Raw genomic sequence first — 57,671 nt, 5'->3', positions numbered from 1 at the left:
TGACAAAGAATTCAAGGGAAATTTCTGTTGATTTACACCGCTTATGGCATACATCTGAACGCGCATCACTTCACCCAAAATTGGGATTTGTGCTAAATTACCCCTTTGTGCGTATGATTTAACAGTTAACTTATTGATTTTTCGATTGGCCAAAGAGGATTCTCGATGCAAGTTGCCGTACTGGTAATCTACCTTGCCGCACTATTGGCGCCCTGGCTTTTTGCCCGCCAACAGCACCGGGCCGCATGGTTCCTTGCGCTAGTTCCAGCAGTACTCACCGTTTGGTTTGCCGGCTTTGTACCCGCTATTGCCGGCGGTGAAGTGATCGTGCATGAATACGCTTGGATTCCGGGGCTGGATATCTCCTTCACCATGGTGCTGGATGGCTTATCCTTGCTGTTTGCATTGCTTATCTGCGGTATCGGTACCTTTATCGTGCTGTACGCGGGAAGCTATCTAAAAGGCGACATAGCACAAGGGCGTTTTCTTGTTGTTCTTATGGCCTTTATGGGGTCAATGCTGGGTTTGGTGCTGGCAGATAACCTCATCACACTCTTTGTGTTCTGGGAACTTACCAGCATCACCTCGTATTTACTGATTGGTTATAACCACCATCAGGCCGCTGCTCGCAAAGCCGCGTTGCAAGGTCTTATCGTCACTGTGGGTGGCGGACTGGCGCTGCTTGCAGGCTTTATTATGCTTGGCTTTATGGCCGGTAGCTTCTCCGTGCAAGAAATTCTCAACGGCTCTGAAGTGATTTCACAGCACCCGTGGTATTTGGGCATGATGATTTGCGTCTTATTAGGCGCTTTTACCAAATCAGCGCAATTCCCATTCCACTTCTGGCTACCTAATGCCATGGCCGCACCTACGCCTGTGAGTGCCTATCTGCACTCGGCAACCATGGTAAAAGCCGGGATCTATTTGTTAGCGCGCTTACATCCTGAGCTAGGCGGCACCGATTTCTGGGTAATGACACTCACCGGATTTGGTGCCTTTACCATGCTCACGGGCGCCTTTATGGCCGTGCGCAGCACGGATATGAAAAAGCTTCTGGCTTACTCCACGGTGATGGCCCTAGGCTCACTCACCTTCCTGCTAGGTGTCAGTACCGAGTTGGCTATGGTCGCATTTGCCGCATACTTACTCGCCCATAGCTTATATAAAGGAGCTTTATTTATGCTCGCCGGTATCGTTGACCACGAGGCCGGTAGCCGCGACGTCACCGAAGTGGGCGGGTTGCGCAAGCAACTGCCCTTAAGTGCGGGTCTTACCTTGGTGGCGACCTTATCACTGGCGGGGATCCCCCCCTTGTTTGGCTTTGTCGCAAAAGAAGCGCTGTTAGAAACCATGCTTGAAGGCGGTGTATTTGTGGCGCTGATGGCCCTTGTCGTGGTTGCGTCAATCCTCGTAGTAACGGTGGCTGCAGTGGTGGCATTACGGCCCTTCTTTGGTGCCTTTAAAGCACCGAAAGCTGCCGCCGACATTCATGAGCCCCCGCTACCTATGTTAGCGGGCCCGGCGGTATTGGTGGCGTTGTCTGTGTTCGCCGGCTTTTTCCCGGGCTTGGTTGGTGCATGGATTACCTTACCTGCGAGTATGGCTGTTGCCGGCACCACCATCGACAGCTATCTCGCCTTGTGGCACGGCTTTAATCTGCCGTTATTGTTATCCGCGATCAGCTTGGCCATCGGTGGTTTCTTATTCACCCGTTGGGATGCATTGCGCGATCGGTTAAAAGTACTGGACCCCATGGTGGTACGCGGCCCAGAACGCGGCTATTTCTATTTTATGGACGCCATTGTTTGGGTTGCTGAATGGCAAACCCGGAAGCTCCAAAACGGTTCCATGCGTAACTACTTGCGCACCATTACCCTCACCTTTGTGGTGGTCACGGGCTATACCTTATTGAGTCGGTACCAGCTGCATTGGAATTGGGATCTGGATTTTTACTTCCATGAGTTCGTCGCGGTATCCATTCTAGTTGCCGCCGCCGTGGCCGCGAGTATTACCCACTCGCGCTTGGGCGCAGTAGCGGCCATGGGGGCGGTCGGCTTCTCCATTGCCTTTATCTTTATCTTGTTTAGCGCTCCAGATTTGGGGATTACTCAAATCCTAGTGGAAACTCTGACGGTAATCTTGTTGGTACTCGTACTGTTCCGGTTGCCCAGCTTCTCCAATATTTCCACAACCGCTGAACGTATTCGTGATGCGGCAGTGGCCCTAACCGTCGGTGTACTCATGATGTTCCTCATTATGATCACCATTGATGTGCAGCTGTTCGAACCCATTTCCGGCTACATGATTGAAAACAGCTACCCACTGGCCCACGGCCGCAACATTGTGAATGTCATCTTGGTCGATTATCGGGCCCTAGATACCCTTGGAGAGATATTTGTACTTGCCTTAGCGGCCATGGGTGTTTACGCCATGATTAAATTCAATCCGCAAACAGCACCCGGCGCGAACCACTTCGCCGGCACCTTGATTTTGCCGCCGAAGAAAATTCCTGAGAAAGATATTGTGCATTCACTCGACGAAATTCATCAGAAGATGTTGGAAGATCAAAATATTTTGGAAGCGTCCGATGACGACGATGAAGACGACGGGGATAACACCATTGTGAATCCAGATACCAGCAGCGAGCATCCGCGCGGGGATTACCCCCATAACGATGACTCTGAGAAAAAGGAGGACAAAGACGTATGATGAAACCAGGTACGTTGATCCTGCACGCTGCGGCCCGTTTTTTGGTGCCCTTGCAGCTCTTATTCTCGGTGTTCTTGCTCCTGCGTGGACACAATGAACCCGGCGGTGGCTTTATCGCCGGCCTCGTTGCTTCAGGTGCATTCGCCCTTTACTTATTTACCTTTGGCGCCGCAGTCACGCGGGATCTCATGCGCGTGGATCCGCGCAATCTCATCGGTGCTGGTTTGTTTATGGGCATGATCTCGATTTTCCCGGCGGCACTAAATGGCGAGCCGTTTTTAACCGCGCAGTGGTGGCCGGTGATGCTGCCTGGCGGCACCGAGATCAAACTATCAACGCCGCTGATTTTTGATATTGGCGTTTACTTTACCGTGTTCGGTTCGGTCATGATGATGCTCATCGGCCTCACTGAAGCAGAAGAACACTAACCAGGGAGCTTACATGGAACCAATTATGGCCATTGTTGTTGGCCTCCTGTATGCCGCAGCAATATATATGATGTTGCGTCGCAGTATCGTTAAGCTCGTGATCGGGCTGATGCTGCTGTCGAACGCAGCCAATCTACTGATATTCACCTCGGCAGGGATGACCCGTGGTGCCCCACCCTTGATTCCATTGGGGTCTGTACTCCCGGATGGCGCTGTGGCGGATCCATTACCGCAAGCCCTCATCCTCACGGCGATCGTGATTGCCTTTGGGGTACTCGCCTTTGCCGTGGTACTTATTCACCGGGCGTATAACATCATTCGTACCGACAACCTGGATCAGATGAAGGATACCGATACGTGAGTTTTGAAGTTGCTCTGCCCGTTATAATTCCGCTCCTTACGGGTACGCTTTGTGTCATGTTGTGGCGCTACAACATGGTGCAGCGCGTGTTATCCATTTTGGGAAGTGTTGCCTTGTTGGCGAGTAGTATCTGGCTACTCGTTTCTGTGTTGCGTGAAGGCCATGTGGTGATGTACATGGGCAACTGGGTCGCCCCTTACGGGATTACCTTAGTAGCCGATATGCTCAGTGCCATCATGGTGGTTCTTACCGGGATGATGGCGGTCGCAATCGCGATTTTCTCGTTGTCATCCGCCTCACCCAGTCACGAACGCTTTGGTTACTACCCGTTAATGCACTTGCTGCTGGCGGGTGTCGCGGGCTCGTTCTTAACCGGCGATATCTTTAACCTATATGTATGGTTTGAAGTGATGCTGATCGCCTCCTTTGCCTTGCTGATCCTCGGTGGCGAGCGGGCGCAAATGGAAGGTGCGGTAAAGTACGTGACCTTAAACCTGCTGTCGTCTGCCATTTTCCTTAGCGCGATTGGTTTGCTATACGGTATCACCGGCACCCTCAATATGGCAGATATCGCTGTGAAACTGGGTGAAGCAGAACACACCGGAATGGTTGATGTAATCGCGGTGATGTTCTTAATTGCCTTCGGTATTAAAGCCGCCGCATTCCCATTGTTCTTCTGGTTGCCTGCGTCTTACCACACAGGTCCGGTGGCGGTGTCGGCATTATTTGCCGGTTTGCTAACCAAAGTGGGCGTGTACGCACTGTTCCGGGTATTTACCCTAATATTTAACCAGAACCCCGACTTCACCCATGAACTCTTGTTGTGGGTGGCTGTGGGCACCATGCTTACGGGTGTATTGGGTGCGGCAGCACAGTTTGAGTTCCGCCGTATTCTGTCGTTCCACATTGTCAGTCAGATTGGCTACATGATTCTTGGCTTGGCACTCTTTACGCCGCTGGCCATTATTGGTGGGGTGTTTTACATCATGCACCACATCATAGTGAAAACGAATCTGTTCCTGATTAGTGGTATTACCCATCGCTTGATGGGCACTTACGATCTCAAACGCTTAGGGGGTATGTATAAAGCACGCCCCATCTTAAGTATCTTGTTCCTAATACCGGCACTATCACTGGCGGGAATTCCACCGCTCAGCGGGTTCTTTGCCAAATTTATCATTATTAAAGCGGGTATCGAGCTTGAAGCCTGGTTCGTGACCTTTATTGCATTACTGGTTGGGCTGCTTACACTCTACTCAATGATTAAAATTTGGGGCGAAGTGTTCTGGAAGAAGTTACCGAAAGGAGTAGACAGCTCCGCCCTCGACGAAGGCAAAACATCAGGCTCTCTGGTGGTCCTTTACGTACCCGTCGTGTTACTAGCGGCTTGTACCCTGTTTATTGGTTTAAATGGCCAGCCCATCTACGAGTTTGCCGAGTTCTCAGCGGCGCAACTTTTAAACCCTGATGGGTACATTGATGCTGTATTGGGAGGTAATCGCCCATGACCGGATTTATGTGGAACTTGCTGCTGGCCCTCATGTGGGTCGTGCTCACCGGTGATGTAGGCGGGATGAACTTGCTGTTCGGCTTGTTCATCGGTTACTTAGTACTTGGGGTGATGCAACGGCAGATGCCAAGCTTACGCGGGTATACTCGCCGGTTGCCGCGATTAATTCGCTTTGTTGGTTTTTTTATCAAAGAATTAATTGTGGCCAACTTTACCGTGGCCTTTGATATCGTCACGCCGGTCTGGCACATGAAGCCTGGCGTAATCGCCATGCGCCTAGAAGCAAAAACCGAACTTGAGATCACCATGGTGGCGAATTTGATCTCACTGACACCGGGAACGTTAAGTTTAGACGTCTCGGATGATCGCCGCGTTCTCTACATACATGCGATGTTCTTGGATAATGAACAAGAACTGCGTAACAGTTTAAAAGATATGGAGCGTCGGGTTCTTGAAATCCTGCGCTAAATGCTGAAGGAGGCACTGTGCACTATATATATCTCATCACCTTCGGCCTACTGAGTATCGCCTTGGTGCTGATCTTTATTCGCTTATTGATTGGCCCCACGTTGCCGGATCGGGTGGTCGCACTTGAATTACTAGCGACTGTAATCGTGGGTATGACAGGCGCCCACGCCATATTTACGGAACGTTCTAGCTTTATTGATGTGGCCATCGTGACCGCATTAACCGCATTCTTAGCCGCCATTGGCTTTGCCCGATTCCTTGAACGTGGAGGTCCGCGAGATGACTGAAACTATCGTCAATTGGCTGGTCGCCATTTTTATGCTGTCTAGCGGAGCATTTTCGCTATTGGCTGCGGTGGGGATTTTACGCTTACCCGACTTGCTGACCCGCATGCACGCGAGCACCAAGGCCGGGGCGCTTGGGGTAGCTTTAATGATGGTTGCCGCCATGTTGCACTTTAACGACCTAGTGGTGATGGCCAAAGCCATGGCGGTGATTTTATTTATCTTTATCACCGCCCCTGTGGCAGCCCACGCTATTGGCCGAGCTGGTTACTTTATTGGTGTGCCAATCTGGGTAAAAACCATCAAAGACGAGCTCTACAGCCACTACGACGCAGATACGCACCGCTTGCGCAGTGGTTTAGAAACAGAAGAGGAACTGAGCAAACCCGCGAAGGATAAACCGCGGATTCGGATGAGTTCGAAGAAGTAAAGTGGAGCGAGCAACGCTTGGGCCGTTATGGCTCAAGCTCTTGCTCCGTGAATAAGCCTTTAAACAACGGCGTACTCAGATAGCGTTCCGCAGAGCTAGGTAAGATCACTACAATATTTTTACCCGCGTATTCAGGAAGCGCCGCAATGCGGTTTGCCGCAACTACGGCAGCCCCCGACGAAATCCCCGCCAAGATTCCTTCTTCCTGACACAGTCGCAAGGCCATGTCATAGGCTTCGTCGTTGGTAACTTGTTGGGTGCCTTTTAATAATGATAGGTCTAAGTTAGCTGGTACAAAACCCGCACTAATACCCTGGATCTTGTGAGGAACATGGGTAAGCTCTTCGCCAGCAATGGTTTGGCTAATCAACGGCGAATCTGCTGCCTCAACCGCCCAACAGTCCACTGCTTTTTTCTGCTTTTGGAAGTACCGGCCCACACCGGTAATAGTCCCGCCCGTACCCACGCCTGCGACAAACACATCCACATTGCCCTGCAAGCTATCGTCAATCTCTGGCCCTGTTGTTTGCTCATGGATCAATGGGTTCGCCGGATTCTCGAATTGACGCACGTAAACATATTTATTTGGTGCGGCTTCCATTAGCTCAGCTACTTTTGCGAGTGCCCCTTTCATGCCATTTTCAGCGGGAGTAAGTACTAACTCCGCACCTAACGCTTTCATAAGCTTGCGCCGCTCTAAGCTTGCCGACCGCGGCATCACAATGGTGAGCGGAATACCCTTACTTGCCGCGACTGACGCCAAGGCAATGCCAGTATTTCCCGAGGTGGATTCCAGCAGTACTTTACCCGGCGTTAATAAGCCTTTCGCTTCCGCATCTGCGATTAAGCCATAACCCAAGCGATCTTTCACGCTGCCGGCTGGGTTGCGACTTTCGATTTTGGCATAAATATGGGTGTTGGCAGCAACCACCCGATGTAATTTGACCAACGGCGTATAGCCAATACTGGCGGCGACATTATCAAACACTGTTGGTACTGACATTTAAGCGTCTCCATCGGATTTACTGCGGGCTTTCTCGGCTTTTTCTTTCTCAGCCATCACTTCTTCGTCTTCTAATTCAATTTTCGGGATATCGCCACACACATCACCACCCATGCGGTTAATGGCGTTGCACATTTCTGCGACCCGCTCATCCAATACGTGCATATGGTCGAGCATACGGCCCATCGACATCGCCACAGGATCCGGGTTATCCGTCGATACCGCATAGGCATCAAAGCCATATTTGCGCGCAATCGCTTCCCGTTTGCCGTCTTTGGAGTCGGCCTTGTTCGCGCTAGTGGCAACAATACGGCCCGGAATACCAATCACGGTAGCGCCGCTCGGTACATCTTTCACAACCACGGCATTGGAACCAATCCGGGCATTTTCGCCAATCTGTAGTGGTCCTAATACCTTGGCGCCAGCACCAATGACCACGCCATTGGCTAAAGTCGGGTGGCGTTTGCCTACTTTCCAGCTGGTGCCGCCTAACGTGACGCCATGGTAAAGCGTGCAATCGTCACCAATTTCGGCGGTTTCACCAATCACCACACCCATGCCGTGATCAATAAAAAAGCGTCGCCCAATCTTTGCTGCAGGATGAATCTCCACTCCCGTAATCCAACGGGCGATCGTGGATAACCAACGCGCAAGCCATTTGAGCCGCCAGTTCCACAAGCAATGACAGAAGCGATGAATCCAAATAGCGTGCAAGCCCGGATAGTTGGTTAGAACCTCAAAAAAATGACGGGCTGCCGGATCGCGCTCATACACGCTGGCAATATCTTCACGGATTCCGCGGAATAACATAGAACGCACTCGCTCAGCAGAAGAAGTTTTGCGGCAGAGCGTCTGCTCAACCACCTGAAATATGCTACGTTGTGGTAAGTATATCGTTTAACAAGGCCTTCGGTGAAGTGACCTCGAAGAAGATGTACAAAACTCCGTAAACAATTGGCTTACACACACGAAGAAATAGCCGGAGAACACACACATGCACAAACCAGTTTATGCTTTAGCCGCAGGCCTGTTATTGGCGCTGCACAGTGTCGCAGTGGATGCTGCCACACTTATTCACGCAGGACGCTTAATTGACGGCACTGAGGCGGATCCACGCAGCAACGTGACCATTCGCGTGGAAGGCCAGCGTATTGTTGGCATCGATAACGGGTTTACTCGCCCAAGCGCCAGCGATACCGTGATTGACCTTCGCGATGCCACGGTGATGCCTGGGTTTATTGATATGCACACGCATATTACATCGCAACTAGAACCCGGCTCTTATATGCACCGTTTTACCATGAATGAAGCCGATGTGGCCTATCGCGGGCAAAATTTTGCCAATATCACCTTAAACGCCGGCTTTACCACGGTGCGCGACTTGGGTGATTCCTTTGGTGTGAGTATTGCCCTGCGCAACGCGATCAATAATGGCTTGGTTGTCGGGCCACGCATCTTTACCTCCGGCAAATCGTTAGCCACTACCGGCGGCCATGCGGATCCTTCAAACGGCTATCGCCGCGGTTTAGTGGAAACACCCACGCCTATGGAAGGTGTTCTCAATGGTCCGTATGAAGCAAGACAAGCGGTTCGCGCCCGCTATCAAGAAGGTGCCAACTTAATTAAGCTTACGGCGACCGGAGGCGTGCTATCACTCGCGGATAGCGGCGATAATCCGCAGTTTATGGATGATGAACTCGTGGCTATCGTTGAAACCGCTCACGATTACGGTATGAAAGTAGCGGTTCATGCCCATGGCAAAGATGGCATGATTCGGGCCATTAAAGCCGGTGTCGATTCCATTGAGCATGGCACTTACATGGACGACGACGTCTTCGCGTTAATGAAAGAATATGGCACCTGGTATGTACCCACCATTACTGCAGGCAAATCCGTGGCTGAACGCGCGGAAATTGAAGGGTACTTCCCGGCGCAAGTACGTCCGAAAGCACGTGCTATTGGCCCATTGATTCAGAACACCTTCGGTCGCGCCTATGCCGCGGGTGTGAAGATTGCCTTTGGCACCGATGCCAGCGTGTATGATCACGGCGAAAATGCCCGTGAGTTTGTATACATGGTGGAAGCCGGTATGCCAGAAATTGAAGCCATCCGTGCCGCGACTATGAACGCTGCCACCCTGCTTGGGCAGGAATCGGAACTCGGCAGTATTGAAGTGGGCAAGCTCGCGGATATCGTCGCTGTGCGTGGCAATCCATTAGAAGATATCGCCGTGTTACATCAAGTGTCTTTTGTGATGAAAGACGGTCAGGTATTCAAGCAGTAATCGCGGTGCAAGCTATTCAAACACAAAAAAACCTAGTGCGTGCACTAGGTTTTTTTCATTTACGTACTGATTAACGAGCTTGCGCGGCCCGCTCTGCGCGCACCCATACCAACACCGCGGTAATGTCTGTTTGAATACTATCCGCCATTTCCACTTCGTACCCTTCTCGCTCGAGATCAAGTTTACGGATCTCTTTCTTCGGGTAGTCTTTGCGTGCATCATGCGTGGGCATATGTTTAATACGCTCATACATGGCATGAATGGCCGGGAAGCGTTCAGGGAATCCTGCCCGTTCCGCCTCCGGAAGGTTATCGAGCAGAACTGCAATGCGAATGCAGCCTTCCGATAAAGGGCACTGATCTTGCTGCATCGCCTTGGCAATGGTTTCAATACTTTCATGCAAGTAGTGCAAGCGCTTACCTTCAGCTGCACGCATCGCGTTGTTCTGTGAACGCAAGCGCGTGAGCAGCATGCCTGCGTACACACTCAAGGCAGCGATAACGATTACTGCAACAATGATTAAAATCCACATCAACACCATGGGACTCCTTTAACTGACGTGAGTTAGGCTATTTACGTTCGTTACTGTCTGTATCTGAGTCAAACCCTGAATCAAACTCAGCACCTCGGTCAAAATCAGGATCTTCCTCAAGCGCCTCGTCGAGCATATCCGAGGTATCGTATTCCCAGTCTTCGTCGTCATCGCTATCGTCAATCTCGATACCTAAGCGATCCGCGAGCTCCTGATAACGCGCCAGTTGAGTATCTACGTAGGCTTGGTCGTTTTTGTTCAACACGATGCCGTTCTCGAGTTGCGCCAGTAAACCCTGAAGCTTCTGATCGTTTTCAATCCACTCGAATTCTTTTTCCGGGCTCATCGCTTTTGGTTTCACCTTCAAAGCAATAGGCTTTTTGCTGCCATGGCGTGGATCCGCTTTACTCGCTGCGCCCGCAGTACCTGCAGAGGATGGCTTACCAACAGCATAGCGCGCCCCTGAAGGGAGCCCTTTGCCCTTATCTTTACCCGCTTTACCTTTCTGCTGCTTTGCTTCAGGCCGCTCAGCCTTGCGCAATGCAAGCGGGCCCGACTTTCGAGTTTTCTTCTGACGCGTCATATTCAACCTTTTCCACGAGAATACGTAATCTTCGTATATTCTAGCGTATTCGGCGCCCCGACACATTAAAACTAGCAACACCCGGTATCCAACGCACTGCGTTGGCCCGAGGCTGGGAACGGCCCGAACCGGCTAAAGGCCCAGGGGCAGAATTGGCCCCGTGAGGGACGCCGTAAATATATCCCTATAGGCTTGGCTGCCGCATCCCTGCGGCAGACACCCTCACGAAGCCAATTCTCCCCCTGAACCATTGTATCCAACGCACTGCGCTGGTCCGAGGCTGGGAACGGCCCGAACCGGCTAAAGGCCCAGAGGCAGAGTTGGCCCCGTGAGGGACGCTCCAAAAGCAAAAAAACCAACGCGATGCGTTGGTTACTGGAATTGCAGGCAATAAAAAAGGCGATGAAAGCCACCGCCTTGATGTGAACCCGTGCACCCCCCAGGGTGATCTCGAGAACGATTGTCGCTAATGTCCTTAGTTTTGTAGTTTTTCTTCCATGCAAATTGCCATCTCTTTTTATCAGCTTCTTATGAAGCTCCTTATTCACGATGGACAAACTTGTTACTACATATTTACTCAGCGGTTTTTTTACCCGCTTTCATTATAATGTTTGCGTTGAACCGCCACACTTTTATTCTTCTGTTCTACTTCACTGTGGGCTAGATTCAGTACGTTCGCGCGGTATATAGGCTAGCGCGTAAGCCCTCTCCCAAATGTAACAAGTTTACGACTTTTCTGTGAAACATTTAATTAACACAGAAAATTCCCCCTCGCAACTTGCGTTCCCCCTTTCACAGCCCTTTGCTAATAAGCAATGTGCTGCGGAAAGTGTTCGTAATACGGGCCTAAGATTACGTGATTCAGCGAGATTCGCAACAACTTTATTGATCTATAAAATGAGTTTTTATTACAAAATGACTTAAAACGCAACAAAATTCATAACTTATGTTATATTTTGTCAACCCAAGGATCATCCCTATCAGACTAGTAATCTGTTGATTCTCAATGCAGAATGAGTGGTCTTTTCGTAAATGTGAGGTATATAACATGCGCTTACTAATGTTACTTGGCGCAGCGATGCTTCTTTCGGCTTGTCAGACCACTTCAGCGCCGGAATCACCACGTTCAAGCATCTCCGCCGACCAAAAGTTTACAGAAATTGCCGATGAAGCCTGGCAATTCAATCAGCGTCAGAGTGGTTTGCTCGCCCCTGATGCTCGCTCGGCGGGTGCCGATGCACGCTTAGCCGATATTAGGCCGGATGCACTGGCCGCCGCCCATGAACAACGCGTGGCTTTCTACCAGTCTATTACCGCCATCGATCCGGAACGCCTGAGCGAAGAGAATCAAATTAACCGAGATATGATTCTGTATGCTCTGCGTAATCAGATCTCTCGCTATGAGTTCAATATGCATCTCATGCCGTTAACCAATGAAACCGGCCCTCATAACAGTATTGCGCGTTTGGGTGACATGATGCGCATTCAGTCGACAGAGGATGCAGATGCTTATTTGGCCCTTTTGCGCGACATACCTACGTGGCTTGGCCAACAAACGGCGTATATGCGTCAAGGTATGGCGAGCGGCATGATGCAACCGCAAGTGGTACTCACGCGCTTTGCAGATGGCATTCAAGCCTATGTGACTATGGACCCAACAGAGAGCGTGTTCTATCGTCCGATGGCCCAAGCAAGTCGCCATCTGAGCGAAGAAGAATTTGCAGCGCTTGAAGTTGAATTGCAAACCGTGATCGCAACGGTCGTGAATTCCGCATTTATGGATTTCTACGATTTCCTAAACGATGAATACATCCCTAACGCACGCACCGAGATCGCCGCACATCAATTACCAAACGGTGAAGCTTTTTACGCCAACCGCGTGAAGCACTACACCACCTTGGATCTCACCCCGGAAGAGATTCATCAAATTGGTTTAGAGCAAGTGGCTATTATCCGTGCGGAAATGGAAACCATCATTGAAGAAGTCGGGTTTGAAGGCAGTTTCGCTGAATTTATCCATTTTCTCCGTACCGACCCTCAGTTTTACACCGACTCACCCGAGCAGCTCCTCAAAGAAGCGGCATGGATTGCCAAACAAGCCGATGCAGCACTGCCGAGCTTGTTCTATCACATGCCACGCACGCCTTATGGTGTGGCACCAGTGCCTGCTGAGATTGCTCCCAACTACACCCAAGGGCGCTACGTTAGCCCGCGCGGCGATGACACGCCCGGTTACTATTGGGTGAATACCTATGCGGTTGAAACACGCCCATTGTACGAGCTTGAGGCGTTAACTCTGCATGAAGGTGTGCCTGGTCATCACTTCCAAATTGCCCTCGCCATGGAAATGGAAAACGTGCCGGCGTATCGCCAGTCCACTTACATTTCTGCGTTCGGTGAAGGCTGGGGCTTGTATGCTGAGTACTTAGGTTTAGAAGCTGGTTTTTACCAAGACCCATACAGCAATTTTGGCCGTTTAACCTACGCCATGTGGCGAGCAGCACGTTTAGTGGTGGATACGGGCATGCATGCGATGGGTTGGAGTCGTGATGAAGCTGTGGAATTCCTCGGCAGCAATACGGCGCTTTCCCTGCATAACGTAAATACTGAAATCGACCGCTATATCAGCTGGCCAGGTCAGGCCCTATCGTACAAGCTGGGTTTGCTCACGATTCAAGAATTGCGTGCAGAAGCAGAAGCCGCCCATGGCAGTCACTTTGATGTGCGTGAATTCCACGACCAAGTGTTACGCAATGGGAGTGTGCCTTTGGCCACGTTAGAGCAGCAGGTGCGTGCTTACATCGACCGCAAAGCGCAGGAAATTCGCTAATTGCTGAGTGAGCACCACTCACACCAATAATGTAAAGCCAGCTTAGGGAAAAAACCTACGCTGGCTTTTTTATTCGTCTTTAAGCGGGTTTTGACCCGGCTCACTGGCCACTGGGGTCACGTCGGCGGTGGCCAACGGCTTGCGATTGGCCAACCACACACCAAATAAAATGAGGCCCATTCCCGCAAACTGCCAGACACCAATGATCTCACCGTCGAGCACCCCAAGCGACATGGCCACCACAGGAATCAGATACGTCACTGAGCTGGCAAATACAGTATTCGCCACCTGAACCAGGTGGTTAAACAAAATCAACGCCATGGCAGTACCCACAACACCCAATACAATCACCGCGGAAAACGACGTCCAGGCTTGAACTCCATGTAATTTAGGTAAGATCTCTGCCGGGCCGAGCAAATACAAACAGGCGACCGGTAACACCATTAACAAAGACACACCGGTAATGGTTAAGGGGCTTTGATCGGGCAGGAAGCTGCGAATCAGATTAACATTGGCACCGTAACAAATGGTCGCTAATACAACGAACAAGGCATAGCCGTTCACCACAAATTCACCGCTGGCGCTCATCAATACCAACAGTAAGGTGCCAACAAATCCCACTACCAGGCCCACCAGCGTAGGCCCGGTGACCACTTGACGAAAAATAAAGGCACCGATAATCAAGGTAAATAACGGGGTAAGTGCGTTAAGGGCGCCGGTCACACCGCTGTCGATCTGAGTTTGCGCTAAAGCAAACAAGAAGGCCGGTAACAAACTTCCGGTCATCCCAATGGACAATAGTACCGGCCACTGATGCCGTCGGACTCGGCGAATCCGAACGATAGCAAAAGGCGCCAGCACAGCCGCCGCAACGGCTAAACGCAGAGCGGCCACTTCTGGAGGTGTGAAGGTATGTAATCCGGTTTTAATGAGCCAAAACGAGCTGCCCCACACGAGTGCAAGCAAAAACAGTTTTGCCCACGAACTCAGTGGATGGGCTTGGATCATGGATTCTCCATGTGAGGCGTTTGGAACCACTGCTGAAGAACGCTTTCGAGCTCTGGCAGTCCGCTCTTATTCAATGACGAAAAGGTAATCACAGATACGTCGCCACCGAAGCCTGGGATCGCTTCTTTAATTTTTAATAAGGTTGCTTTGCGTGCGCCACTTTTCAATTTATCGGCTTTGGTAAGCACCGCGAGCACCGGCAAATTACTCTCCACGGCCCAATGAATCAGCTCTTGGTCGAGATCTTTCATCGGATGCCGAATATCCATAAGCACCACAAGGCCGCGCAAACACTTACGCTCTTGTAAATATTCAGACAGCGCCAATTGCCATTTTTGTTTCATTTCTAACGGCACTTTGGCGAATCCATAGCCGGGCAAATCGATCAAACGACGCTCATCGTCGAGGGCAAACACGTTTATCTGCTGGGTCCGGCCCGGCGTTTTACTGGTACGGGCCAAGCTATTTTGCCGCGTAAGCACGTTAAGCGCACTGGATTTACCGGCATTGGATCGGCCAGCAAACGCAACTTCCATACCGCTATCAGCAGGCAAATGGCGGATATCCGGCGCACTAATCGTAAAGTGTGCTTTTTGGAAACTTAGGGTGTCGTTGCTCACGATATGCCTCAAACATTCAGAAAGGATGCATATTATGACGGATCTCACCGCAATCTCCAACCAGAGATCCTGCATTCAGGCGTTTCATCGCGGCGAGAATCGTGTAAAATACCCACTGGAATTCTATTGTTAGCGACAAATATTTTTCGGGCAAGAGAGCCCAACCGAATACTAGAGAAGAGAGATCATGAAAAAACTCGCGATTCTATGTGGTTTTGTGTTGTTCGCCAGTGGCGCAGCATTCGCTTCCGACAGCAACCGCCCGGTTGGTGACGCAGAAGCGGGTCAAGAAAAAGCAGCAGTATGTGCAGCATGTCATGGCCAAACTGGAAATAGCCCTACTGGTGATTTTCCAAATATTGCCGGCCAAGGTATGAAGTATTTAGTAAAACAGTTAAAAGACTATCAACTTGGCAATGAAACCCAAGGTGAACGTGGTCGCTACAATATGCTCATGGCTGATCAAGTGAGCAACTTAAGCGAGCAAGATATTTACGACCTCGCCGCATTCTACGCAGCACAAGAGCATGAAGTGGGTTCTACCCCCGAAAGTGCCATCGAAGAAGGCCGTCTATTATGGTTAGGGGGTGACGTCGATCGTGGTATTACCGCGTGTGCGGCCTGTCATGGTCCAAGCGGTTTGGGTATGAGCTTAGCAACCTTCCCTCTGCTGAGCGGTCAGCACCCAGAATACACCGCTGCGCAACTGAAAGCATTCCGCTCTGGCGAGCGTGCCAATGATCCAAACGGCATGATGCGTGATATCGCGGTGAAATTAACCGACCATGATATCGAAGTATTGTCGCAGTTTATTCGTGGTTTGTATTAAGCCTCGATGCACGACCTGAACTCAGAGAAAGCCCGGTTATGTGCCGGGCTTTTTTGTCGCCGTCACCTGCACTTGCTCCGGAGTACGTTACGATGATTCCGCTCTGTTGCCCCCTCGATGGCGAACCGCTTATCCATAGTACCGACCAACGCAGTTTGCATTGTTCCGCAGGTCATACCTTTGACTACGCCAAAGAAGGCTATCTGAACTTACTTCCTGCTCAGCACAAGCGTTCAAAAGATCCAGGCGATAGCAAAGCCATGGTGCAGGCCCGCCGAACCTTTCTAGAACAAGGGTTTTATCAAGGCATTGCCCAAGCGGTGGCCAACATCATTAATGCCCAAGGTGCCCATACCCTCCTCGATGCGGGCTGTGGAGAGGGCTATTACATCCGACAACTCGCCGCTCACACTCAGGTCGTCGAATTTCTCGGAGTGGATATTTCCAAATGGGCAGTGCGAGCCGCCGCCAAACAACAGCGCCTGATGCCAAAGCCAAGCCAATGGGTGGTGGCGAGTAATGCGGCCTTACCGGTGGCGAGTGGTCGCATCGATGCTCTGCTCTGTATGTTTGGTTTTCCCATGTATTCGGAATTTGCGCGGGTGCTCTCGCCGCAAGGCTATGTGCTCTTAGTAGAACCTGGCCCGGATCACCTGATTGAACTGCGAGAGATACTCTACAGCCAAGTACGACGCGACGATGCGCCCGTGACCGCCCCCGAAGGATGGGTCTTGCGCGAGCAAGATAAGTTTCGTCAGTCTATTTTTCTGCCCGATGCAGAAGCCATCGCCCAGCTTTTGGCCATGACACCGCACATTCATCGCGCCCCGCAAGCGGGTCGAGACGCCATTGCGCAGCGCACTGACTTAGCGTTGACCATTGACGTGAAGCTATCCGTGCTCAGGCCGGCTGAGCCGTAGCCATAAAAAACCCCGGCACAAGGCCGGGGTAAAAAGTGATGTTCAGGGAAAACATCTTTAGGAGAGAGCGCATCGCGCTCACTAACTCAGAGTCCCCCTTTACAAAAAAGTTCGGTTAAAATTTCGTCAAAAATCAGTGGGCTTCATCCCAGTTGTCACCAACCCCTGCTTCCGCGATCAACGGCACATCGATGGTCACTGCTTGCTCCATCACCTCGACTAGGGCTTTCACGTAATGATCCACGCGATCTTCACGAATTTCAAAGACCAATTCATCATGTACTTGCATGGTCATATACACGTCCCCGTCTTCTTTTATGTTGCCTGGGGCTTTTAACCAGTCGGCCACATCAAGCATGGCCTTTTTAATAATATCTGCGGCGGAGCCTTGCATTGGCGCATTAATCGCCGCACGTTCTGCCGCTTTGCGACGAGGAACATTGCGCGCATTAATCTCCGGCAAATATAGGCGTCGACCAAAGATAGTTTCTACATATCCCGCTTCTGCGGCCTGCTTGCGCGTGCGATCCATATAATCTTGCACGCCTGGGAAGCGCTCAAAATACACGTTCATATAATGCTGGGCATCTTTTTGGCCAATATTAAGTTGTCGCGCCAATCCAAAAGCCGACATGCCATAGATGAGGCCGAAATTCACCGCTTTGGCGCTACGACGCTGCTCACCTGACACCTGCTCCAGGGGTACACCGAACACTTCTGCAGCGGTGGCCTTGTGAATGTCACGACCTCGCGCAAAAGCTTCCAGCAGGCCTTTTGATTGGGACAAATGGGCCATGATACGCAGTTCAATTTGGCTATAATCGATAGCCACAATTTTATAGCCCGGTGGCGCGATAAAGGCTTTACGCACCCGACGTCCGGCTTCATTGCGAATGGGAATATTCTGTAAGTTCGGATCCGTCGACGATAAGCGACCCGTGGCGGTAACCGCTTGATGATAAGACGTATGAATTCGTCCTGTGTCGGCATTCACCATGCGCGGCAGTTTATCGGTGTACGTCGATTTGAGCTTGGCCAATCCACGATGACGCAAAATCAATTCCGGTAATGGGTAATCCAGTGCCAACTCCTGCAACACTTCTTCGGCGGTAGACGGGGCGCCTTTCGGCGTCTTCTTCTTCACCGGCAACCCCAAATCTTCATACAAAATTGTTTGCAGTTGTTTTGTGGAGTTCAAATTAAACGGCTGCCCAGCAATCTCGTAAGCTTTCTTTTCAATCTCTGCGAGTTCCTTGGTGATTTCTTTACTTTGTTCACCTAGCAATTTGGAGTCGATCAATACCCCGCGCCGCTCCATCATTGCCAAAATAGGCAAGATCGGAATCTCTAATTCTCGCAGCACTTCCGGTAATTTGCCTTCCTTGAGTACCTTCGGCCATAAGATCTCATGGAGCTGCAACGTCACATCGGCATCTTCTGCCGCATAGCGAGAAGCTTCAGCGATAGATACTTCGTCGAAACGTTTTTGCTTTGCCCCTTTTCCGGCAACTTCTGCAAATGAGATTGGCTTGTGGCCAAGATACTGCAACGACAAGGTATCCATATCGTGGCGCGAGCTAGTGCTATTTAACACGTAGGAATTCAACATGGTGTCGTTAAAAATGCCACGCAAGCGAATGCCTTGGTTGCGCAACACATGCAGGTCATATTTTAAGTTCTGGCCAATTTTCTTGGGTGTGTCATCGGTAAACAGAGGCGTTAACTGCTCCAGTACCCACGCCCGATCCAATTGCTTCGGACCATCCAGATCGTGATGAGTGAGCGGGATATAGGCCGCCTGCCCAGGCGCCACAGCAAAGGAAATGCCCACGAGATCCGCCTGCATATAATCCAAGCTGGTGGTTTCCGTATCAAAGGCGTAATACTCAGCGTCTTCCAGCTTCTTGATCCATGCCTTCAGGGTCTCTTTGTCGGTGATGGTGACATAATCCCCATGGCTAACCGAACCAAAATCAAGACTGCCAGAAGCGCCTTCGTTGCCTTCCTCAGATACGTCACCCCCATGCTCGGGTGCCTTCTCACCCTTTTCGAGAAGCTCACTCAACCAACGGCGGAATTCACAGGTTTTATAGAGTTCCGCCAGGCGCTGATCGTCGGGCTCACTCAAGGTGAGCTGATCGGGGGTAAATTCCAAAGCCACATCGAGCTTAATGGTGGCGAGTTCTTTTGAGAGTAAGAGAATCTCTTTGTTCTCTGCCACTTTCGCGGGCATCGTTTTGGCACCACGGAAACTCAGTGCACTAATCTTATCTGGGTTTTCTAACATCGCGTCGATGCTCTCCATGCCCTGCAGCATGGCTAACGCCGTTTTCTCTCCAACGCCCGGTAAGCCCGGAATATTATCGGAGCTATCCCCCATCAGGGCCAGGTAATCAATAATCTGATCCGGTCGCACACCATACTTTTCCAATACACCGGCCTCATCGAGAATGGTATTGGTCATGGTGTTAATCAAAATGACATGCTCATCAACGAGCTGGGCCATATCTTTATCGCCCGTGCTAATTAACGTAGTGCGTCCTTCCCTAGATGCCTGCATGGCCAAAGTACCAATCACATCGTCGGCCTCGACACCTTCCACTGAAATCAGGGGTAAGCCCATCGCACGAATAATTTGATGAAGCGGCTCGATTTGGCTACGCAAATCATCAGGCATGGGTGGACGATTGGCCTTGTAGGCCTCATATAAGTCGTTTCGGAACGTATCGCCCTTGGCGTCAAATACCACCGCCATGTGGGTAGGGTTGTATTGCTTAAGAAGACTGCGAAGCATATTCACCACGCCATAGATCGCCCCCGTTGGTTCACCGGCAGAATTGGTTAAATGGGGCGGCGCATAGTAAGCTCGAAATAAGTAAGAAGAACCATCCACAAGAATGAAAGGCTGATCTGGAATGCTTGGCATAAACATACCCTGAATTGAAGACGCTAGTGAATGGATGTAAGAATGCCACAGGATGCCGCAACTGGCTAATATCAGGCCGGAAAATTCAAAGCAAAGACGCGAGTAACCTGTGGATAACTCTGTGTAAAAATAGGAAATCCTGCCGTATATCCGAAAAATCGGATGGCAGCATGTTGTAGATAAGTAATTGATTTAACGGGACTAACAGACAACACCCGGATTACTTTTGCTCTTATTTTTGTACTACCCGAGAATGTGGAAATTTTTAAGAACGGTCTGGCAAAACATCGATGTGAGTTACATATTGATCTTTGCCACTGCGGGAACCGTTCAACGTTTACATTGCCCTATTTATTTGGGCACCAGGATCAAACCCTGTCGTTTTTGTAAGCGTTTGCCACATCGGACAGCTAGATTAGCACAACCGGGATGTGATTCCAGATCAATTTGTGATCTTTTTTAACATTTTTTAATCTGAACAAACGCCCTTTTATGCAAGGAGAGATATAATGAAAAAAATCGCCGTATTATTAAGTGGTTGCGGAGTCTTCGACGGAAGTGAGATCTACGAAACTGTCATTACTTTGCTCTCAATTGAACGAAATGGCGCGACTTATCAATGCTTTGCCCCAGATAAAGCACAGATGCATGTGGTTGATCATCGTACCCAAGATGTGAACCCCAACAGCAAACGAAATTGTTTGAAAGAAGCGGCCCGTCTCGCACGAGGCGAGATAAAATCCCTCGATGAGCTCGATATTCGCGACTTTGATGCGCTCATCGTGCCCGGTGGTTTTGGTGCGGCAAAAAATTTCTCGAATTTCGCCACCAACGGTGCCGAAGCCACTGCCGATGAAAAAGTCGTCACCTTTTGCCGAGCTTTTGCCAATAACAACAAACCTGTCGGCTATATGTGCATCGCACCCACCCTTCTACCTTTTGTGTATGGCAAGGGCGTGAAGTTGACCATCGGCAACGACAAAGCCACCGCCGATGCACTCACCACAATGGGTGCTAAGCATATCGAATGCGACGTTGATGGCATTGTGTTTGATGAAGCTCATAACATCGTTACCACACCCGCCTATATGCTAGCGAGCTCCTTAACCGAAGCAGCAAGCGGTATCGAGAAGCTGGTCGATAAAGTGATGTCTCTCACCAAGTAACATAGAAGGCGCACAAAAAAGGGGAGCCGCAGCTCCCCTTTTTTATAAATTTTGTGAGGTCTATCTATTCAGGTAAGCCCATGTTCTCAAGATCGAGTATTTCACCGTTTAAGTAAAACTCACCATCGCGCATTTCGATCAACCATGGTAATTGCTCGGTAGTAATCATCATCATGCTCATCAAAGCAATCAGAGGTAACTCTTCAACGGTTAACGATACGGCCATATATGGAATCAGAGCACTTGCATCTTCCTGAATCATTGCCATGAACTCATCTTGGTCTAGCTGCGTATCGTTGATACCGAAGCTACCGTGAACATGCGCACGACCAATACCTTCGGCTTCAAACTCAAATGTGTTCAACAGCAATCGTGCATCGTTATTGTGTACCAGATCATAGAAAAATTCTGCAACGAAGGCTTCATCTTCGATTAAGTCTGGATTTTGCTGCAGGTGTTCAAACAGTGCATAGTTCACGCCCTGTACTTCCATTTCCAACAATGCATTGCCGCTGCCTACTTCTGGCACGTCGAACTGGCCCACTTCGTATCGCACGGAACCTGAAGCGATGCCATCTTCAACCATCAGGTGTGTGGCAAGAAGAAAATCGCTCATGGAGAAATTAAGGTCCGGCGTATCCATATCCAAACTCGCCAGTTTCATTTCTAAATGCGAATGCTGAAGTTTCTCAAGTCGCCATGCTGTGTGCGACTCTACCGATACTTCCCCGAGTGAGAAGTGCCCTGGGTCTGACTCGTGATATAAGCGGAAGCCTGGGTTGTGTAGGGTGTAATGCAGCGACGTATCTGTTGCAACAACCTGCATAATGGTTTCTGGAATATTCAGAACCATGCCATCGGTATTCCGATCAATATTTGGAACCGTGTACTCCAACGTGAGGCCACCCATGCTAGCAACCCCTTTAGAAACAAAGGGTTTTCCGTCGAAAATGGTCTCATTCACATTGTCTTCAAATACCGTAAGCTGGCCGATGCCGCGAATTTGCGTTCGCAAGAAGCCATAGGTTAACTGGAATACTTCGTGATAAAGAATTTCCTCTTCCATGAAATCCATACGCAACGTCATTTCGACTTTGCCCGTGCGCCAGCCTTGCTCTAGCCAATTCAATTCTACATCGTATGCATGTCCTGACTCAGCTTCTAAGCGATCCACATACTGCTCAATAATGTCCACTGTCGCATTGCGCGTTGCGGTTTGAGCAAACACATAGCCACCAATCAGCACGACGGCCACTACAATGGCAATAATTCCCTTTTTCATATCACGTTACTCTTGTTGTTGTTTCATCACGTTGTTGTTTCATCACGTTGTCGTTTCATCACAATCTGACACGCGGTTCAGATCTTTATGATCATCGTATGGGCATTGCATTCTTCTAGGATACAGCCGCAACCATGCATCGTTATCATACCGTTACAGTGGCCAGAAAAACAGCAGTGCGGGAACACCGATGGCAATCACTATAATCTCTAACGGTAGTCCTAAGCGCCAGTAATCACCAAACTTAAATCCGCCGGGACCTAAAATTAGCGTATTATTTTGATGCGCAATTGGGGTTAGGAACGCACACGAAGCACCCACCGCCACCGCCATTAAAAATGCATCTGGGTTTACCTGTAACTGCGATGCTGTACTTAATGCCACGGGGCACATCACTGCAGCTGTCGCAGCATTGTTCATAACACTGGAGAGCAAGGTGGTCAGTACCAGCACCCAGGTGAGTGCAATCACCGCATTCCCTGCGGCCATGTAGGTGAGAATAAAGTCCACCAGGGTGTCAGCAGCCCCCGTTTGTTCCATGGCCATAGCCACCGGAATCAACGCAGCTAGCAACACCACGACGGTCCAGTCGATGCTTTCATACACTTGCCTAAGAGGAATCACACGTAACGCCATTACGGCAAATACGCCGGCGGTGAAGGCAACTGCGGCACTGGTAATACCCATGGCAGCGGCCGCCACTGCGGCAATCATAATACCTGATGCAAACATGGCGCGCTTTTTACTTGGAACACGCACGGTGCGTTCTGCTAACGGCACGCATCCGGCATTCGCGGCGAACTGGGCCAGTGCATCCGGCTCCCCTTGCAATAGAAGCACACTGCCGGATTGGATCTTGGTGCGGCGTAAACGCCGAACACGTTGGTTCCCTTCAAAAGAAATCGCCAATAAATTCAAACCCAGGCGGCTGCGCAAACGCAAATCCGCGGCTGTGGTACCGATCAGTTGGGAGTCAGGCAGAACCACCATTTCTACCAATACCACTTCGCTATTGTCTGATGCTCTTGGCACGGCATCCGCGTCAGCGCGGCTGGTGATTCCTCCGCGCAAGGTACTCTTTCCGTAAGCGGTTACTTTGCGGTCGAACCACGCCGGACGGTCTTCAAACTCTTCATCCACATGGGGCGGTAGCTTTTCATCACCATCATCTTCCTCCTCGTCGCGTTCTAAATCCGGCGGCGTGACGTTATCCACCAAGCGCAATCCCAGTACATTCAGCGCTTGGCTCAAAGTTTCGGGCTCGGCTTTAATCACCAATAAATCGCCTTTACTCAGGCGTTCATAGCCACGGGTATTCACCACTTTAATCTTGCCGCGAACGAGTCCAATCACTTCGGCTTCAGATTCTTGCAAGGCTTGATCGAGCTCGCCGACGGTCATACCATCGGCTTTGCCCCCTTCCGACACCCGTACTTCGGTAAGGTATTTCCCGGTATCAAAACCTTCCGCATCGGTGCGTTCCCGTTTCGGTACAAAGCGCCAGCCCAGTATCGCGATAAACACCACACCGGCCCCAGCAACAAGAATACCCACCGGTGCAAAATCAAACATCTGGAAGCCTTCGCCTAAGGCTTCAGCACGGATACCCGATACAATCAGGTTTGGCGGCGTACCAATTAAGGTGGTCATGCCGCCGAGAATTGAGCCAAAAGCCACGGGCATCAGCACGCGTCCCGCTGGAATACTAAGTTTATTCGCTAGCTGGATAGCAATGGGCATGAGTAGTGCCATGGCACCCACGTTATTCATAAATGCAGAGAGCACAGCGGCAAGGCCGGTAAGGGATGCGATGGTGGTCATCACCCCGCCCCCGGAAGGTGTTAATTTATGGGCTACCACATCGATGGCACCGGTAGCCTGCAAGCTAAAGCTTAATACCAGCACTGCGGCCACGGTAATTACCGCGGGATGGCCAAATCCATAAAATGCAGTGTCGGCGGTGACTAAGCCGAGTGCAACACAAGCGATTAGCGCACCCAGCGCAATCACATCATGACGCCAACGCCCCCAAATAAACATCACGAGGGTAATCAAGAGCACGCTTAGGATTTTAATTTCCGGCAACGTCATTCAGCATTCCTTGTTGTTTATTGATCCGTACTAGCGCAATAACTTAAGCGCATGTTCAATAGAAGGGCGATGCCCCGTCCACAAGCGAAAACTTTCCGCTGCCTGCCCCACTAACATACCAAAACCATCGGCAACAGCGCAGTGGTGCTGCTGTGCCCAGGTCATAAAAGCCGTGGGCGCGTCGCTATACACCATATCGTAACAAAACGGTTGAGCCACCAATACCTGATCAGCCACATCGGGGCGCTCGCCCCCTAGGCTAGCAGAGGTCGCATTAATAATGAGATCCCACGGCTGATGTAAGCGCAAATCATCGAGCGCCAATGCGGTGATGTTTACCCTTCCGGTTTGTGGTTGGGAGGCTGACTTCCCGTTACGCCCAGACTGCTGCCACTCCGCCACAATAGCTTCTGCTTTTGCCAGTGTTCGGTTTGCAATCACTAGCTCCCCAACGTGCGCAGAAAGTAAGGGTTGAATCACGCCCCGGGTCGCCCCACCTGCGCCGAGAATCAGCACGCGGGCATTCGCCAAATTTACCTGCAAGCGCTGTAGGTCCATCACCAGGCCGGCGCCATCCGTGTTATCCCCATGCCATCCTTGTTCGGTTTTCACCAGGGTATTTACCGCACCGGCGAGTCGCGCCCGTTCACTCACCGAATCCGCTAATCTGAGCGCGATTTCTTTTAAAGGCAGGGTCACATTGGCACCAACACCGCCATCGTCAGCAAAGGCCCGAAAAATTTCTGGAAACGCCGATGCCGATGCTAAACTGCGCGTATATTCAATGGCCACGCCACATTCGCGAGCGAAGCATTGATGAATCTCTGGCGACCGACTATGCGCGATCGGGCTACCAAACACGGTTAACTTATACTGCACCATCGGCGAAGGACCACATGTTAAAACGCTGGTTACGAAGAATTCAGTCTGAACATAGTGTTGCAAATCCGCAAGGGCAAAATGCAACAGATGCGACAATTTACCAACAACTTGGCGGTGAGAAGGCGGTGCGGCACATGGCCCAGCGCTTTTACGCGATTATGGACGCGGATCCTGGTGTGTCTGAATTGCGGGCAATCCACCCTGAGTCCTTGGAAGGCAGCGAACAGAAGTTTTTTGAATTTCTCAGTGGTTGGTTCGATGGGCCACAACTCTATGTAGAAAAATATGGGCATCCGATGTTGCGTGCGCGCCATCTCCCTTTTTCTATCGACACCCGCATGCGCGACCAATGGCTGCATTGTATCTACACCACATTAGACGAACAGGTGCCCGCCGGCCCCCTACATAATGAAATACGCCAGCGGTTTACCCGGCTGGCGCATCATATGATCAATCAACCTTCCCCTTAACAGGGCGGTCTTAGACTTACGTTTAGGCTTTGGCTTTTTGCTTTTCCAAGCGCGCCTTGCGACCAGCAAAACCGCTTTTGGTTTTGTCATCAAGCCCAAATGTCATCGCCTGTTCACACACGGCGATGGCCTCATCAAAGTTACCTTCTTCTGCCAGTAGGTTGGCGTAGTTTTGGAAAGTCGCTACATGAGGAAGCTTCCCACCATTGGCTTTCTTCAGCGGTTTAGCAATCTTATCGAACTCTTCCACATGACGTTGCGAATAGGTTTTGCATAGGGCCCGGGCACCGCTGTCTTTGCGATTTTTGTAGCTGGCATCGATGATGGTTTGATACAAGCGATGCCGTGCCACCGCATCACTCTCATGCTCCAGCGCGGCAATCGGTTGCTCTAATTCGTTAGGAACTTCAGCGCCAAGTGGCGATGGCTGGGTTTGGCTTTCGCCTTTAATCACTGGATCCACAGAGGGTTTTGCTGGCGCTACCTTCGCACGTTTCTCCGGCGCAGGGGCCGCAGGAGGTGCCGAGGCTTGCGACGATGACGTTGCTTCGCTCTTACTTTGTGACTGCGCCTTGGTTTTCGAATGTCGGTACGCCAAAAACACGATCACAATGACCGCGATGACAATAAGAAATGAGATATTACCCATGGTTGCCCTCTGCTTCGTTTATTTTTTATGCAAAACAGCATAATAGCAAAGGAAAGCGGTGACAACCCTAGCGTTGAATTCCCGTAACTCGTTCAACGCCTATTTCTCAAAGCTCGGGTGATCTTGACGAACTTCTCTTTAGTCCTGCTGTAGCCAGTCACGCGGCTTTAGATACGTTTGCAAATTTGCTTCTGGAGAGCCCTCTTCTGGGGTGTACATATACTCCCACCGTGCGAGTGGTGGCATCGACATCAATATCGATTCCGTACGCCCACCGGTTTGTAAACCAAACAAAGTGCCGCGGTCGTACACCAGGTTAAACTCCACGTAACGTCCGCGCCGGTATAACTGAAATTCCCGTTCCCGCTCTCCAAATGGTAGCGCTTTACGACGCTCCACAATGGGCACATAGGCGTTTACAAAATGGTCGCCAATAGAACGCATCAACCCGAATGCATGGTCGAAATCTAACTCTCCTTGCGGATTGGTATTTAAATCATCAAAAAATAATCCGCCCACACCGCGCGTTTCATTGCGATGGGGCAAAAAGAAATAGCGATCACACCAGGCTTTGTAGTCATCGTAGTAAGCATCGCCAAAGGGTGCGCAGGCGGCACGTGCGGTGCGATGCCAATGCTTTACGTCGTCGTCAAAGGGGTAAAACGGGGTTAAATCAAAACCGCCACCAAACCACCACACCGGCGCTTCGCCTTCTTTTTCCGCAATAAAAAAGCGCACATTGGCGTGCGAAGTTGGCACATACGGATTGCGCGGATGAATCACTAACGACACGCCACAGGCATTAAAGCTACGCCCGGCAAGCTCGGGCCGATGGGCGGTTGCCGAAGCGGGCATGGATTCCCCAAACACATGAGAATAATTCACGCCCCCTTGTTCAATCACCACACCGTGACGCAATACGCGAGAACGACCGCCACCGCCTTGCTCACGAGTCCACGCATCTTCTCGAAAATGGCCTTCACCATCAACCGCTTCGAGATCCGCACAAATGCGATCTTGAAGGTCTTGCAGATAGGCTTTGACCTGTTCCAAGTACTGATGCTCACTCATCGTAAGGTTTCTCCGGTTAGCGGATTGATAATCATCGACGGTTGTTCACGACCCCCGGTAGGGCCATCCATAATCCAAGCGATATCGGTACCGAGCTCTGTGCGCACGTCGTTCGCGGTGCGCAAGGGCGGCTCGCCGGAGCGGTTGGCCGACGTTGAGACTAACGGTGTTTTTAAAGCCCGACACAATTGCCGCACTGGCTCAAATGCAGTGACACGCACCGCAATGGTATCAAAATCACCGCGCAAATACCGGGGTACGTCGGCGCGGGCTGGAAGCACTAATGTGACCGGTCCAGGCCAATGGGAGAACACCGAAAAGCGCATATCTTGAGGAATCTTACTGTCATCAACGTAATCAAGTAGCTGACTGTAATCCGCGGCGATGAGAATCAAACCTTTGTGTTCGGGCCGTTGTTTCAGGGCTAAGAGCTTGCGTACCGCCAGTTCGTCGTATGGCGCACAGCCTAAACCAAACACTGCTTCCGTGGGATAGGCAATCAGCCCGTGCTCAGCAATCGCAGTGCGTGCTTGCGCAAATGGGTCGGTATCGGACTGCATAGTATCGATCGGTGAGTTCACAATATCCCCTCTCGCGCAACTACTTGCGCGTGTTCATCGTTATCATGGCGGATATTATACGGATTCTGACTTGTATCCGCATGATTTTTGCGGACAGCGTAGATAGTGACCTTGAACGCCCTCCCGTTTTTCCAGTACGCCCCAACCACATTGTGGGCAGTTTTGCGCTACCGGTGGTTCATTCAACGCATAGTCACATTTTGGATAACGATCGCAGGCATAAAATATTTTCCCGCGCTTACTTGCCCGTTGCACAAGTTTCCCTTTGCTACAGGCGGGACAGGTCGGTGCTGCGGCACTTTCGGTCTGTTTGGGAGCGGTCGGATCCAACATAAAATGGCATGACGGAAAGCTACTACAACCCACAAAAAAGCCGTAACGCCCCTTCTTCAGCAACAAGTCGGAGCCGCATTCAGGACACTGCTCCCCCGGCAAGGATTGTGGTTCAAAATCCCCGGTTTCATGCAGTGATTGGGTATAGTCGCAGCCAGGATAAGCACTGCAGCCCCAGAACGAGTGGTGGCCGGTGTGCTTAAGTTTTACTGGGCTGCCGCAGCGCGGACAAGGCTCGTCGCGCTCATCTTTACGATCCGACGCGTCAAATAGATGTGTTGGAGTCATCAGGGTTCCTGCGTTTAGTGCATGTATCCCTGAGGCTCTTCAAATAGCAAATCTTCCATTTGGCTGTAAGCATCTTCATGACCAGGTACATTAAACAAGACCATGAGAATGACCCACTTCAAATCATCCAAACAAAATTGCGGTGTATCGAGCTCCATCACTCGGTCAACAACCATTTCCCGAGTCGTGAAATCGAGCACCCCGATTTGCTCTAAATACATGAGAAAGCCACGTGACTGGACGTCGAGACGTGCCAGTTCTTCGGGCGTGTACGCACGAAATGAGACAACCGGTGCCGCTTGCGTTAAGTAAGGGCTGTCCTTACTGTCCTGCAAATCAGCTAATCGCTCTAACCAAGCGAGTGCCTTCCCAATTTCCTGTTCATGGAAACCGGCACGGGTCAGCTCGTCAGTCAATTCATCGTGGTCCACAACCACTTCCATTTCAGAATGGACGTAGTTTTCAAAGAGGTACATGAGAATCTCGAACATAACTCCTACCTCCTCACCCTGACGTAACCGCCAGGTACTTGCTTAATCCATCCAGCCAACTCGAGACTGATGAGCTGGTTGACTACATCTGAGACCCCTAACCCACTTCTCGCAATGAGTACCTCAAGGGCAGTGGTCTCAAAATCCACGTTAGCTAATAAATGGGGGTTTGCCAAGCCCGTTTCAAGAAAATTCGACGGCTTTTCTGAAAAAACTTCGTTGTTTAAATTATCGACCGGCCACAACACTTCTTGAGTTGGATAATCTTGGAGGATGTCATCAACGCAAGTCACCAAAGTTGCACCCTGTTGAATCAAGCGGTTACAGCCTTCCGCTGCAGGATTTCGAATCGCGCCGGGTAACGCATACACATTGCGATTTTGTTCCAGCGCGTGCTTTGCGGTTTGTAACGAACCGCTGCGAATATTCGCTTCCACTACTAACACACCTTTACTGAGCCCACTTATTATACGATTACGCTGGGGAAATCGTTCAACCCGTGGTGCCTCTCCCGGTAAATATTCGCTGATGAGTAAGCCTTGTTCCCGCATGTCGCCGTATAGCGCCCGGTGTCGTGCCGGATAAACGCGGTCGATACCACAACCGAGCACACCTATGCTGGCAAAGCCATGCGCGAGTGCGGCGCGATGGGCGGCCGCATCAATGCCCATGGCCATGCCACTCACCACACACAGCCGCTGCGCCCCCAACCCCTTGCTAAACTCTTCCGCAAGGCTGATTCCCATCGGCGTTGCTTTGCGGCTCCCCACAATAGCAATGGCCGGACGCTGTAAGAAAGAGAGATCGCCACTCACGAACAACAACCATGGCCCATCGTCGATTTCCTTTAGGTGTAACGGAAATTCCGGACTTTGCCGGGTAAGGACGCGGTTGCGCTCATCGGCGTCCAACCAACGTTGCAAACGACGCACATCTCGAGCCATCACGTCGTCGGAAATGTCCGCGAGCTTCTCGCGCCAAAATAGAGGCAAGGCCGCGAGAGGTTGGTGGACGTCCATACCCTCAAACCCCGCCCATTGATCCCGTAACAGTCGTTTTAGTTTTAGCGGGGTGAAGTGTAAGCGCAGCCATTGGTTTAGGGTATTCGGGTGTACGTTCTCAGCATAAAGCATGATTCATCCTTGAAGTCACGTGGGCAATCGATATTTCCTATCATGGATATGCACTAAATCCGGTGATTGAACAAGCGAAAACCTGTCTTTTCAGCCTTATTCCCGTTAAAATTAGAGATCCACCGTGAGTAATTCATGCTTGGCCCCTAAGCTGCCGATAATTGGCGGTAAGCGCCCATGAATACCAAGAGAACCGTGCAGAGAGTGTGAGGTAGTAGCGAAGCTATGGCTAAGATGACAATTTTGAAGTATCCAGACGAGCGCCTGCGCACCGTCGCAAAGCCTGTAGAGCAGGTGGATGACGCATTACGCGAAACCATTGATGACATGTTCGAAACCATGTACGACTCTCAAGGCGTGGGTTTAGCCGCCACTCAAGTCGACGTGCATCAACGCTTTTTTATTGCGGACTGCGGCGACGAGAAACCTGAGCCATTGGTATTTATTAATCCAGAAATTATTGAAAAAGACGGCCTCTTTGAAAACGAAGAAGGCTGTTTAAGCTTTCCTAATGTGTTTGCCAAAGTGGAACGGGCCGGCAAAATTCGCGTACGGGCCCAAGACCGCAACGGTGAACACTTTGAGATGGAAGCGGAAGGCCTGCTATCTATTTGTGTTCAACATGAGCTCGACCATTTAAATGGAAAGCTGTTTGTGGATTATTTATCACCCCTCAAACGTGATCGTATTCGGAAGAAACTAGAAAAAGAAGCCCGCCTCGCCGCGAAGCTTGCTTAAGGAAACTTATTGGTGCGTGTATTATTCGCTGGAACACCAGATTTTGCAGCCCGCCATTTACAGGCGCTTCTTGATACAAGCGACATGGAGGTTGTGGGTGTATACACGCAACCGGATCGCCCTGCCGGCCGCGGGAAAAAACTCCAAGCCAGTGCGGTAAAAGAACTCGCGCTCAAACATGAGATTCCCGTGGAGCAACCGGAGTCGTTAAAAAGCGCGGAAGCCCAATCTCAGTTAGCTAGTTATCAAGCCGATGTGATGGTTGTGGTGGCTTATGGCTTATTGTTACCCAAGGCTGTGCTCGACACCCCTCGCTTTGGCTGCATTAACGTGCATGGATCTTTACTTCCTCGGTGGCGCGGAGCAGCACCGATTCAGAGAGCGATTTGGGCAGGCGACCGCGAAACCGGCGTTACCATTATGCAAATGGACGAAGGTTTAGATACGGGCCCCATGCTGGCGAAGTCTCATATTATGATTTGCAAAACTGACACCTCTGCCAGCTTATATGAAAAACTCGCAAAACTTGGCCCGCCTACGCTGATTGAAACCTTACGGGCCCTAAATACCGGAGATATCCGCCCTACACCCCAAGAAGATAAATTGGCGACCTACGCGAAAAAGCTCACCAAAGCCGAGGGCGCTATTGATTGGAACGACTCGGCAGCCTTTATTGAACGGTGCGTGCGGGCATTTAATCCGTGGCCGGGTTCTAGCTTTTTGTTCCATGGTCAACCCATCAAGGTATGGCGGTCACAAGTGTTGGATCATCCCCTTGCTGCACCTCCAGGTACAATTTTAAGGGCCGATAAGCACGGCATCTTAATCGCCTGTGGTGAGCGTGCGTTAAATTTAGAGCGCTTGCAACCGCCCGGCAAGAAACCGATGTTGGCAGCGGACATACTAAATGCCCGCCGCGAAGAATTTGCACCCGGCCTAGTGCTTACCAATAAGCTGGTGCGCGATGAGTAAGCCGGCGAATGCCCGTGCTGCTGCCGCTCAGGCGTTATTTCAGGTTATCGAGCAAGGGCGCTCATTGAGCCAAGCCTTACCCGATACCACCCAGGCACTCTCCGCAAGCGACGCTGCCTTTACGCAAGCCATGTGTTACCAAGCGTTGCGCTTTTTGCCCACCTACGAATGGTTTATTCGCGCACTCGTCGACAAGCCACTGAAAAACAAGGTACGGATTGCCCACTATCTGTTGGTGGTCGGTATCGTGCAGTTACGGGATATGCGCACACCAGCTCACGCGGCCATTGGTGAAACCGTCAATGCCACCATGTTGCTCAAACAAGCGTCGCTTAAAGGCATGGTAAATGGGGTACTGCGTTCATTTCAGCGCCAGGAAGAAACGCTCGAGCAAGCACTGAAAAGCGAGCAAGCCAAAAGTGCCGGGTTACGTACCGATCATCCCGGTTGGTTACAACGCCGCTTAGAAGCCGCCTATCCTGAACAATGGGAACAAGTGTGTACCCGTAATAATATGGCGCCGCCGTTGTGGCTACGAGTAAATCACAGCAAAACTTCTCGCGACCAGTATCTTGCTCTACTTGCTGAGCAAGGCATTGATGCCGTCACCGATACTCAGGCACTCGATGCCATCCGCTTACCGACGGCAAGGGATGTTACCCAACTACCGGGCTTTGCTGACGGCCACGTGTCAGTACAAGATAGATCCGCGCAATTTGCGGCGCATCTACTCGATGCGCAACCGGGCGAGCGCATTCTTGATGCCTGCGCCGCTCCAGGTGGGAAAACCGCGCATATATTAGAACGCACCCCGGATGCCATTGTGCATGCCCTCGACTTCGACGCTGCACGCTTGAATAGAGTCCATGAAAACCTCGCGCGCTTGCAGCTCGAAGCCACCGTGATTTGTGGTGATGCCGCCGACCCAAGTGAGTGGTGGGATAACGCGTGTTATGACCGAATTTTATTGGATGCTCCCTGCTCCGCTACCGGCGTTATCCGCCGACATCCGGATATCAAATGGTTGCGGCGAGCCACCGATATCGATGCCCTAGTGGCGCTGCAAGAGCGGATTCTTCATGCCCAATGGGCACTCCTAAAGGTGGGTGGTCGTCTGGTGTATGCCACCTGTTCCGTATTACCGGATGAAAATACCAAGCAAATTCAAAAGTTTCTGACTACAGTAAAGGATGCGCGGGTAGTCCCAATCGAGCATGCGTCTGAGCACGATTGGCAACTCCTTCCGGAGCCGGAGTCTGGTGATGGATTTTATTACTGTGTGCTCGAAAAAACTGCAGATTCGGCGTAAGCTGAACGCAAATAAGAATAAAGGCGATTCACCTCAATGAAAAAGATCATTATCGTGGGAGCGGGACAAGTGGGCGCCACCTTGGCGGAAAGCTTGGTGAGCGAACGCAATGAAATTACCGTGATTGATCCAAACCGCGACATGCTAAATGAGCTGCAGGATAAGTACGACCTGCGGGTTATTCAGGGTAATGGCGCACACCCCGACGTATTGCGCAGCGCCGGTGCAGATGATGCGGATATGCTCGTTGCGGTAAGTAGTCTTGATGAAGTGAATATGCTGGCCTGCCAGGTCGCCCACAGTATTTTTAATTGTCCGCTGAAAATCGCACGCATCCGTTCTGAACAATACACCAAGTATCACGACCAATTGTTCCGTAAAGAGCAACTTCCAGTTGACCATATCATTTCACCCGAACAACTCGTGACCAGTTATATCAAACGCCTGATCGATTACCCCGGCGCCCTGCAAGTACTGGAGTTTGCCGACGGCAAAGTGAGCCTGGTTGCAGTGCGCGCGTCTTATGGCGGCAAGCTTGTCGGTCATGCCATTGCGACCTTGCGCAAACATATTCCGAATATCGATACGCGAGTGGCGGCTATTTTCCGCCAAGGTCGCCCGATTCGTCCCCTCGGCAGTACCATTATTGAAGCCGACGACGAAGTGTTCTTTGTCGCCGATACCAAGCATATCCGGGCCGTAATGGATGAATTGCAGCCACGGGAAGCCCACTACAAACGGGTCATGATCGTCGGTGGCGGTAACATTGGAGCGGGTTTGGCGCGCCAGCTTGAATCCAGCCATCGTGTGAAACTGATTGAACTGAGTTTACATCGCGCCGAAGAGCTCAGTGCCCAGCTTGATAATACCCTCGTGCTGCATGGCGATGCCTCGGATCAACAGATGCTCAGCGAAGAGCGTATTGAAGATATCGATGTATTTATTTCCGTCACCAACGACGATGAAGCCAACATTATGTCGGCGTTACTCGCAAAACGCATGGGCGCAAAGAAAACCATGGTGTTGATTCAACGCAGTGCCTATGTGGATTTAGTGCAAGGGGGTGATATTGATATCGCGATTTCACCCCAACAAGCGACCATTTCCGCGCTGCTGCGGCATATTCACCGCAGTGACTTTGCCAATGCTTATTCGCTCCGTCGCGGGGCCGCAGAGGCTATTGAAGCCGTCGCCCGAGGTGATGAAAACACCTCCCAGGTGGTGGGCCGTGAAGTGGGTGAATTAAAACTTCCGCCGGGTTCAACCATTGGTGCCGTGGTGCGCGGCAGCGAAGTGCTCATCGCCCACGATGACACGCTAATTCAGTCGGATGACCACGTGATTTTATTCTTGGTGGATAAGAAATACGTGAGTGAAATCGAACGCTTATTTGCCCCTGGCGCGCTCTATTTCTAACCCCAACCCCTAGGTAGCCAACGCACCGCGTTGGCCAGAATCCCGGAGCCCGGAAACCAAGCAGATATCAACACCCAACTAACGCGGAGCGTTGATTACTGCCTCCAAAACGCGGGTGAGAACAATACCAGCAAGGTGAAGATTTCTAATCGGCCGAACACCATGGCCAAGATAGCAACCCATTTCCCCGAGTCAGACACCGCCGTAAAATTGGCACCAACCTCACCCAAGCCCGGGCCTAGATTGTTTAACGTTGCAGCCGTCGCCCCAAAGGCGGAATAATCATCAAGACCGGTGGCGATGAACAACAGCATTAAAATCACAAACAAAAGCGCATACGCGGCAAAAAAGCCCCATACTGCCTGCACCACGCGATCGGGCAAGGGTCGTTTGCCATATTTCACCGTGAACACTCCTTTCGGGTGCACCAAGCGATTCATTTCCCGCACCCCTTGGCGATACAATAAGAGTACCCGCACCACTTTTAAACCACCGCCCGTTGAGCCTGCACTCCCCCCAATAAAGCTGGCGAAAATCAGAACCACCGGCAAAAACACCGGCCACAAGGTGTAGTCTGCAGTGGTAAAGCCTGCGGTCGTACTAATACTCACGGCTTGGAAAATGCCGTGTACGAAATTATCCACGGTATTTGCGTAGTGCTGGTGAAACAGCAACGTTGTAACCACCAAGGCGATCACACTAAATTGGATAATAATTAAGGCGCGGAATTCAGGGTCACGCAAATAGGTTTGCACCGAGCCCATCTGCCAATCGTAATGGGTTTGTCCATCCACGCGCTTGCGATTCATACGCGGGAAGGCGGCAAAATGCAGAGAGAAGTTGACCGCCGCAATGAGCAGGAAAAGCACCCCGACCATAGGAATCATTGCGTTATCGTAATAACCCAAACTGGCATCATGGGTTGAGAATCCGCCAATGGCGACCGTGGAAAACGCATGGCCAATGGCGTTAAAAGGCGTCATCCCAGCAGCCCAGTAAGCCAGTGCACAGGCAATGGTAAGCGCTAAGTAGATATACCAGAGTTGCTTCGCGGTATCGGCGATGCGCGGTGTCATTTTGGTGTCTTTTACTGGTCCTGGGATCTCCGCGCGGTACAACTGCATACCACCAATCCCTAATAACGGCAGGATAGCCACGGCCAACACGATAATCCCCATGCCGCCCAACCACTGCAACTGCTGACGATAAAAGCGATAGGCGTGCGGGAGTTCATCGATGCCCACGAGGATAGTCGCGCCCGTGGTGGTTAAACCTGAGAACGACTCAAACATACTATCTGTAAACGTTAAGGTGTGTGCGTCGGGCATCCAAAACGGAATGGCGCCCACGGTACCGAGAACGACCCAGAACATCACGACAATCAAAAACCCTTCCCGAGTTTTTAGTTCTTGGCGGTAGTTGCGATTGGGATACCAAAGGAAAAAGCCTGTGGTCAGCGACACCACAAAGGCAGACAAAAATGCCCAGCCGCCGCCATCTTCATAGAAATAGGCGAGCACCGCTGGAGGTAACATGGTTACGCTAAATAGAGCGACTAGGAGTCCAAGAATCCGCAGTATGGCGCGTACTTGCATGGTTAGAGCCTTTCCTCGGCGTTATGTTCTTATTAGTGCCTGATTCGGATGGTGGCGGAAATGGCCATTAGATGTTCCATATGGAACATTTAACCTCGATTATTTCCATTAATTTGCATACGAATCAACGGTGCTAATACATTAGCATCTTTTCCTAAAAGCATCGTATAAATTTGCTGATAGGCAAGTACTGCTTTGACATAATCGCGCGTTTCTTGGAAAGGAATCATTTCGACCCAGAGATCCGCGGGCATGCTTTCGCTAGGCAACCACTCTTGCATACGATAAATACCGGCGTTGTAGGCTGCCGTGGCTAGCAACCAATTGTCGTCGGTACGGCGCAATAAATCTGCCAAGTATTGCGTGCCTAAACGTACATTTTCTTCCGGGTTAAACAGCCGCGTTTGAGTGGGCACTCGGCTTGATGGTCCCGGTGCGTTGCGCAACAAATACTCCGCCGTCGCGGGCATTACTTGCATGAGCCCGCGGGCCCCAGCAGGCGATACCGCATCGGCTTGGAATGAGCTTTCTCGGCGGGTGATGGCAAACACCCAGGCAGGATCAATACTGGCTTGTGCGGCCTGCTCTTGCAGTAGATCAGAATAACCTAAGGGAAAACGCCGGTGCACATCATTAAGTGCTCCCGACTGCGCAAAACCAAAGATAGCTTGATCATGCCAGCCCCACTCCGACGCCAAGATTGCCGCGAGTACTTGTTCATCGTCACCAAGGTGGTGCCGCACCATATTCCATTCCCGGCGCGCTTCCAAAAACCGTTCTAGCTGTCGAAATTCATACGCTCGCTGAGCCGCTGGTGACTGCGCTAATTGTTGCAGTGCATCTGGAGAAAACTCTGGCTCATCATGGGATAGTTCCGGAATCAAACTTAGGCGTGCGCTGGCGAGGAATCCGTAATAATTGCGCTGTTGTGCAGCCAGCTCCATGGTGGTCATCGCACTATCGAAATTGCCCAACTCTGCTTGGGCACGCGCCTTCCAATACAACCATTGCCCACGTTCGGCAATGTCGTTGGGCAAACGATCAATAAATTCTGCGATGGCACTGTAATTACGCGTGGCTAAACGTGCGGTTAAATACCATTGACGTGCGGTATCGCTCATTAGGGCTGGATCAAGGCGTTGGAAATAGTCCAGCGCTCGGTCATCGCCTCGCAAGGCCAGTGTGACCGCAATATCCGATTCCATCTGTGCCCGTTCTTGCTCACTAAACGGGTATTTATCTTTAAAATGCTCCCATACCGTAACCATGGCGTCGTGATTGCTCCAGCGCAGCCGCCCTAAACCATAGAGCACAATCTCGCCTTCGCGCGGATCAGCGCCGGGAAACTCTTGGAAGCGGCGCACCACCTGAGGTGAGCTATTCACTCGACGCATCAGCTCTGCTAAATAACGCGTATCTTCGTCCATAAAGCGCGTGAGGTAACGGGCTAACCCCGTTTGCCGCGCTTCTAAAGCAAGTTTAATGCGCTGCCAAACCACCTCATCACTGCGATGCCCAGCATTCGACCACGCTAAAAATACAGGATCACAGGCCGAAGGTAGGCTGCGCCCATGCAGCCATTGTTCGGTCACATCCTGCCATAACGACGCGAACTCCGCGTCTCGGGATTCTGACTCATCTTGCCGCTGTAAATCCCGATAGCGCTCCCGCAAATAATAGCACTGCAGATGCGCCGACCCTTGCCGCCGGTAGTCTCGCAAAAAACGCGCGCTATCATTCCGGCGCTGAAGAAAATTAAGCCATGCAGTCCGCAACTGGCGTTCCGCCGGCGTACCTGCATAGTCGTCGAAAAATTCCAACACGAAGGGTTCGTTGGCGATAGAAAAGTTTTGTTCAAGAAAGGCCGCTTCCAAGTATGGAAACAACGGATAGTCGGTTAGCTTAACCATGAGTTCGCGGGCACGCTCGAAATCTCGGCGCTCGATTCGTTGTTCCGCTTCCAGGAACCACTCGCGCTGCTCTGCTCGCGGTGTATAATCGTCAGGCAAGGCTGCACTGGTGCTATAAGAAAGCACAAATCCGAGTGAAAACAACAGCCTTACAGCATTTTTAAACGGGTGTTTAATTTTCTTTCTCATTATGGGATGATTACTGCCACAGTTTTGCCATACTCTTGTATCACATTAGCACATAGGCACAAGAGTGAAACTTGAGTGTTTGCAGAGACGAGCTCTGCCAACCAGTCTCGGGAGACCACAGATGATCTACCAAGGTACTAACCTTCATGTTGACTTTATCGAGCCCGGTATCGCTGAACTTCTGTTCGACGCCCCTGGTTCAGTTAACAAGTTTGACGAAAAAACACTGAATGAGTTCAGTGATGCACTCGACGCATTAGCGGCGAATGCTGATTTAAAAGGAGTTTTGGTTCGCAGCAGCAAGCCAACCTTTATTGTCGGCGCTGATATTACCGAATTTCTCACCTTATTTGCCGATGTTGAGAAAACGAAAAAGTGGGTGCACATGGCATCACGCGTTTTCGATAAGCTCGAAGATCTCCCCGTTCCTAGCATTGCCGCCGTGAATGGTTTTGCTTTAGGCGGTGGTTGTGAAGCCATCCTTGCCTGTGATTACCGCATCGCCGACGAAACCGCCGTTATTGGTTTACCTGAAGTGAAGCTCGGCCTGATTCCTGGTTTTGGCGGCACCGTGCGTTTACCGCGGGTGATTGGTCCTGATAACGCCATGGAAGCCATCACCACAGGTGCCAATCATAAACCTGAAAAAGCACTGGCTATCGGTTTGGTCGACGCCGTTGTGAAATCAGATCGCCTAAAAGAAGGCGCGCTAGTAATGTTGCGCGACGCAATTGCCGGTGATCTGGATTGGAAAGCCAAGCGTCAGCCAAAATTAGAACCACTTAAAGCAAACGACACTGAGAAGCTGATGTCGTTTAGCACCGCCAAAGGCTTCGTTTGGGCGAAAGCCGGTAAGCATTACCCTGCCCCTCATGCGGCAGTGGAAGTGACTGAGCGTGGTGCTGGTTTAGCGCGTGACGAAGCGCTGAATATCGAAAACGAGCTGTTTGTAAAACTCACTCAAACCGATGCGGCTCGAGCGCAAGTGGGTATCTTCCTTGCCGATCAAGTGGTGAAAGGTAAGAGCAAGAAAGCGGCTAAATCTGCTAGCAAAGAGATTAAGCGCGCGGGCGTATTAGGTGCGGGCATTATGGGGGGCGGTATCGCCTACCAAAGCGCTGTCAAAGGCGTGCCTGTGGTGATGAAAGATATTCGTCGCGAAGCGTTAGATTTAGGCTTAGCAGAAGCCTCGAAAATTCTGGGTAAGGGCTTAGAGCGCGGCAAGATCAATCAGAAAGTCGTCGCAAAAACCCTTACATCAATCACACCAACACTGAACAACAGCGAACTTGCCGATGTGGATATCATCGTTGAAGCCGTGGTTGAGAATCCGAAAATCAAGGGTTCAGTATTGGCGGAAGTCGAAAAAGTGGTGAGCAAAGACGCCATTATTACGTCGAACACCTCCACCATTTCCATCGATAAGCTGGCAGAAAACCTACAAGACCCGAGCCGCTTCTGCGGCATGCACTTCTTTAATCCAGTGCACAAAATGCCGTTGGTAGAAATTATCCGTGGCAAACATACCTCAGACGACACCATCGCCGCGGTGACTGCGTACGCGATGCGCATGGGCAAAACCCCCATCGTGGTCAACGATTGCCCGGGCTTCTTGGTAAACCGTGTACTCTTCCCCTACTTTGCCGGCTTTAGCTTGCTGCTCGACGATGGCGTCGACTTCCCAGGCATCGACAAAGTGATGGAGAAAGAATTTGGTTGGCCGATGGGCCCAGCGTATTTGTGCGATGTAGTTGGCCTTGATACCGCCGATCACGCCACGCATGTGATGGCGGAAGGCTTCCCAACCCGCATGGCCCGTGACGACAACGGCGCTATTGCCCAGTTAGCGAAGAACGAGCGCTACGGTCAGAAAAATGGCAAAGGTTTCTACGAGTACAGTGTCGATAAAAAAGGCCGCCCGAAGAAAGTGGTGAACCCTGACGTTTACGACATTATTGGCAAAAAAGAAGCCTCTGCGGAGAAAGATGAAATTATCGCCCGCTGCATGATCCCAATGGTCAACGAAATGATTCGTTGTCTGGAAGAAGGCATCGTCGATAGCGCTGAGGAAGCAGATATCGCATTGATTTACGGCCTCGGCTTCCCGCCATTCCGTGGTGGCCCCTTCCGTTACTTGGAAACCGTGGGCTTAAACAAATTCATTGAGTTAGCCGACAAATACGCCGATCTGGGTGAAATGTATCAGGTCACTGACGGTTTACGTGAGAAAGCCAAAAACGGCGAATCTTACTTTAAAAGCTAACTTCGAACGGAGATTGTTATGAAAGACGTCGTAATTGTAGATGCAATTCGTACACCAATGGGCCGTTCGAAAGGCGGTGCATTTCGCAATGTACGGGCAGAAGATTTATCTGCTGAATTAATGAAAGGGTTGCTTGCACGTAACCCGAATGTCGACCCCAATGAATTGGAAGACATCTATTGGGGCTGCGTGCAGCAAACCCTCGAACAAGGTTTCAACGTGGCGCGCAACAGTGCCCTGCTTGCGGGTATTCCCCATAAAGTAGGTGCCGTTACCGTCAATCGTTTGTGTGGGTCATCCATGCAAGCAATTCACGATGCAACTCGCGCCATTCAAACCGGTAACGGCGATATCTTTATTGCCGGCGGTGTTGAACATATGGGTCACGTACCCATGATGCACGGCGTGGATTTCCATCCAGGCCTCAACCGCACTGTAGCAAAAGCCGCCGGTTCTATGGGTCTCACTGCTGAGTTACTTGGTAAGAAGTTTGGCATTAGTCGCGAAGATCAAGACGCGTTCGGTGCACGTTCGCATCAATTAGCCCACAAAGCGACATTAAGTGGCGAGTTTAAGAACGAGATCTTACCTATCAATGGACACGACGAGCATGGCGTATTAAAGCGCTTCTCGACCGACGAAGTGATTCGCCCGGAAACAACCGCTGAAGGCCTGGCCAAATTGCCGCCGGTCTTTGATCCGGCCAATGGCACGGTGACTGCGGGAACCTCTTCGGCGATTTCCGATGGTGCTGCCGCAACTTTGATTATGTCGGCAGAGCGGGCAAAGCAATTGGGTTTAAGCCCGCGCGTGAAGATTCGCTCAATGGCCGTTGCGGGTTGCGATCCATCGATCATGGGTTACGGCCCAGTACCTGCCACAGAAAAAGCACTGAAACGCGCTGGCTTGAGCATTCAAGACATCGATTTGTTCGAGTTAAACGAAGCCTTTGCGGCACAAGCCCTGTCTGTACTGAAAGGCTTGGGTATCGAAGATCACATGGACACCAAGGTGAACTTGCACGGTGGTGCCATTGCGCTTGGTCATCCTCTGGGTTGCTCAGGTGCGCGCATTAGCACCACGTTGATCAACCTGATGGAGCAAAAAGGCGCAACCTTAGGCTTAGCCACCATGTGTATCGGTTTAGGCCAAGGCATCGCCACCGTCTTCGAACGGGTGTAGCCAACGCATCGCGTTGGCCGGGCTTCGTGGGCACGGCGATGGGAAAGCCCTGTGGGGGTCGCCGTTAACTCATCCTTGAGGGCTTGGGCGCGGCTTCCCTGCCGCGCACACCCCCACAGGACTTATCCCATCACCAGGCCAGAGGCAACCCGACGGAATACGTTAGGAACAGAGTAAGCCGCCTTGGTTGCCCGCAACCGAACACGGGTTATAATAAAGCCAGTGCTGAACCCAGCACTGGCTTTTTCGTTCGCTGTCTAGAGAGATGTACCATTATGGCGCCATTTAAAACCGCAGAACACCAACTCGACACCCTTGGCTTACGTTGCCCAGAGCCGGTGATGATGATTCGCGGTAAGATTCGTCATATGTCGAGCGGAGAAAAGTTACTGGTGATCGCCGATGACCCTGCGACCAAGCGCGATATCCCTTCGTTTTGCCGGTTTATGGATCACGAGTTACTCGCCGCCCAAACCGACGAAACACCCTATATGTACTTGATCCAAAAAGGCGGCTAAACCGCCGTTATAGATACGCCTGCCAAAATTCCGCTTTGCCCATACTGGCATCCAGTTCATAGGGTTTAAACCCAAACTTCTGATAGGCCAACTTGGCCGGCTCATTGCCATCAAGCACTTCCAAGGTAAGCTTACAGCAGCCACGGGCTTTCGCTTTCTCAGCCACCGCTGCAAGCAATTGCTGAGCCACACCTTGCCCGCGGTAACCGGCACGCACAGCAATATCATGGATATTGCACACAGAGCTCGCGGCAAAGGTCGAGAAGCCTTCTACGCAATTGACCAAGCCCACCGGCTCGCCCGCATCATTCCACGCTAGCAGACTCCATACATGAGGACGCTTGGCCATTTCCGCGGCGAGTTTCTCACGGGTCGCTTCGGGCAACGGATCACCACCGCCCATTGGGTCCTGTGCGTAATGATCGAGCATACTGAGTAGAGCCGCTACATGACTCGGATTCTGATAATCCACCGCTTCAATTCGTAACATTTCTTAAATATTCCCCATATTTCATCTGTTTATTTATGCATGACTGCCGAACACTACGCCAAATGTTCCACATGGAACATCCCTTTTCGCTAGTGCACGCCTTCGCCGATGTCCTCTGAGCTTTCCGGTGTGCGGCGAATACCCTCATGATCAATGGGTTCGCCTAACCATTGGGAAATTCGGATGCGTTGTTCTTCGGTGCTCATCGCCATCAACACATGCGGGTAACGATAATAGAGCTGGAGTTTTATGTTCTGAGGTGTCAGGTACTGAGCCTCAAGCATTTGCTGTTGAGCGCCCTCGTACTCAGAAAACTCGAGGTCACTTAAAGGCTCGAACAGGTTCAATACCTCTTGGTAAGGCACGATGGAATCGCTGTTCGAGAGCAAGATTAAACTATTCTCCGGTAGATATCGAATGCGGTTTTCCAAGCGCAATTCGTGACGCTCCACCGGGCTCCTATCGAGCACACGTTGAAGTGCCGTATCAAAACTGCGTTGGGGCACGCCACGCATGATCCAGCGGTCGTCGCGGATCTCGGAAAACATGGCTTTTGCGGCGCTTTCAAAATCCAACATAGGCGCCACTAAAATAGTGCCACGGACATCGTGACCACTTTCAGATTGAATACGATTAAACTCAGTCACCGCCAGCGCGCCCATCGAAACCCCTGCGGTGATCACCGGTCGCTCGGGAAATTCGCGAGCGATGTACTCGACCAAAGCAGAAAGACCATGAAGTCCAAACTCAAAGGGTGGATGTTCGGTGGGTCCGGCATTCACAAGAACCGGATAGCCTAACGCACGAAAATGCATGCCTAATGGCGCAGCCCCCGACATCGACGAGGTGCCATAACCGGGAAAAATAATCACCAAAGGCTTATCCGCGTCGGTTTCTGGAGGAAATTCAAAACGTCCCTCCTCCGATATATCAATATCGCGATCTCCCTCTCGAAAACTTAGGTTTAACCGCCAGCTAAAATTTTCGAGGGGCAGTTCACCGGTTAAATCGAGAAAATGCGCACAGCCATCCTGATTACAGTAGCGCCCTTGGTTCTCCGCAAACCGCTCGGTAATCTCCTGCATGCCCCGCACGTTATACACATCGGTAGTCATCTTGCGCTCAATGACACTGGCACACCCCGTGAGCAGCCCCACCATCACCAAAACCACACTACTTAATCGCATCATGCGCGCTTCCCCTATCCCTATTGTCATTAAATTTATAGTTTTGTTGTATCGCGAAAATCACAATCCAGTAAATGGTCGTTGACCATGCCGACGGCCTGCATAAAGGCATAACAGATGGTTGGCCCGACAAAGTTAAAGCCTGCTTTGCGCAGCGCTTTCGACATAGCCTGAGACTCCGACGTTTCCGTGGGCACATCCGCCATGGTGCGCGGCGCATTCTGTTTCGGTGTACCGCCAATAAACTGCCATAACCACTGAGAAAAATCGATGCCTTGGGCGACTAATCCCATGTAGGCATCCGCATTACGAAATATCGATTCGATCTTCAGGCGGTTTCGCACGATGCCAGCGTTCTGCATTTGTTCCGCAATAAAAGCCTCACGCTCCGTTCCTTGAATCGCCGACAGCTGCCTTGGATCAAACCCAAAAAATGCGGCTTCATAGGCTTTTTGTTTGCGCAAAATCGTAATCCAACTTAACCCCGCTTGTTGCCCGTCGAGGCAAAGCTTGGCGAAAAGCTCTTGTGCATCAAATACCGGTTTGCCCCACACTTCATCGTGGTATTGTTGGTAATCTGGTGCATCGCCACACCAAGGACAGCGATTTCTTGTCGGATCCGGTGCATTCACAGCTTTTCTCCCTGTAAATCGACGCAGTGGTCAGGGTATAATCACACAAATCCCGGGTGCTTCAAAGCACACATTCGGCCGAATTGAGTGGGAACTCCATGGAAAAATTTGATGTAAAAACGTTTCAGGGTCTGATTCTTGCGTTGCAAGACTATTGGGCTCAACAAGGATGCGCAATTGTGCAGCCGCTGGATATGGAAGTGGGTGCAGGTACCTTCCACCCGATGACATTCTTACGCTCGATTGGCCCTGAGCCTGCGAGCTTTGCCTATGTGCAACCGTGCCGCCGCCCAACCGATGGTCGCTACGGCGAAAACCCAAACCGCTTACAGCATTATTACCAGTTCCAAGTGCTGATGAAACCTTCTCCCGATGATATTCAGGAGCTGTATTTGGGATCCTTGAAGATGCTCGGTTTTGATCCGCTAGTTCACGACATCCGCTTTGTGGAAGACAATTGGGAATCACCTACCCTGGGCGCTTGGGGCTTAGGCTGGGAAGTTTGGCTGAATGGTATGGAAGTCACCCAATTTACCTATTTTCAGCAAGTGGGCGGACTCGAATGCAAACCGGTCGCCGGCGAAATTACCTATGGCCTTGAGCGTTTGGCCATGTATATCCAAGGCGTCGATAGCATCTATGATTTAGTCTGGACGACTGGACCGCGCGGAACCATTTACTACCGCGACGTTTTCCATCAAAACGAAGTGGAGCAATCGGCGTATAACTTTGAATATGCAGATGTCGACGTCCTGTTTGCGCGCTTTGATTCCTGTGAGAAGGAATGTGAACTGTTGATTGCCAACAACCTGCCCTTACCTGCCTATGAGCAGGTGATGCGCGCATCCCATGCATTTAACCTACTGGACGCCCGCCACGCCATTTCCGTTACCGAACGTCAGCGCTATATTTTGCGCGTACGTACCATGGCAAAAGCCTGTGCTGAAGCTTATTTTGCAGCACGAGAAGCGCTTGGATTTCCTTTGGCCGACAAACAGGGAGGCACTTCGGCATGAGCATCGACACCAATGACTTACTCATCGAGCTCGGTACTGAAGAGCTTCCGCCAAAATCATTAAAGCATCTCAGCGATGCCTTTACCCAAGGTATCGTTGCCCAACTTGAAACTGCGCGTCTGAGCTTTGATCAGGTCCGTTCGTTTGCATCACCGCGTCGCCTCGCCGTGTGTATTGAAGGCGTGCAAACGGCGCAAGCAGATGAAGTGGTCGAGAAACGCGGTCCTGCAGTGCAAGCGGCATTCGATGCCGAGGGCAATCCCACCAAAGCCGCCCAAGGTTGGGCTCGCGGCGTGGGGATTGACGTGGCCGACGCCCAACGTCTGAAAACTGACAAGGGCGAATGGCTCATGTATGAAGCCACCGTCAAAGGAAAGTCTTTAACAGAGCTCGTACAAGGCATGATTGAAACGGCGGTGAAACAGCTGCCGATTCCTAAGACCATGCGCTGGGGTTCAGGCAGCCATCAGTTTATCCGTCCTCTGCATCGCCTTACGGTGTTATTGGGCCAACAAGTGGTACCGGCGGAGCTATTTGGCATTCAAAGTTCAAATAAGGTGACCGGACATCGTTTTCATCATTCAACGGATGTTACGGTGCCTCACGCCAAGCAATACGCGGATGTACTGCGTGATGCCCACGTGATCGCCGACTTTGCCGAACGTAAAGCCATGATTCAACAGTCAGTTATTGAGTTGGCCGAGCAAGAGAGCGGAATTCCGGTATGGGATGAAGATTTGGTCGACGAGGTGACCTCATTAGTAGAGTATCCCGTGGCCATGGTAGCTGGGTTTGATGCGTCGTTTTTAGCGGTACCAAAAGAAGCGCTGATTTATACCATGAAGGATGATCAGCGATATTTCCCATTGGTTGATACCCAGAATAATTTGCTACCCCGCTTTATTTTTATTAGCAATATCCAAAGCAGTGACCCCGTTCAGGTCACTTCAGGTAATGAGAAAGTAATTCGTCCGCGTTTGGCGGATGCACAGTTCTTCTTTGAAACCGATAAGAAAACCCCGCTGGCGGACCGTATTGGCAAACTTGATTCGGTGCTATTCCAAAAAGAACTGGGTTCTATCGGCGATAAAGCCCGACGAATTGCTGCCAACGCGAAAGCGATTGCGGGCGCATTACATGCCGATGCTAACGCAGCAGAACGCGCCGGGTTACTAGCCAAAGCCGACTTAGTCTCAAATATGGTGATGGAATTCCCTGAGGTGCAAGGTGTGATGGGCATGCACTATGCCCGCCATGACGGGGAAAGTGAGGTGGTAGCTGAAGCCATCGAAGCCCATTATCGACCACGCTTTGCTGGCGATGAGCTGCCGGTAAGCCACGAAGGCTGCGCCGTTGCCCTTGCGGATAAACTCGATACCTTAGTGGGTATTTTCGCCATTGGGCAAACACCGAAAGGCGACCGCGACCCCTTTGGCTTGCGTCGTGCCGCCATTGGTATGCTCCGCATTCTAGTTGAGAAGCAACTGAACCTCGATTTAAACATGCTGGTAAAAACGGCGATCGAGTCTTATGGCACCTTGGTAACAAAACCGAGCGAAGTACAAGACCAAGTGGTTGATTTCTTATTGGGACGCTTCCGTGCCTGGTATCAAGACCAACAAATACCTGTGGATGTCATCCAAGCAGTGCTGGCCCGTCGCCCCACCGTGGCCCTCGATTTCGACCGTCGCGTGAAAGCAGTCACTGAGTTCCGCTCACACCCACAAGCGGAAGCGTTAGCCGCCGCCAACAAGCGTGTGAGTAATATTCTGAGCAAAGCGGAATCCGTGAATAGCAGTATTGATGAAGGCCTGCTCTCAGAAACAGCGGAAAAGGCGTTGTACGGAGCGCTACAAGGGATTCGTGAGCAAGTAAGCCATGCAGCGGAGTCTGGTGACTACGCTGCGGCGCTGACCGCGCTAGCCACCCTACGAGAGCCAGTGGATACTTTCTTCGATGAAGTCATGGTAAACGCCGATGATGACGCAGTACGGGCAAACCGGCTCGCCTTGCTTAATCAACTGCGCAATCAGTTCTTAAATATCGCAGATATTTCGTTACTGCAGAGCTAGCACCCGTTTCACCGAACAAGCGAAAGCCCCAGTACCCAACATGTACTGGGGCTTTTTTATGGATATAGTGGTATCCCTTTCCTTCATCGGGTTCATTCCTTTTTCTTTTCGCCCTGCCCCTTTGGCTCCATACCAGCGCGTCAACTCCCTCAAGCTAGCTCCCCGCAGCTTACCCCCGATACCTTGAAGCAGATAGCTATATAGCTCTTTAGCTTCTGTCGCTTAATCCATGTTTTTTCAACGAATTAGAACTCAGATCAATAGTTCACAGTGGGCATTTGGCTACTATACTGGTGTAAACACAGGATAGGGACCCACTATGAAGATCGCATTTTTTAGCAGCAAGACCTACGACCGCAATTCCTTTTGTCAGGCCAATGTAGGTCACGCCCACGATATGACATTCTTTGAGCTTCCGCTTAATCAGGACAGCGCAAAGCTTGCCCAAGGCTTTGCTGCTGTATGCGTGTTTGTGAACGATATCGTAAACAGGTCAGTGCTCGAGTTGCTAAAGGCAGGTGGGACGGAGTTGATCGTCCTCCGTTGTGCCGGCTTTAATAACGTGGATCTAGTCGCCGCAGAGCAATTAGGCATTACCGTTGCACGTGTACCCGCCTATTCTCCCCATGCGGTCGCAGAGCATGCCCTCGCCCTGATTCTCACTCTCAATAGGAAAACCCACCGTGCCTACAACCGCGTGCGCGAGGGCAACTTTGCTCTTGATGGCCTGCTTGGATTTGACCTCGCCGGTAAAACCATTGGCGTTGTCGGAGCCGGGAAAATTGGTGAGATTTTTGCTCGTATTATGCGGGCCATGGGCTGCCAGGTGCTAATTAGCGATCCGGATCCAAGCCCCGAAGTGCAACGCGAGTTTAAGGTCGTCTCTTTTGCAGAAATGATTCCGCAGGTAGATATTCTATCCTTACATTGCCCCCTCACTCCTGCGACACATCATCTCATTAATGGGGACGTTCTCAACGCCTGTAAAAAAGGACTCATGCTGATTAACACGAGTCGCGGGAAAATGGTGGATACGAAAGCCGCCATTCAAGCATTAAAGTCGGGTCAACTCGGTGCGCTTGGGCTCGATGTTTACGAAGAGGAAGGCGACTTGTTTTTCTCAGATCTGTCCTCGGAAGTGATTCAAGACGATGTCTTTATGCGCTTACTCACATTCCCCAATGTGTTAATCACAGGTCACCAAGGATTCTTTACCCGTGAGGCATTGAAGAACATTGCAGATACAACGTTAGGGAACGTGACTGCTTATCAACTTGGCGAAGGTGATTTGTTCCAAGTGATTGCAGAGAAAGTGACCGGTCACTAAGGACAGAATCCCCAATGGTTTTACTTGCGCTTTGCCTTCCATTTCTGGTGATATTAGTTGGCATGATTGGCTTGCGCTGGAGTGCGCTCAAAGCTGGTTTTTTGGCTTTATGCGCAAGTCTCTTGGTGTTGCCGTTGCTTCTTGGCATCAGTCTTGATCATGTAATATCGAAGATTATGCCTGGCTCGATATTGGAAAGCGCCACCACGAGCATCAGCATTTTGTGGATCATTCTCGGCGCCCTGTGTATTTTCTACTTACAACAGGCCAGCGGCGCTCTCCAAACGATACAAGCGCTGCTCACACGCCTGCATCCTAATCCGCGTGTCAGTGGTCTCTTTGTGGCCTGGTTCTTTTCGCTATTTATGGAAGGCGCTGCAGGCTTCGGAACCTCCGCAGCCCTCGCTGCCCCCTTCTTAGTCGCTGCGGGCTATCGACCGGTGATGGCAGTCGTACTGGCTCTATGGGGACATAGTTTAGGTGTCATGTTTGGGGCCGTCGGCACACCCGTTATTACCCAGTCAGCATTGGTTCAGCAGTCGGAAATTGTCTTGGCGCAATCGGCATTACCCTTTGCCTGGCCAGGCGGAATCGTGCTCGCTATAGCCTTAGCATGGTTTTGCTTTCATCATTACCATGGTGAACCGGAAGCGCAGACTCAGCATAAGGGCATAATGTCTGTGCTTTCAATTGGTGCTATCGGTGCCTTTGCAGCCCTCAGCTTTCTACTGCCCTTTAGCGTCTTGGCTTGGTGGACCGGTCCTGAGCTCCCGTCGTTGGTAGGTGCTCTTGCTGGAGGCCTCATCTTTACCTTTGGCTTGCATACCATAGCCCGGTTGCGCAAGACGGCAGAGCCGAGCGCGGCACTTGAATCGCGCACGGAAATGAGTAATTTGAGCGCCCTCGCGCCCTATCTGATTCTTATTCTTCTTGTGCTCATCACTCGTATTGAGCCCTCCATTAAAGCCCAGCTACAAGCGCTTACGCTCAGCTGGCAATGGCATGGCTATTCCGGGTCTTTAGCGTATGCCTATCACCCAGGCAGCCTTCTATTGATTTCTTTTTTGCTAGGAGGAATCATTCAAAGGGCAAACCCAGCGCTAATGCGGCAGGCTGTTTTTTCGGCAGCCCATCGTCTGCTGTTTGTGGCAGCGGCTCTGTTCGTCATGGTTTTGTTGTCGCGATTTCTTCTACATTTGGGCGCAATTGACATACTTGGGCAACAAGTAGCGATAATTACGGGGGTAGCTTGGCCATTCTGGTCAGTATGGATTGGTGTGTTAGGAACTTTTATTACCGGTTCAGCGACTTCGTCGAATATTCTTTTTAGTGAGTTCCAACAATCAGCTGCACAGGCTTCCGGGAACAGTGCCTTGCCGTTATTAGGGGGCCAAACCTACGGCGCCGCCATGGGCAATATGATTTGCCCTCATAACATTATTGCCGCAGGAGCCACCGTCAATATTCAAGGGCAAGAAGGTCATGTGATGCGCTACACCCTGCCCATGTCACTGTTCCTTGCCTGCCTCGGCGGCAGCTTAGCACTTGTGCTCACTTAGCCATCTCTCGCAATGCAGAAATAAAAAGGCAGACCCTAAGGTCTGCCTTTTCTGTATGAACACGATGATGTTCCACGTGGAACATCATCAACCTGCCACACTAAACGTCGAGGTTTGCCACCTTCAGTGCGTTGCTTTCGATAAACGCTCTACGCGGCTCAACCTGATCGCCCATCAAAGTCGTGAACAACTGGTCACAGGCAATGGCATCTTCGATTGTAACTTGAAGCATGCGTCGTGTTTCCGGATCCATGGTGGTTTCCCACAGCTGATCCGGGTTCATCTCACCCAAGCCTTTGTAGCGTTGGATATAAAGACCACGCTTTGATTCACTGATCAGCCACTCGATAGCTTCAACGAAGTCAGCCGCGTGCTGAACTTTATCACCGCGCTGCACATAACCGCCTTCTTCCATCAGGCCATTGATTTCGGTTCCTACCGACGCTAATCGATCATAGTCACGGCTCACTAAGAACTCATAGGTCAGTGGGAAGTCGGTGTATACACCATGACGGCGCAAACGTACCACAGGCAAATACACGCCGCGGTCTTCATCACCCACTACCTTGATTTCATAAGACGCCGAGTCCTTCTCTTTGTCCATCAAATCCGCAGTAAAGGTATCCGCCCAACGCTGCACGAATTGCTCGTCCTTCAGATTTTCCGCGGTTAATCGCTCTGCATATACTAAACGCGATAACACATGTTTCGGTAAACGACGGCTTAAACGAGTGATGGTATCCATTGCGTACTGATAGTCACGAACCATCTTCTCCAAAGCAACACCGGTAATACCAGGCGCTTCCGCATTTACGTGCAAAGATGCCCGATCAAGCGCTAAGCTGGTAAGGTACTGAATCAAACCTGGGTCGTCTTTAATATAGGTTTCTTGCTTGCCCTTCTTCACTTTATACAGAGGCGGTTGCGCAATATAGATATATCCGCGTTCCACGAGCTCTGGCATCTGACGATAGAAAAACGTTAGCAAAAGAGTTCGGATATGTGACCCATCTACGTCAGCATCCGTCATGATAATAATACGGTGATAACGGGTTTTATCTGGATTGTATTCATCGCGGCCGATACCACAGCCAAGTGCAGTAATGAGCGTTGCCACTTCCTGAGACGACAACATTTTATCGAAACGCGCTTTCTCTACGTTCAGAATTTTACCTTTCAGTGGAAGAATCGCTTGGTTCTTACGGTTACGTCCCTGCTTTGCAGAACCGCCCGCAGAGTCACCCTCCACAATATAGAGTTCAGATAACGCTGGGTCTTTCTCTTGGCAATCTGCTAGCTTTCCTGGTAAGCCCGCCAAGTCTAACGCACCCTTACGTCGCGTCATTTCTCGGGCCTTCCGTGCGGCTTCACGCGCCCGCGCAGCATCGATAATCTTCTGTACGATGACTTTAGCATCGGTCGGATTCTCGAGCAGGAAGTTATTCAGGTGTTCGTTCATAGCCTGCTCTACCGCAGTTTTCACTTCCGACGACACAAGCTTGTCTTTGGTTTGTGAAGAAAACTTAGGATCAGGCACCTTGACAGAAATAACCGCAGTTAAGCCTTCACGGGCATCATCGCCAGTCGCATTGGTTTTTGCTTTTGCCGCGAAGCCTTCTTTTTCCATATAGGTATTCAGTGTGCGGGTTAGCGCTGCACGGAAACCGGCCATATGGGTACCACCGTCCCGCTGCGGGATGGTGTTGGTAAAGCAATAAATGTGCTCTTGGAATGAATCGTTCCATTGCAAGCCAACTTCAACCGAAATCCCATCTTCGCGCTCTACCGAGAATTGAAATACTTTTGGGTGAATCGGGGTTTTCTTGTCATTCAGGTAGCTTACAAACGCCGCAATACCGCCGTCGTATTTGAAGTGGTCTTTGCGATCACTGCGCTCATCAACCAAGTGAATTGATACACCAGAATTCAGAAAGCTAAGTTCACGTACACGCTTGGCGAGAATATCGTAATGGAATTCTGTATTGGTGAAAGTCTCATGACTTGGCCAAAAACGGATTTCTGTTCCTGTCTTTGTGGTATCACCAATAGCAACGATATCGGAATCCGGGTTGCCGTGGGTATAACTCTGTTTCCAGGTTTTACCTTCCCGTTGGATGGTCAGGGTGAGCTTTTGCGACAGGGCGTTCACTACTGAAACACCTACACCGTGCAATCCACCGGATACTTTATAGGAGTTATCATCGAATTTACCGCCGGCATGCAATACCGTCATGATAACTTGGGCAGCGGAAACACCTTCTTCTGCGTGCATCTCAACAGGAATACCGCGACCGTCATCTTTTACCGACACGGAGCCGTCTGAGTGGACTGTCACATAGATTTCACTACAGTGCCCTGCCAGCGCTTCATCGATAGAGTTATCGACGACTTCGAACACCATATGGTGCAAGCCAGTCCCGTCATCGGTATCACCGATATACATTCCGGGTCGCTTACGTACCGCATCTAGACCCTTGAGGACTTTAATACTCGATTGATCGTAGTTACTAGCAGACATACATTATTCCTGTTTAATCAACTTTGATTGTCCCATGTTCCACGTGGAACAATCGGGTTTCGGCATTCGTAAAATAATCTTCTAATTTTTGTTTATCTATTGTTGTCACGAACACCTGACTTCCACTGGCAACTAATGCATCGCATAGTCGCTTTTGGTTCGCTTGGTCGAGCTCCGCAGGGAGATCGTCCACCAAGAATACGCAGGGTTGCCCTCGGCGCTCTTGGTAATCGGCCCCCTGCACTAAACGCAGTGCGGCGACCAATAGTTTTAATTGCCCTCGGGAGAGACGCTCGCGCGCATCTACACCGTCGGCACGTATTTGCCATTCTGCCTTATTTGGACCCACGCTGGTATAACCTTGGCGTTTATCCAGCTCCAGCTTATCCGCAAGCGCCTCTGCGAGACTCTGCGTTTCATTCCAGCCTGGCATTAAGCGAAACTCGAAATGGTACTGGGGTAAAAACTGATGGCAATACTGATTCAGTCGTGTATTTAAACCATCTAAATACTCTGCGCGGGCTTTGGTCACCCGTTCACCGGCTTCCGCCAATTGTTGATCCCAAAATGCGCCACCCTGTTGGTCAAAGTCTTTTTGCTTCAACAAACTGTTACGCTGTTTGAGCAACCGCGAGAATGTCAGCCAATCACTGTAATGACTGTGTTCCACGTGGAACAATCCCCAGTCCATATATTGTCGACGCAAGCGCGGACCATCAGTAACTAACTCAACTCCCTCGGGAGTAATCAATTGCACCGGAATTAATCGGGCCAATGCACTAAAGCGTTTCTCGGTTTCACCATTTAATCGAATTTCGGTGTCGCCGTTGCGTTGCCGACGAAAGCCGACACGATACTGTAAATCGTTATCTTCCGTTGACGGTTGTATTCGCGCAAACAAGGTATAGTTTTCTGCCTCATCCTGCACGATTTGGCGAACCTGATGTGTCCGAAAGGAACGCCCAAATCCTAAACTGTAAATGGCTTCAAGTAAGCTCGTTTTGCCGCTGCCGTTCTCTCCACAAATCACATTGATTCCTGGACAGGGCGTTAATTCGGCGCGCTCAATGTTGCGAAAATGCTCAATAACTAACTGGTGAATATGCATATCAGCTCAGCGGCGCCGAGCACCTATTAAAGGCGCATCGGCATCACAACATAAAGCGCACCATCATCGGCGTTATCTTCGACAATGGCACTGCTATTGGGGTCACTCAAGGTAAGCTTCACTTGCTCCCCTTCAATGGCATTGAGAACGTCGAGCAAGTAGGTAATGTTGAATCCGATTTCAAACGACTCACCACTGTAATCCACTTCAAGCTTCTCTTCTGCCTGCTCTTGCTCAGGGTTATTCGCCGTGAGCACTACTTCATTAGCCGACAAACCAATCCGCACGCCGCGGAATTTTTCGTTTGATAAAATAGAAGCACGTACACAGCTCTGACGTAGCAAATCGCGGTCAGCCACTACAATCCGATCACCGCCTTGGGGCAATACGCGGCGATAGTCTGGAAAGCGTCCATCGAGTAACTTACTGGTGAATGTCATGCTTCCCGTGCTAACACGAATATGATTCTGGCCCAGTGATAGTGATACCGGTGCGTCATCGTCAGCCAATAAGCGCAGCAGCTCAGTAACCCCTTTACGCGGCACAATCACCTGCTTGTGGGGTAAACCACTTTGCTCTAAGCCAACGGCCGCTAGGGCCAAGCGGTGACCATCGGTCGCCACCGTGCGCAATACGTCGTCGTTGACTTCAAACAACATGCCGTTGAGGTAGTAACGCACATCTTGATTGGCCATGGAAAAATGGGTTTTTTCCATCAAGGCTTTTAATTCGCCTTGATTCATTTCAATTTGAATCTCACTTTCCCACTCATCAATATTAGGGAAGTCTGACGCTGGCAAACTGCTCAGGGTAAAGCGACTCCGGCTTGAACGCACAATCACTTTGTCGTCGCTGGCTTCGAACTTCACATCTGCGCCTTCTGGAAGACTACGCACGATATCTAACAACTTCTTCGCCGGTACCGTCACATCGCCAGGAGTACCTTCATCAAGGGCCACATCAGATACCAATTCCACTTCCAGATCAGTACCCGTCATGCGCAATTGTTCATCGGTTACTTGAATCAGCACATTACTCAAAATAGGCAAGGTGTTCCGACGCTCTACGGCTCCGCTAACTACCTGCAACGGCTTGAGCAGTGCATCTCGGCTAATTGTGAATTTCATGCGGTTCACTCCCCTTTATTTTTATTCGTTAACACCTGCATCAAACCGACAACGTACGGTTTAGGTTGCGGTAGTCTTCCTGTATTTCATGATCCGATTCAATCAGCTCTTTCACTTTCCGGCAGGCATGTAGCACTGTCGTGTGGTCGCGGCCACCAAAGGCATCGCCGATTTCCGGCAAGCTATGATTGGTTAACTCTTTCGCCAATGCCATGGCCACTTGCCGCGGTCGCGCAATAGATCGGCTGCGCCGTTTCGAGATTAAATCCGACACTTTAATATTGTAATACTCTGCAACGGTACGCTGAATATTATCTACCGTCACTAAACGTTCTTGTGCTGCGATTAAATCACGCAAGGCTTCTTTCACAAAATCGATGGTAATATCACGCCCGGTGAGGGTCACGTTTGCAATGACCCGGTTCAATGCGCCTTCCAATTCTCGCACATTTGAACGTAGCCGTTTCGCAATAAAGAATGCAACTTCGTGAGGTAGCTTAATTTTGCGCTCTTCTGCTTTACGCTCGAGAATCGCAACACGTGTGGGTAACTCAGGTGGTTCAATAGCAACGGTTAAACCCCATCCAAAACGTGATTTCAAGCGCTCGTCGACCCCTTCAATTTCTTTAGGATATACATCACTTGTTAATATAACCTGTTGATTTCCCTCGAGAAGCCAGTTGAACGTATGGAAGAACTCATCTTGGAAATGTTCTTTCTTGGCAAAAAACTGAACGTCATCGATCAGCAGCGCATCCACGCTTCGATAGCTCTCTTTAAAGTTATCAATTTTGTTGTGCTTCATGGCATACACCATATCTTGCACAAAGCGCTCCGCACGCAGGTAATACACTTTGGCTCCAGGCTTATTCTTTAGAATGCCATTACCAATAGAGTGCAATAAGTGGGTTTTACCCAAACCTGTACCGCCATAAATAAACAGCGGGTTATAGGCTTTTCCTGGATTCTCGGAGACTTGTAAGGCGGCCGCACGGGCAAGCTGGTTTGATTTACCTTCAACGAAATTATCGAAGGTATGGTTGGGCTGCAAATTACTATGTTGCAACGAAACAGGGCGTTCACCTTGTTTTAAATTCGATTTGCTTCGGCTGGTGTTCTCAACTTCAACCTCAAGCGCCGGCTCATCGGTTGGAACAGTTGCCGTAGCGCCGTTAACGCCTTGTGCTGCGGTGCTCGACGCTGATACTTTGCGCGCACCACCCACACGTAATTCAACATTCGGGGAATGGTCACCCCCTTCTGCCCGCAGGAAGGTGATAATTTGTTTCAGGTACTTGTCTTTCACCCAGTCCATCACATAGGTGTTGGGGGCATATAAAAACAATGTATTGTTCTCAAAGTCTGCTTGCAGCGGACGAATCCACGTGCTGAATTGCTGCGCGGGTAATTCATTTTGCAAGCGAGCAGCACACTCTTGCCATAATGGATTACTCACAACAGACCTCGTGAATGTCATTTGTACCGTTAACCGTCACCGGCGAACTCCTGTTCTTATTATTTGGGCATGATAACGAAAAATATGAATCCAATCACAACGAGCGAATGGTGATTCCTGATCCCACGATCCTCTGCGAGATCGTTATTTCTTTCCACCTGAAACCGGACTCTCCATTGTACGGAATTAAAGGGGTAGAAGCCAGTGTTTTGACCCCGGAAAAACTGACTTATCCACAGGCATTTTTTCGGGATCCTATTTGACAGGGATCGATTTTACCGGTAGAATCCGCGCTCATTTTGAAGACATATCAGCTACGGAATCACAGCAATGAAAAGAACATTTCAACCAAGCGTACTGAAACGCAAGCGTACTCATGGCTTCCGTGCACGCATGGCAACAAAAAATGGCCGTCAAGTTTTGGCCCGCCGTCGTGCCAAGGGACGGAAGCGTCTGGCTGCTTAACTTAAGTGACTAGTGAAGCAACTAGCTCAGGCTGCTGAGTGAATCAGTATTCATACTCTCGGGAGTTACGTCTGTTAACTCCCGCAGATTTTCAAAACGTATTCAACTCCCCTCCCGTGAAAGCAGTGAGCACGCAGCTCACCATGCTCGCAAAGCCAAATGATCGTAATCATCCTCGCTTAGGCACCACTGTTAGTAAAAAAGTCGCCAAAAAAGCCGTGGATAGAAACCGAATCAAGCGAATCATGCGCGAAACTTTCCGTTTACAGCAGCATAAATTGTCGGGCTTTGATATTATCGTCATCGCTAAGCCTGGGGTGAACGATTTGGATAATCAAGCCCTGAGTGATTTGTTAAACTATTTATGGCGAAAATTAAGCAAGCGCTGTACGCAATACTCGTCGGAGTCATGACGTTACTGATCCGAATATACCAGCTGGTGATAAGCCCGCTGTTGGGT

53 protein-coding genes (1 of these 53 cut by a window edge) are annotated in these 57,671 nt (G+C 50.7%); 28 read left to right on the top strand and 25 right to left on the bottom strand.

Annotated features, from left to right (window positions below):
• Nucleotides 1-165: 165 nt before the first annotated feature.
• The 7 genes from FM042_RS07375 to mnhG are packed head-to-tail and all read left to right on the top strand — an operon-like array spanning nt 166 to nt 6,190.
• Entirely contained in the window at nt 166-2,709 is a 2,544-nt protein-coding gene (locus FM042_RS07375; protein WP_143235783.1) for a putative monovalent cation/H+ antiporter subunit A, read from the top strand.
• On the top strand, nt 2,706-3,137 hold the full coding sequence (locus FM042_RS07370) for a Na+/H+ antiporter subunit B (protein ID WP_143235782.1): 432 nt from the start codon (nt 2,706-2,708) through the stop codon (nt 3,135-3,137). Before FM042_RS07375 ends, FM042_RS07370 begins: the two co-directional genes overlap by 4 nt.
• Before the next feature lie 13 nt (nt 3,138-3,150).
• Nucleotides 3,151-3,498, top strand: coding sequence for a Na+/H+ antiporter subunit C (locus FM042_RS07365; RefSeq protein WP_143235781.1), 348 nt, complete (start codon nt 3,151-3,153; stop codon nt 3,496-3,498).
• Nucleotides 3,495-5,006: a Na+/H+ antiporter subunit D gene (locus FM042_RS07360; protein WP_143235780.1), complete on the top strand. Its 1,512-nt coding sequence runs from the start codon at nt 3,495-3,497 to the stop codon at nt 5,004-5,006. Before FM042_RS07365 ends, FM042_RS07360 begins: the two co-directional genes overlap by 4 nt.
• The gene (locus FM042_RS07355; RefSeq protein WP_143235779.1) at nt 5,003-5,476 is read left to right on the top strand and encodes a Na+/H+ antiporter subunit E; all 474 of its coding nucleotides are present in this window, start codon (nt 5,003-5,005) and stop codon (nt 5,474-5,476) included. Before FM042_RS07360 ends, FM042_RS07355 begins: the two co-directional genes overlap by 4 nt.
• Before the next feature lie 17 nt (nt 5,477-5,493).
• Nucleotides 5,494-5,763 (top strand): monovalent cation/H+ antiporter complex subunit F, encoded by a 270-nt coding sequence (locus FM042_RS07350; protein ID WP_143235778.1) that lies wholly within the window; start codon nt 5,494-5,496, stop codon nt 5,761-5,763.
• Entirely contained in the window at nt 5,756-6,190 is a 435-nt protein-coding gene (gene mnhG / locus FM042_RS07345) for a monovalent cation/H(+) antiporter subunit G (RefSeq protein ID WP_143235777.1), read from the top strand. The genes FM042_RS07350 and mnhG overlap by 8 nt, the downstream gene beginning before the upstream one ends.
• A 25-nt stretch (nt 6,191-6,215) precedes the next feature.
• On the opposite strand, the gene cysK is transcribed toward mnhG, so the two are convergent.
• The gene (gene cysK / locus FM042_RS07340) at nt 6,216-7,193 is read right to left on the bottom strand and encodes a cysteine synthase A (RefSeq protein ID WP_143235776.1); all 978 of its coding nucleotides are present in this window, start codon (nt 7,191-7,193) and stop codon (nt 6,216-6,218) included.
• Complete coding sequence (cysE, locus tag FM042_RS07335) at nt 7,194-8,003, bottom strand: serine O-acetyltransferase (protein WP_143235775.1); 810 nt, start codon at nt 8,001-8,003, stop codon at nt 7,194-7,196.
• Between the two features lie 184 nt (nt 8,004-8,187).
• Here cysE and FM042_RS07330 point away from each other — a divergent pair, with 184 nt between their 5' ends.
• The gene (locus FM042_RS07330; protein ID WP_143235774.1) at nt 8,188-9,477 is read left to right on the top strand and encodes a metal-dependent hydrolase family protein; all 1,290 of its coding nucleotides are present in this window, start codon (nt 8,188-8,190) and stop codon (nt 9,475-9,477) included.
• 70 nt (nt 9,478-9,547) lie between these two features.
• On the opposite strand, the gene FM042_RS07325 is transcribed toward FM042_RS07330, so the two are convergent.
• Both FM042_RS07325 and yihI read right to left on the bottom strand, forming a co-directional pair.
• Nucleotides 9,548-10,018 (bottom strand): DUF2489 domain-containing protein, encoded by a 471-nt coding sequence (locus FM042_RS07325; RefSeq protein ID WP_143235773.1) that lies wholly within the window; start codon nt 10,016-10,018, stop codon nt 9,548-9,550.
• 28 nt (nt 10,019-10,046) lie between these two features.
• On the bottom strand, nt 10,047-10,592 hold the full coding sequence (yihI, locus tag FM042_RS07320; RefSeq protein WP_185960734.1) for a Der GTPase-activating protein YihI: 546 nt from the start codon (nt 10,590-10,592) through the stop codon (nt 10,047-10,049).
• A gap of 1,048 nt (nt 10,593-11,640) precedes the next feature.
• On the opposite strand from yihI, the gene FM042_RS07315 reads away from it, so the two are divergent.
• Nucleotides 11,641-13,422: a DUF885 domain-containing protein gene (locus FM042_RS07315; RefSeq protein WP_143235771.1), complete on the top strand. Its 1,782-nt coding sequence runs from the start codon at nt 11,641-11,643 to the stop codon at nt 13,420-13,422.
• 69 nt (nt 13,423-13,491) lie between these two features.
• On the opposite strand, the gene FM042_RS07310 is transcribed toward FM042_RS07315, so the two are convergent.
• Together FM042_RS07310 and yihA are read right to left on the bottom strand one after the other, a co-directional pair.
• Entirely contained in the window at nt 13,492-14,430 is a 939-nt protein-coding gene (locus tag FM042_RS07310; protein WP_143235770.1) for a DMT family transporter, read from the bottom strand.
• Nucleotides 14,427-15,050: a ribosome biogenesis GTP-binding protein YihA/YsxC gene (gene yihA / locus FM042_RS07305; RefSeq protein ID WP_232366398.1), complete on the bottom strand. Its 624-nt coding sequence runs from the start codon at nt 15,048-15,050 to the stop codon at nt 14,427-14,429. Before yihA ends, FM042_RS07310 begins: the two co-directional genes overlap by 4 nt.
• Nucleotides 15,051-15,237: 187 nt before the next feature.
• Here yihA and FM042_RS07300 point away from each other — a divergent pair, with 187 nt between their 5' ends.
• Nucleotides 15,238-15,879 carry a c-type cytochrome gene (locus tag FM042_RS07300; RefSeq protein WP_143235768.1) on the top strand — a complete coding sequence of 214 codons (642 nt, stop codon included), beginning with the start codon at nt 15,238-15,240 and terminating at the stop codon, nt 15,877-15,879.
• 92 nt (nt 15,880-15,971) lie between these two features.
• The gene (locus tag FM042_RS07295) at nt 15,972-16,799 is read left to right on the top strand and encodes a putative RNA methyltransferase (protein WP_143235767.1); all 828 of its coding nucleotides are present in this window, start codon (nt 15,972-15,974) and stop codon (nt 16,797-16,799) included.
• A 133-nt stretch (nt 16,800-16,932) separates the two neighbouring features.
• Here the strand turns inward: FM042_RS07295 and polA are convergent, their stop codons facing one another.
• Nucleotides 16,933-19,725: a DNA polymerase I gene (gene polA, locus FM042_RS07290; RefSeq protein WP_143235766.1), complete on the bottom strand. Its 2,793-nt coding sequence runs from the start codon at nt 19,723-19,725 to the stop codon at nt 16,933-16,935.
• A gap of 509 nt (nt 19,726-20,234) precedes the next feature.
• Here polA and elbB point away from each other — a divergent pair.
• Nucleotides 20,235-20,891, top strand: a complete 657-nt coding sequence (elbB, locus tag FM042_RS07285; protein WP_143235765.1) for an isoprenoid biosynthesis glyoxalase ElbB — start codon at nt 20,235-20,237, stop codon at nt 20,889-20,891.
• Nucleotides 20,892-20,955: 64 nt separating this feature from the next.
• On the opposite strand, the gene FM042_RS07280 is transcribed toward elbB, so the two are convergent.
• The 3 genes from FM042_RS07280 to aroE all read right to left on the bottom strand — a co-directional run bounded on the left by FM042_RS07280 (nt 20,956) and on the right by aroE (nt 25,146).
• Complete coding sequence (locus FM042_RS07280; RefSeq protein WP_143235764.1) at nt 20,956-22,173, bottom strand: DUF945 family protein; 1,218 nt, start codon at nt 22,171-22,173, stop codon at nt 20,956-20,958.
• 153 nt (nt 22,174-22,326) lie between these two features.
• On the bottom strand, nt 22,327-24,264 hold the full coding sequence (locus tag FM042_RS07275) for an SLC13 family permease (protein ID WP_143235763.1): 1,938 nt from the start codon (nt 24,262-24,264) through the stop codon (nt 22,327-22,329).
• A gap of 30 nt (nt 24,265-24,294) precedes the next feature.
• Nucleotides 24,295-25,146, bottom strand: a complete 852-nt coding sequence (aroE, locus tag FM042_RS07270) for a shikimate dehydrogenase (protein ID WP_143235762.1) — start codon at nt 25,144-25,146, stop codon at nt 24,295-24,297.
• A 14-nt stretch (nt 25,147-25,160) separates the two neighbouring features.
• Between aroE and FM042_RS07265 the strand changes: the two genes are divergently transcribed.
• Nucleotides 25,161-25,616: a group II truncated hemoglobin gene (locus FM042_RS07265; RefSeq protein WP_143235761.1), complete on the top strand. Its 456-nt coding sequence runs from the start codon at nt 25,161-25,163 to the stop codon at nt 25,614-25,616.
• A 22-nt stretch (nt 25,617-25,638) separates the two neighbouring features.
• Here the strand turns inward: FM042_RS07265 and FM042_RS07260 are convergent, their stop codons facing one another.
• From FM042_RS07260 to dprA, 6 genes are all read right to left on the bottom strand, one after another.
• A complete protein-coding gene (locus tag FM042_RS07260) occupies nt 25,639-26,265 on the bottom strand; it encodes a hypothetical protein (protein ID WP_143235760.1) in 627 nt (208 codons plus the stop codon).
• A 138-nt stretch (nt 26,266-26,403) separates the two neighbouring features.
• The gene (gene hemF / locus FM042_RS07255) at nt 26,404-27,336 is read right to left on the bottom strand and encodes an oxygen-dependent coproporphyrinogen oxidase (protein ID WP_143235759.1); all 933 of its coding nucleotides are present in this window, start codon (nt 27,334-27,336) and stop codon (nt 26,404-26,406) included.
• Nucleotides 27,333-27,896: a Sua5/YciO/YrdC/YwlC family protein gene (locus FM042_RS07250; protein ID WP_143236037.1), complete on the bottom strand. Its 564-nt coding sequence runs from the start codon at nt 27,894-27,896 to the stop codon at nt 27,333-27,335. Before FM042_RS07250 ends, hemF begins: the two co-directional genes overlap by 4 nt.
• Before the next feature lie 75 nt (nt 27,897-27,971).
• On the bottom strand, nt 27,972-28,538 hold the full coding sequence (locus FM042_RS07245) for a DNA topoisomerase family protein (protein ID WP_143235758.1): 567 nt from the start codon (nt 28,536-28,538) through the stop codon (nt 27,972-27,974).
• Nucleotides 28,539-28,552: 14 nt separating this feature from the next.
• Nucleotides 28,553-29,029: a DUF494 family protein gene (locus FM042_RS07240; protein WP_143235757.1), complete on the bottom strand. Its 477-nt coding sequence runs from the start codon at nt 29,027-29,029 to the stop codon at nt 28,553-28,555.
• Nucleotides 29,030-29,034: 5 nt separating this feature from the next.
• Nucleotides 29,035-30,162, bottom strand: coding sequence for a DNA-processing protein DprA (gene dprA / locus FM042_RS07235; RefSeq protein ID WP_143235756.1), 1,128 nt, complete (start codon nt 30,160-30,162; stop codon nt 29,035-29,037).
• Between the two features lie 225 nt (nt 30,163-30,387).
• On the opposite strand from dprA, the gene def reads away from it, so the two are divergent.
• Genes def through trkA form a run of 4 tightly spaced genes read left to right on the top strand, consistent with a single transcriptional unit; the run spans nt 30,388 to nt 34,597 of the window.
• Nucleotides 30,388-30,900: a peptide deformylase gene (def, locus tag FM042_RS07230; RefSeq protein WP_143235755.1), complete on the top strand. Its 513-nt coding sequence runs from the start codon at nt 30,388-30,390 to the stop codon at nt 30,898-30,900.
• Nucleotides 30,901-30,912: 12 nt separating this feature from the next.
• Complete coding sequence (gene fmt / locus FM042_RS07225) at nt 30,913-31,872, top strand: methionyl-tRNA formyltransferase (RefSeq protein ID WP_143235754.1); 960 nt, start codon at nt 30,913-30,915, stop codon at nt 31,870-31,872.
• Nucleotides 31,865-33,181 (top strand): 16S rRNA (cytosine(967)-C(5))-methyltransferase RsmB, encoded by a 1,317-nt coding sequence (rsmB, locus tag FM042_RS07220; protein WP_143235753.1) that lies wholly within the window; start codon nt 31,865-31,867, stop codon nt 33,179-33,181. Before fmt ends, rsmB begins: the two co-directional genes overlap by 8 nt.
• Before the next feature lie 36 nt (nt 33,182-33,217).
• Nucleotides 33,218-34,597 carry a Trk system potassium transporter TrkA gene (trkA, locus tag FM042_RS07215; protein ID WP_143235752.1) on the top strand — a complete coding sequence of 460 codons (1,380 nt, stop codon included), beginning with the start codon at nt 33,218-33,220 and terminating at the stop codon, nt 34,595-34,597.
• A gap of 95 nt (nt 34,598-34,692) precedes the next feature.
• On the opposite strand, the gene FM042_RS07210 is transcribed toward trkA, so the two are convergent.
• Together FM042_RS07210 and FM042_RS07205 are read right to left on the bottom strand one after the other, a co-directional pair.
• Nucleotides 34,693-36,192, bottom strand: coding sequence for a TrkH family potassium uptake protein (locus tag FM042_RS07210; protein ID WP_143235751.1), 1,500 nt, complete (start codon nt 36,190-36,192; stop codon nt 34,693-34,695).
• 89 nt (nt 36,193-36,281) lie between these two features.
• On the bottom strand, nt 36,282-38,291 hold the full coding sequence (locus FM042_RS07205) for a transglycosylase SLT domain-containing protein (RefSeq protein WP_143235750.1): 2,010 nt from the start codon (nt 38,289-38,291) through the stop codon (nt 36,282-36,284).
• A 121-nt stretch (nt 38,292-38,412) separates the two neighbouring features.
• Between FM042_RS07205 and fadB the strand changes: the two genes are divergently transcribed.
• From fadB to tusA, 3 genes are all read left to right on the top strand, one after another.
• On the top strand, nt 38,413-40,554 hold the full coding sequence (gene fadB / locus FM042_RS07200) for a fatty acid oxidation complex subunit alpha FadB (RefSeq protein ID WP_143235749.1): 2,142 nt from the start codon (nt 38,413-38,415) through the stop codon (nt 40,552-40,554).
• Nucleotides 40,555-40,572: 18 nt separating this feature from the next.
• A complete protein-coding gene (gene fadA / locus FM042_RS07195) occupies nt 40,573-41,736 on the top strand; it encodes an acetyl-CoA C-acyltransferase FadA (protein ID WP_143235748.1) in 1,164 nt (387 codons plus the stop codon).
• A gap of 275 nt (nt 41,737-42,011) precedes the next feature.
• Nucleotides 42,012-42,254 (top strand): sulfurtransferase TusA, encoded by a 243-nt coding sequence (tusA, locus tag FM042_RS07190; RefSeq protein ID WP_143235747.1) that lies wholly within the window; start codon nt 42,012-42,014, stop codon nt 42,252-42,254.
• Between the two features lie 7 nt (nt 42,255-42,261).
• Here tusA and FM042_RS07185 read toward each other — a convergent pair whose 3' ends face one another.
• From FM042_RS07185 to FM042_RS07175, 3 genes are all read right to left on the bottom strand, one after another.
• Nucleotides 42,262-42,744 (bottom strand): GNAT family N-acetyltransferase, encoded by a 483-nt coding sequence (locus FM042_RS07185; RefSeq protein ID WP_143235746.1) that lies wholly within the window; start codon nt 42,742-42,744, stop codon nt 42,262-42,264.
• 89 nt (nt 42,745-42,833) lie between these two features.
• On the bottom strand, nt 42,834-43,934 hold the full coding sequence (locus FM042_RS07180; protein WP_185960733.1) for a serine aminopeptidase domain-containing protein: 1,101 nt from the start codon (nt 43,932-43,934) through the stop codon (nt 42,834-42,836).
• A 32-nt stretch (nt 43,935-43,966) separates the two neighbouring features.
• A complete protein-coding gene (locus FM042_RS07175; RefSeq protein ID WP_143235744.1) occupies nt 43,967-44,563 on the bottom strand; it encodes a DNA-3-methyladenine glycosylase I in 597 nt (198 codons plus the stop codon).
• A 98-nt stretch (nt 44,564-44,661) separates the two neighbouring features.
• Between FM042_RS07175 and glyQ the strand changes: the two genes are divergently transcribed.
• The 4 genes from glyQ (at nt 44,662) to FM042_RS07155 (ending at nt 50,537) form a co-directional block, all read left to right on the top strand.
• Nucleotides 44,662-45,579 carry a glycine--tRNA ligase subunit alpha gene (gene glyQ, locus FM042_RS07170; RefSeq protein ID WP_143235743.1) on the top strand — a complete coding sequence of 306 codons (918 nt, stop codon included), beginning with the start codon at nt 44,662-44,664 and terminating at the stop codon, nt 45,577-45,579.
• Between the two features lie 2 nt (nt 45,580-45,581).
• Entirely contained in the window at nt 45,582-47,651 is a 2,070-nt protein-coding gene (gene glyS, locus FM042_RS07165) for a glycine--tRNA ligase subunit beta (protein ID WP_143236036.1), read from the top strand.
• A gap of 319 nt (nt 47,652-47,970) precedes the next feature.
• Nucleotides 47,971-48,978: a 2-hydroxyacid dehydrogenase gene (locus tag FM042_RS07160; protein ID WP_143235742.1), complete on the top strand. Its 1,008-nt coding sequence runs from the start codon at nt 47,971-47,973 to the stop codon at nt 48,976-48,978.
• 14 nt (nt 48,979-48,992) lie between these two features.
• Nucleotides 48,993-50,537: an L-lactate permease gene (locus FM042_RS07155; protein ID WP_143235741.1), complete on the top strand. Its 1,545-nt coding sequence runs from the start codon at nt 48,993-48,995 to the stop codon at nt 50,535-50,537.
• Nucleotides 50,538-50,637: 100 nt separating this feature from the next.
• On the opposite strand, the gene gyrB is transcribed toward FM042_RS07155, so the two are convergent.
• The 4 genes from gyrB to dnaA are packed head-to-tail and all read right to left on the bottom strand — an operon-like array spanning nt 50,638 to nt 56,746.
• Nucleotides 50,638-53,055, bottom strand: coding sequence for a DNA topoisomerase (ATP-hydrolyzing) subunit B (gene gyrB / locus FM042_RS07150; RefSeq protein ID WP_143235740.1), 2,418 nt, complete (start codon nt 53,053-53,055; stop codon nt 50,638-50,640).
• Between the two features lie 13 nt (nt 53,056-53,068).
• Nucleotides 53,069-54,163, bottom strand: coding sequence for a DNA replication/repair protein RecF (recF, locus tag FM042_RS07145; protein WP_143235739.1), 1,095 nt, complete (start codon nt 54,161-54,163; stop codon nt 53,069-53,071).
• 26 nt (nt 54,164-54,189) lie between these two features.
• Complete coding sequence (dnaN, locus tag FM042_RS07140) at nt 54,190-55,290, bottom strand: DNA polymerase III subunit beta (protein ID WP_143235738.1); 1,101 nt, start codon at nt 55,288-55,290, stop codon at nt 54,190-54,192.
• A gap of 40 nt (nt 55,291-55,330) precedes the next feature.
• Entirely contained in the window at nt 55,331-56,746 is a 1,416-nt protein-coding gene (gene dnaA / locus FM042_RS07135; RefSeq protein ID WP_143235737.1) for a chromosomal replication initiator protein DnaA, read from the bottom strand.
• A 14-nt stretch (nt 56,747-56,760) separates the two neighbouring features.
• Between dnaA and FM042_RS07130 the strand changes: the two genes are divergently transcribed.
• From FM042_RS07130 to yidD, 4 genes are all read left to right on the top strand, one after another.
• Nucleotides 56,761-57,009, top strand: a complete 249-nt coding sequence (locus FM042_RS07130) for a hypothetical protein (RefSeq protein WP_143235736.1) — start codon at nt 56,761-56,763, stop codon at nt 57,007-57,009.
• Between the two features lie 67 nt (nt 57,010-57,076).
• Nucleotides 57,077-57,211, top strand: coding sequence for a 50S ribosomal protein L34 (gene rpmH, locus FM042_RS07125; protein ID WP_143235735.1), 135 nt, complete (start codon nt 57,077-57,079; stop codon nt 57,209-57,211).
• Nucleotides 57,212-57,249: 38 nt separating this feature from the next.
• A complete protein-coding gene (gene rnpA / locus FM042_RS07120; protein WP_143235734.1) occupies nt 57,250-57,624 on the top strand; it encodes a ribonuclease P protein component in 375 nt (124 codons plus the stop codon).
• On the top strand, nt 57,576-57,671 hold the start of the coding sequence (gene yidD / locus FM042_RS07115) for a membrane protein insertion efficiency factor YidD (protein ID WP_143235733.1). Its footprint extends 195 nt past the window's final position; the window shows 96 of its 291 coding nt (coding positions 1-96); its start codon is at nt 57,576-57,578; the stop codon falls past the right edge of the window. Before rnpA ends, yidD begins: the two co-directional genes overlap by 49 nt.

Origin of the sequence: Aliidiomarina halalkaliphila, from assembly GCF_007096385.1 — a bacterium.
GTDB lineage: Bacteria > Pseudomonadota > Gammaproteobacteria > Enterobacterales > Alteromonadaceae > Aliidiomarina > Aliidiomarina halalkaliphila.
Note: the sequence above shows the minus strand (reverse complement) of the source record. Positions and strands in the feature narration are given on the sequence as shown.

Excerpts from the sequence above, each read along its gene's own strand:
- FM042_RS07375 (WP_143235783.1), top strand. The coding sequence starts at position 166 with ATGCAAGTTGCCGTACTGGTAATCTACCTTGCCGCACTATTGGCGCCC.
- FM042_RS07370 (WP_143235782.1), top strand. The coding sequence starts at position 2,706 with ATGATGAAACCAGGTACGTTGATCCTGCACGCTGCGGCCCGTTTTTTG.
- FM042_RS07365 (WP_143235781.1), top strand. The coding sequence starts at position 3,151 with ATGGAACCAATTATGGCCATTGTTGTTGGCCTCCTGTATGCCGCAGCA.
- FM042_RS07355 (WP_143235779.1), top strand. The coding sequence starts at position 5,003 with ATGACCGGATTTATGTGGAACTTGCTGCTGGCCCTCATGTGGGTCGTG.
- mnhG (WP_143235777.1), top strand. The coding sequence starts at position 5,756 with ATGACTGAAACTATCGTCAATTGGCTGGTCGCCATTTTTATGCTGTCT.
- cysK (WP_143235776.1), bottom strand. The coding sequence starts at position 7,193 with ATGTCAGTACCAACAGTGTTTGATAATGTCGCCGCCAGTATTGGCTAT.
- cysE (WP_143235775.1), bottom strand. The coding sequence starts at position 8,003 with ATGTTATTCCGCGGAATCCGTGAAGATATTGCCAGCGTGTATGAGCGC.
- FM042_RS07330 (WP_143235774.1), top strand. The coding sequence starts at position 8,188 with ATGCACAAACCAGTTTATGCTTTAGCCGCAGGCCTGTTATTGGCGCTG.
- FM042_RS07325 (WP_143235773.1), bottom strand. The coding sequence starts at position 10,018 with ATGGTGTTGATGTGGATTTTAATCATTGTTGCAGTAATCGTTATCGCT.
- yihI (WP_185960734.1), bottom strand. The coding sequence starts at position 10,592 with ATGACGCGTCAGAAGAAAACTCGAAAGTCGGGCCCGCTTGCATTGCGC.
- FM042_RS07315 (WP_143235771.1), top strand. The coding sequence starts at position 11,641 with ATGCGCTTACTAATGTTACTTGGCGCAGCGATGCTTCTTTCGGCTTGT.
- FM042_RS07310 (WP_143235770.1), bottom strand. The coding sequence starts at position 14,430 with ATGATCCAAGCCCATCCACTGAGTTCGTGGGCAAAACTGTTTTTGCTT.
- FM042_RS07300 (WP_143235768.1), top strand. The coding sequence starts at position 15,238 with ATGAAAAAACTCGCGATTCTATGTGGTTTTGTGTTGTTCGCCAGTGGC.
- FM042_RS07295 (WP_143235767.1), top strand. The coding sequence starts at position 15,972 with ATGATTCCGCTCTGTTGCCCCCTCGATGGCGAACCGCTTATCCATAGT.
- polA (WP_143235766.1), bottom strand. The coding sequence starts at position 19,725 with ATGCCAAGCATTCCAGATCAGCCTTTCATTCTTGTGGATGGTTCTTCT.
- elbB (WP_143235765.1), top strand. The coding sequence starts at position 20,235 with ATGAAAAAAATCGCCGTATTATTAAGTGGTTGCGGAGTCTTCGACGGA.
- FM042_RS07280 (WP_143235764.1), bottom strand. The coding sequence starts at position 22,173 with ATGAAAAAGGGAATTATTGCCATTGTAGTGGCCGTCGTGCTGATTGGT.
- FM042_RS07275 (WP_143235763.1), bottom strand. The coding sequence starts at position 24,264 with ATGACGTTGCCGGAAATTAAAATCCTAAGCGTGCTCTTGATTACCCTC.
- aroE (WP_143235762.1), bottom strand. The coding sequence starts at position 25,146 with ATGGTGCAGTATAAGTTAACCGTGTTTGGTAGCCCGATCGCGCATAGT.
- FM042_RS07265 (WP_143235761.1), top strand. The coding sequence starts at position 25,161 with ATGTTAAAACGCTGGTTACGAAGAATTCAGTCTGAACATAGTGTTGCA.
- FM042_RS07260 (WP_143235760.1), bottom strand. The coding sequence starts at position 26,265 with ATGGGTAATATCTCATTTCTTATTGTCATCGCGGTCATTGTGATCGTG.
- hemF (WP_143235759.1), bottom strand. The coding sequence starts at position 27,336 with ATGAGTGAGCATCAGTACTTGGAACAGGTCAAAGCCTATCTGCAAGAC.
- FM042_RS07250 (WP_143236037.1), bottom strand. The coding sequence starts at position 27,896 with ATGCAGTCCGATACCGACCCATTTGCGCAAGCACGCACTGCGATTGCT.
- FM042_RS07245 (WP_143235758.1), bottom strand. The coding sequence starts at position 28,538 with ATGACTCCAACACATCTATTTGACGCGTCGGATCGTAAAGATGAGCGC.
- FM042_RS07240 (WP_143235757.1), bottom strand. The coding sequence starts at position 29,029 with ATGTTCGAGATTCTCATGTACCTCTTTGAAAACTACGTCCATTCTGAA.
- dprA (WP_143235756.1), bottom strand. The coding sequence starts at position 30,162 with ATGCTTTATGCTGAGAACGTACACCCGAATACCCTAAACCAATGGCTG.
- def (WP_143235755.1), top strand. The coding sequence starts at position 30,388 with ATGGCTAAGATGACAATTTTGAAGTATCCAGACGAGCGCCTGCGCACC.
- rsmB (WP_143235753.1), top strand. The coding sequence starts at position 31,865 with ATGAGTAAGCCGGCGAATGCCCGTGCTGCTGCCGCTCAGGCGTTATTT.
- trkA (WP_143235752.1), top strand. The coding sequence starts at position 33,218 with ATGAAAAAGATCATTATCGTGGGAGCGGGACAAGTGGGCGCCACCTTG.
- FM042_RS07210 (WP_143235751.1), bottom strand. The coding sequence starts at position 36,192 with ATGCAAGTACGCGCCATACTGCGGATTCTTGGACTCCTAGTCGCTCTA.
- FM042_RS07205 (WP_143235750.1), bottom strand. The coding sequence starts at position 38,291 with ATGAGAAAGAAAATTAAACACCCGTTTAAAAATGCTGTAAGGCTGTTG.
- fadB (WP_143235749.1), top strand. The coding sequence starts at position 38,413 with ATGATCTACCAAGGTACTAACCTTCATGTTGACTTTATCGAGCCCGGT.
- fadA (WP_143235748.1), top strand. The coding sequence starts at position 40,573 with ATGAAAGACGTCGTAATTGTAGATGCAATTCGTACACCAATGGGCCGT.
- tusA (WP_143235747.1), top strand. The coding sequence starts at position 42,012 with ATGGCGCCATTTAAAACCGCAGAACACCAACTCGACACCCTTGGCTTA.
- FM042_RS07185 (WP_143235746.1), bottom strand. The coding sequence starts at position 42,744 with ATGTTACGAATTGAAGCGGTGGATTATCAGAATCCGAGTCATGTAGCG.
- FM042_RS07180 (WP_185960733.1), bottom strand. The coding sequence starts at position 43,934 with ATGATGCGATTAAGTAGTGTGGTTTTGGTGATGGTGGGGCTGCTCACG.
- glyQ (WP_143235743.1), top strand. The coding sequence starts at position 44,662 with ATGGAAAAATTTGATGTAAAAACGTTTCAGGGTCTGATTCTTGCGTTG.
- FM042_RS07160 (WP_143235742.1), top strand. The coding sequence starts at position 47,971 with ATGAAGATCGCATTTTTTAGCAGCAAGACCTACGACCGCAATTCCTTT.
- FM042_RS07155 (WP_143235741.1), top strand. The coding sequence starts at position 48,993 with ATGGTTTTACTTGCGCTTTGCCTTCCATTTCTGGTGATATTAGTTGGC.
- gyrB (WP_143235740.1), bottom strand. The coding sequence starts at position 53,055 with ATGTCTGCTAGTAACTACGATCAATCGAGTATTAAAGTCCTCAAGGGT.
- recF (WP_143235739.1), bottom strand. The coding sequence starts at position 54,163 with ATGCATATTCACCAGTTAGTTATTGAGCATTTTCGCAACATTGAGCGC.
- dnaN (WP_143235738.1), bottom strand. The coding sequence starts at position 55,290 with ATGAAATTCACAATTAGCCGAGATGCACTGCTCAAGCCGTTGCAGGTA.
- FM042_RS07130 (WP_143235736.1), top strand. The coding sequence starts at position 56,761 with ATGTCATTTGTACCGTTAACCGTCACCGGCGAACTCCTGTTCTTATTA.
- rpmH (WP_143235735.1), top strand. The coding sequence starts at position 57,077 with ATGAAAAGAACATTTCAACCAAGCGTACTGAAACGCAAGCGTACTCAT.